General features: G+C 72.0%; 52 protein-coding genes (2 of these 52 cut by a window edge). 45 read left to right on the top strand and 7 right to left on the bottom strand.

Annotation, left to right across the window (positions count from 1 at the left end):
* The 3 genes in view from ITJ68_RS05980 to ITJ68_RS05990 are tightly spaced (at most 23 nt apart) and all read left to right on the top strand, a layout consistent with a single transcriptional unit that may run on beyond the window.
* A protein-coding gene (locus ITJ68_RS05980; protein ID WP_194660391.1) for a DUF58 domain-containing protein crosses the window boundary here: on the top strand, window positions 1-59 show its 3' end. 1,354 nt of this gene lie to the left of the window's left edge; the window shows 59 of its 1,413 coding nt (coding positions 1,355-1,413); its start codon lies off the left edge, out of view; its stop codon occupies window positions 57-59.
* Window positions 56-2,569, top strand: coding sequence for a transglutaminaseTgpA domain-containing protein (locus ITJ68_RS05985; RefSeq protein WP_194660392.1), 2,514 nt, complete (start codon window positions 56-58; stop codon window positions 2,567-2,569). Before ITJ68_RS05980 ends, ITJ68_RS05985 begins: the two co-directional genes overlap by 4 nt.
* Before the next feature lie 23 nt (window positions 2,570-2,592).
* On the top strand, window positions 2,593-4,491 hold the full coding sequence (locus ITJ68_RS05990; protein ID WP_194660393.1) for a hypothetical protein: 1,899 nt from the start codon (window positions 2,593-2,595) through the stop codon (window positions 4,489-4,491).
* A 48-nt stretch (window positions 4,492-4,539) separates the two neighbouring features.
* Here the strand turns inward: ITJ68_RS05990 and ITJ68_RS05995 are convergent, their stop codons facing one another.
* A complete protein-coding gene (locus tag ITJ68_RS05995) occupies window positions 4,540-5,031 on the bottom strand; it encodes a hypothetical protein (RefSeq protein WP_194660394.1) in 492 nt (163 codons plus the stop codon).
* A gap of 292 nt (window positions 5,032-5,323) precedes the next feature.
* Complete coding sequence (locus tag ITJ68_RS06000; protein WP_194660395.1) at window positions 5,324-6,316, bottom strand: asparaginase; 993 nt, start codon at window positions 6,314-6,316, stop codon at window positions 5,324-5,326.
* Between the two features lie 118 nt (window positions 6,317-6,434).
* Between ITJ68_RS06000 and ITJ68_RS06005 the strand changes: the two genes are divergently transcribed.
* The 12 genes from ITJ68_RS06005 to rbfA all read left to right on the top strand — a co-directional run bounded on the left by ITJ68_RS06005 (window position 6,435) and on the right by rbfA (window position 20,768).
* Window positions 6,435-6,947 (top strand): OsmC family protein, encoded by a 513-nt coding sequence (locus tag ITJ68_RS06005; protein WP_194660396.1) that lies wholly within the window; start codon window positions 6,435-6,437, stop codon window positions 6,945-6,947.
* A gap of 16 nt (window positions 6,948-6,963) precedes the next feature.
* On the top strand, window positions 6,964-7,932 hold the full coding sequence (locus ITJ68_RS19505) for an FKBP-type peptidyl-prolyl cis-trans isomerase (protein ID WP_194660397.1): 969 nt from the start codon (window positions 6,964-6,966) through the stop codon (window positions 7,930-7,932).
* Between the two features lie 41 nt (window positions 7,933-7,973).
* Window positions 7,974-9,068, top strand: coding sequence for a 1-deoxy-D-xylulose-5-phosphate reductoisomerase (gene dxr / locus ITJ68_RS06015; protein WP_194660398.1), 1,095 nt, complete (start codon window positions 7,974-7,976; stop codon window positions 9,066-9,068).
* A gap of 85 nt (window positions 9,069-9,153) precedes the next feature.
* Window positions 9,154-10,482, top strand: a complete 1,329-nt coding sequence (locus ITJ68_RS06020) for a M50 family metallopeptidase (protein ID WP_194660399.1) — start codon at window positions 9,154-9,156, stop codon at window positions 10,480-10,482.
* A 39-nt stretch (window positions 10,483-10,521) separates the two neighbouring features.
* Window positions 10,522-12,015, top strand: a complete 1,494-nt coding sequence (locus ITJ68_RS06025) for a purine-cytosine permease family protein (RefSeq protein WP_194660400.1) — start codon at window positions 10,522-10,524, stop codon at window positions 12,013-12,015.
* Window positions 12,012-12,554, top strand: coding sequence for a cysteine hydrolase family protein (locus ITJ68_RS06030; protein ID WP_194660401.1), 543 nt, complete (start codon window positions 12,012-12,014; stop codon window positions 12,552-12,554). Before ITJ68_RS06025 ends, ITJ68_RS06030 begins: the two co-directional genes overlap by 4 nt.
* Window positions 12,555-12,637: 83 nt before the next feature.
* A complete protein-coding gene (gene ispG / locus ITJ68_RS06035; protein ID WP_194660807.1) occupies window positions 12,638-13,768 on the top strand; it encodes a flavodoxin-dependent (E)-4-hydroxy-3-methylbut-2-enyl-diphosphate synthase in 1,131 nt (376 codons plus the stop codon).
* A gap of 59 nt (window positions 13,769-13,827) precedes the next feature.
* Window positions 13,828-15,579: a proline--tRNA ligase gene (locus ITJ68_RS06040; RefSeq protein ID WP_194660402.1), complete on the top strand. Its 1,752-nt coding sequence runs from the start codon at window positions 13,828-13,830 to the stop codon at window positions 15,577-15,579.
* A gap of 237 nt (window positions 15,580-15,816) precedes the next feature.
* Window positions 15,817-16,809: a transcription termination factor NusA gene (gene nusA, locus ITJ68_RS06045; protein WP_194625511.1), complete on the top strand. Its 993-nt coding sequence runs from the start codon at window positions 15,817-15,819 to the stop codon at window positions 16,807-16,809.
* A 140-nt stretch (window positions 16,810-16,949) separates the two neighbouring features.
* The gene (locus ITJ68_RS06050) at window positions 16,950-17,288 is read left to right on the top strand and encodes a YlxR family protein (RefSeq protein ID WP_194660403.1); all 339 of its coding nucleotides are present in this window, start codon (window positions 16,950-16,952) and stop codon (window positions 17,286-17,288) included.
* Between the two features lie 74 nt (window positions 17,289-17,362).
* Entirely contained in the window at window positions 17,363-20,194 is a 2,832-nt protein-coding gene (gene infB, locus ITJ68_RS06055) for a translation initiation factor IF-2 (protein WP_194660404.1), read from the top strand.
* 112 nt (window positions 20,195-20,306) lie between these two features.
* Window positions 20,307-20,768 carry a 30S ribosome-binding factor RbfA gene (rbfA, locus tag ITJ68_RS06060; protein WP_194660405.1) on the top strand — a complete coding sequence of 154 codons (462 nt, stop codon included), beginning with the start codon at window positions 20,307-20,309 and terminating at the stop codon, window positions 20,766-20,768.
* A 61-nt stretch (window positions 20,769-20,829) separates the two neighbouring features.
* On the opposite strand, the gene ITJ68_RS06065 is transcribed toward rbfA, so the two are convergent.
* A complete protein-coding gene (locus ITJ68_RS06065) occupies window positions 20,830-21,696 on the bottom strand; it encodes an A/G-specific adenine glycosylase (protein ID WP_194660808.1) in 867 nt (288 codons plus the stop codon).
* A gap of 94 nt (window positions 21,697-21,790) precedes the next feature.
* Here ITJ68_RS06065 and ITJ68_RS06070 point away from each other — a divergent pair, with 94 nt between their 5' ends.
* The 5 genes from ITJ68_RS06070 to ITJ68_RS06090 all read left to right on the top strand — a co-directional run bounded on the left by ITJ68_RS06070 (window position 21,791) and on the right by ITJ68_RS06090 (window position 25,058).
* Window positions 21,791-22,237, top strand: a complete 447-nt coding sequence (locus tag ITJ68_RS06070) for a hypothetical protein (protein ID WP_194660406.1) — start codon at window positions 21,791-21,793, stop codon at window positions 22,235-22,237.
* Window positions 22,238-22,259: 22 nt separating this feature from the next.
* Entirely contained in the window at window positions 22,260-23,201 is a 942-nt protein-coding gene (truB, locus tag ITJ68_RS06075; RefSeq protein ID WP_194660407.1) for a tRNA pseudouridine(55) synthase TruB, read from the top strand.
* Entirely contained in the window at window positions 23,198-23,563 is a 366-nt protein-coding gene (locus ITJ68_RS06080; protein WP_194660408.1) for a hypothetical protein, read from the top strand. The genes truB and ITJ68_RS06080 overlap by 4 nt, the downstream gene beginning before the upstream one ends.
* Window positions 23,564-23,634: 71 nt before the next feature.
* Entirely contained in the window at window positions 23,635-24,084 is a 450-nt protein-coding gene (locus ITJ68_RS06085) for a hypothetical protein (protein ID WP_194660409.1), read from the top strand.
* 11 nt (window positions 24,085-24,095) lie between these two features.
* Complete coding sequence (locus ITJ68_RS06090; protein ID WP_194660410.1) at window positions 24,096-25,058, top strand: bifunctional riboflavin kinase/FAD synthetase; 963 nt, start codon at window positions 24,096-24,098, stop codon at window positions 25,056-25,058.
* A 73-nt stretch (window positions 25,059-25,131) separates the two neighbouring features.
* Here the strand turns inward: ITJ68_RS06090 and ITJ68_RS06095 are convergent, their stop codons facing one another.
* Together ITJ68_RS06095 and ITJ68_RS19510 are read right to left on the bottom strand one after the other, a co-directional pair.
* On the bottom strand, window positions 25,132-26,364 hold the full coding sequence (locus ITJ68_RS06095) for a DUF349 domain-containing protein (protein WP_194660411.1): 1,233 nt from the start codon (window positions 26,362-26,364) through the stop codon (window positions 25,132-25,134).
* A 112-nt stretch (window positions 26,365-26,476) separates the two neighbouring features.
* A complete protein-coding gene (locus ITJ68_RS19510) occupies window positions 26,477-27,295 on the bottom strand; it encodes a peptidylprolyl isomerase (RefSeq protein WP_194660412.1) in 819 nt (272 codons plus the stop codon).
* A 94-nt stretch (window positions 27,296-27,389) separates the two neighbouring features.
* Here ITJ68_RS19510 and ITJ68_RS06105 point away from each other — a divergent pair, with 94 nt between their 5' ends.
* The 23 genes from ITJ68_RS06105 (at window position 27,390) to ITJ68_RS06215 (ending at window position 54,146) form a co-directional block, all read left to right on the top strand.
* A complete protein-coding gene (locus ITJ68_RS06105) occupies window positions 27,390-28,763 on the top strand; it encodes a replication-associated recombination protein A (RefSeq protein ID WP_416354636.1) in 1,374 nt (457 codons plus the stop codon).
* Window positions 28,764-28,998: 235 nt separating this feature from the next.
* Window positions 28,999-29,628 (top strand): 30S ribosomal protein S4, encoded by a 630-nt coding sequence (gene rpsD / locus ITJ68_RS06110; RefSeq protein ID WP_194625521.1) that lies wholly within the window; start codon window positions 28,999-29,001, stop codon window positions 29,626-29,628.
* A gap of 121 nt (window positions 29,629-29,749) precedes the next feature.
* Window positions 29,750-29,947, top strand: a complete 198-nt coding sequence (locus ITJ68_RS06115; protein WP_194660413.1) for a hypothetical protein — start codon at window positions 29,750-29,752, stop codon at window positions 29,945-29,947.
* Window positions 29,948-30,039: 92 nt separating this feature from the next.
* The gene (gene alaS, locus ITJ68_RS06120; protein ID WP_194660414.1) at window positions 30,040-32,697 is read left to right on the top strand and encodes an alanine--tRNA ligase; all 2,658 of its coding nucleotides are present in this window, start codon (window positions 30,040-30,042) and stop codon (window positions 32,695-32,697) included.
* A gap of 8 nt (window positions 32,698-32,705) precedes the next feature.
* On the top strand, window positions 32,706-33,152 hold the full coding sequence (gene ruvX / locus ITJ68_RS06125; protein WP_194660810.1) for a Holliday junction resolvase RuvX: 447 nt from the start codon (window positions 32,706-32,708) through the stop codon (window positions 33,150-33,152).
* A gap of 65 nt (window positions 33,153-33,217) precedes the next feature.
* Entirely contained in the window at window positions 33,218-34,813 is a 1,596-nt protein-coding gene (gene mltG, locus ITJ68_RS06130) for an endolytic transglycosylase MltG (protein WP_194660415.1), read from the top strand.
* Window positions 34,814-34,870: 57 nt separating this feature from the next.
* Window positions 34,871-36,091: a chorismate synthase gene (gene aroC / locus ITJ68_RS06135; protein WP_194660416.1), complete on the top strand. Its 1,221-nt coding sequence runs from the start codon at window positions 34,871-34,873 to the stop codon at window positions 36,089-36,091.
* The gene (locus tag ITJ68_RS06140; RefSeq protein ID WP_416354642.1) at window positions 36,085-36,642 is read left to right on the top strand and encodes a shikimate kinase; all 558 of its coding nucleotides are present in this window, start codon (window positions 36,085-36,087) and stop codon (window positions 36,640-36,642) included. Before aroC ends, ITJ68_RS06140 begins: the two co-directional genes overlap by 7 nt.
* Window positions 36,639-37,736 (top strand): 3-dehydroquinate synthase, encoded by a 1,098-nt coding sequence (gene aroB / locus ITJ68_RS06145; RefSeq protein WP_416354637.1) that lies wholly within the window; start codon window positions 36,639-36,641, stop codon window positions 37,734-37,736. Before ITJ68_RS06140 ends, aroB begins: the two co-directional genes overlap by 4 nt.
* Window positions 37,737-37,852: 116 nt before the next feature.
* Entirely contained in the window at window positions 37,853-39,544 is a 1,692-nt protein-coding gene (locus ITJ68_RS06150) for an ABC1 kinase family protein (protein ID WP_194660417.1), read from the top strand.
* Window positions 39,545-39,648: 104 nt separating this feature from the next.
* The gene (gene efp / locus ITJ68_RS06155; RefSeq protein ID WP_071275071.1) at window positions 39,649-40,209 is read left to right on the top strand and encodes an elongation factor P; all 561 of its coding nucleotides are present in this window, start codon (window positions 39,649-39,651) and stop codon (window positions 40,207-40,209) included.
* Between the two features lie 9 nt (window positions 40,210-40,218).
* Window positions 40,219-40,671, top strand: coding sequence for a transcription antitermination factor NusB (gene nusB, locus ITJ68_RS06160; protein WP_194660418.1), 453 nt, complete (start codon window positions 40,219-40,221; stop codon window positions 40,669-40,671).
* Between the two features lie 58 nt (window positions 40,672-40,729).
* On the top strand, window positions 40,730-41,293 hold the full coding sequence (pyrR, locus tag ITJ68_RS06165; protein ID WP_194660419.1) for a bifunctional pyr operon transcriptional regulator/uracil phosphoribosyltransferase PyrR: 564 nt from the start codon (window positions 40,730-40,732) through the stop codon (window positions 41,291-41,293).
* Entirely contained in the window at window positions 41,290-42,267 is a 978-nt protein-coding gene (locus ITJ68_RS06170; protein WP_194660420.1) for an aspartate carbamoyltransferase catalytic subunit, read from the top strand. The genes pyrR and ITJ68_RS06170 overlap by 4 nt, the downstream gene beginning before the upstream one ends.
* A complete protein-coding gene (locus tag ITJ68_RS06175; protein ID WP_194660421.1) occupies window positions 42,264-43,631 on the top strand; it encodes a dihydroorotase in 1,368 nt (455 codons plus the stop codon). The genes ITJ68_RS06170 and ITJ68_RS06175 overlap by 4 nt, the downstream gene beginning before the upstream one ends.
* A complete protein-coding gene (locus ITJ68_RS06180) occupies window positions 43,628-44,173 on the top strand; it encodes a hypothetical protein (RefSeq protein ID WP_194660422.1) in 546 nt (181 codons plus the stop codon). Before ITJ68_RS06175 ends, ITJ68_RS06180 begins: the two co-directional genes overlap by 4 nt.
* The gene (carA, locus tag ITJ68_RS06185; protein ID WP_194660423.1) at window positions 44,170-45,369 is read left to right on the top strand and encodes a glutamine-hydrolyzing carbamoyl-phosphate synthase small subunit; all 1,200 of its coding nucleotides are present in this window, start codon (window positions 44,170-44,172) and stop codon (window positions 45,367-45,369) included. Before ITJ68_RS06180 ends, carA begins: the two co-directional genes overlap by 4 nt.
* Complete coding sequence (gene carB, locus ITJ68_RS06190) at window positions 45,369-48,662, top strand: carbamoyl-phosphate synthase large subunit (RefSeq protein ID WP_194660424.1); 3,294 nt, start codon at window positions 45,369-45,371, stop codon at window positions 48,660-48,662. The genes carA and carB overlap by 1 nt, the downstream gene beginning before the upstream one ends.
* Complete coding sequence (gene pyrF, locus ITJ68_RS06195) at window positions 48,659-49,549, top strand: orotidine-5'-phosphate decarboxylase (protein WP_194660425.1); 891 nt, start codon at window positions 48,659-48,661, stop codon at window positions 49,547-49,549. Before carB ends, pyrF begins: the two co-directional genes overlap by 4 nt.
* Entirely contained in the window at window positions 49,546-50,475 is a 930-nt protein-coding gene (gene gmk / locus ITJ68_RS06200) for a guanylate kinase (RefSeq protein WP_194660426.1), read from the top strand. Before pyrF ends, gmk begins: the two co-directional genes overlap by 4 nt.
* Window positions 50,476-50,509: 34 nt before the next feature.
* Complete coding sequence (gene rpoZ, locus ITJ68_RS06205; RefSeq protein WP_056124209.1) at window positions 50,510-50,776, top strand: DNA-directed RNA polymerase subunit omega; 267 nt, start codon at window positions 50,510-50,512, stop codon at window positions 50,774-50,776.
* A gap of 5 nt (window positions 50,777-50,781) precedes the next feature.
* Window positions 50,782-51,996 (top strand): methionine adenosyltransferase, encoded by a 1,215-nt coding sequence (metK, locus tag ITJ68_RS06210; protein WP_194660427.1) that lies wholly within the window; start codon window positions 50,782-50,784, stop codon window positions 51,994-51,996.
* Between the two features lie 8 nt (window positions 51,997-52,004).
* The gene (locus tag ITJ68_RS06215) at window positions 52,005-54,146 is read left to right on the top strand and encodes a primosomal protein N' (protein WP_194660428.1); all 2,142 of its coding nucleotides are present in this window, start codon (window positions 52,005-52,007) and stop codon (window positions 54,144-54,146) included.
* A 7-nt stretch (window positions 54,147-54,153) separates the two neighbouring features.
* Here ITJ68_RS06215 and ITJ68_RS06220 read toward each other — a convergent pair whose 3' ends face one another.
* Window positions 54,154-54,624: a DUF4383 domain-containing protein gene (locus tag ITJ68_RS06220; protein WP_194660429.1), complete on the bottom strand. Its 471-nt coding sequence runs from the start codon at window positions 54,622-54,624 to the stop codon at window positions 54,154-54,156.
* 112 nt (window positions 54,625-54,736) lie between these two features.
* Between ITJ68_RS06220 and ITJ68_RS06225 the strand changes: the two genes are divergently transcribed.
* Entirely contained in the window at window positions 54,737-55,678 is a 942-nt protein-coding gene (locus tag ITJ68_RS06225; RefSeq protein WP_194660430.1) for a methionyl-tRNA formyltransferase, read from the top strand.
* Window positions 55,675-57,177 carry an RsmB/NOP family class I SAM-dependent RNA methyltransferase gene (locus tag ITJ68_RS06230; protein WP_194660431.1) on the top strand — a complete coding sequence of 501 codons (1,503 nt, stop codon included), beginning with the start codon at window positions 55,675-55,677 and terminating at the stop codon, window positions 57,175-57,177. The genes ITJ68_RS06225 and ITJ68_RS06230 overlap by 4 nt, the downstream gene beginning before the upstream one ends.
* Before the next feature lie 9 nt (window positions 57,178-57,186).
* On the opposite strand, the gene ITJ68_RS06235 is transcribed toward ITJ68_RS06230, so the two are convergent.
* A protein-coding gene (locus tag ITJ68_RS06235) for a hypothetical protein (RefSeq protein WP_194660432.1) crosses the window boundary here: on the bottom strand, window positions 57,187-57,671 show its 3' portion. It continues 109 nt past the right edge of the window; 485 of the gene's 594 nt are visible here — the last part of the coding sequence; the start codon falls outside the window, past its right edge; the stop codon is at window positions 57,187-57,189.

The following is a 57,671-nucleotide window of genomic DNA, read 5'->3' on the forward strand; positions in this document are numbered from 1 at the left end:
TGACGATCGGCTACCTCGACGACCTCCGCCACGCCCTGCACCGATCGGCCGCGGCGTGAGCGCCCCCGTGAACGCCCGCGGGGGTGCACCGGCGAGTGCGCCGACGCGGTCCCGTCGGGCCGACCGTCGGGCCGACCGCCGGAACGCCCGCCGACTCTCGGTGTCCCGGCTCGTCGGCGGCACCCTCGTCGTCTGGCTGCTCCTCGCCGTGGCGAGCGTCGCCTGGTGGCCGATCCACCGGTCGGACGCGATGATCGTCGCCGCGGTCACCGCCGTGGTCGGCGGCACCGTCGTCGCGCTGCTCGGTGCCGTGTACCGCCTGCCCGCGGCGGCCGTCGCGATCGCGACGATCGCGCTCTTCGCCCTCACCGGCGTGCCTGCGGCGGTCCCCGGCCAGGCCAGGGGACTGCTGCCGACCGGTCAGGGCCTGCTCGACCTGTTCTCCGGCGTGGCCCTCGGCTGGAAGCGCCTGGTGACCATCAGCCTGCCCGTCGGCAGCTACGAGGCCCTGCTGGTGCCGTTCTTCGTGACGATCCTGCTCGCCACGGTGACGGCCGTGACGGTGGCGACCCGAGCCTCCCGGCAGGAACTGGCGAGCATCCCGCCCCTGGTGCTGCTCGCGGCCGGGATCGTCCTGGGCCCGAGCCGACTCGACACGTCGATCGCCCTCGCCGTCGTGCTCACCGGCATCGCGCTGGTCTGGGCGCTCACGGTGCGCCATGCACGCCGTGCCGTCGCCGTGGCGCGGACCATCGGTGCCCGCGTCGCGGTCCGGCGGTCGGTGCTCCGGCCGGCCCTCGTGGGCACCGGCACCATCGTGGCCGCCGCGGTCGTCGCGACCGGACTCGGGCTCGTCGCGCCGCCCGCCACGTCGCGCACCGTCGCGCGGACCGACGTCGTCAAGCCGTTCGACCCGCGCGACTACGTCAGTCCGCTCAGCGGGTTCCGGGCCTACGAGGAACCGGCGCAGGCGGACGCGACCCAGCTCCGCGTGACCGGGCTGCCCCAGGGCGGCTTCGTCCGCGTCGCCACGCTCGACACCTGGGACGGCGTCGCCTACCGGGTGGGCGGTCCCGACGGGTCGTCGGCCTCCGGCACCTTCGAGCGGGTGCCGACCTCCGTCGACGTCCGAGGCGTCCGCGGGACCGCGGTGGACGTCGGTGTGACGGTCGACGGCTACCGCGGCGTCTGGCTGCCGACCGTCGGCGACCTCGAGTCGGTGCGCTTCGCCGGGACGACGGGGGACCGCCAGCGCGCAGCGTTCTTCTACGACCGGGCGACCAGCACCGGAGCCGTCGTCGGCGGCGTCGGGGACGGCACCCGGTACGACCTGTCCGCGGTCGTCCCCGACCAGCCGACGGACGAGCAGCTGGCGGGCGCCCGACCCGGGACGGCGACGGTCCCGGCACCCCGCAACGTCCCCGATGCCGTGCGGGACACCGTCGACGCGACCACCGCCGACGCGGAGACCGACGGCGCGAAGCTCCTGGCGATGATCCGTGCGCTGCAGCGGAACGGGTACGTCAGCCACGGGGTCGGCGACGACCGCGCCAGCCGGTCCGGGCACGGAGCCGACCGCATCCAGGAGCTCCTGACGGCCCCGCTGATGATCGGCGACCAGGAGCAGTACGCCGTGGCGGCGTCGCTGATGGCGCAGCAGATCGGGTTCCCGACGCGGGTGGTGCTCGGATTCGCCTCCGGCGGCGACTCGGGCGCAGCGCGCCCCGGTGCCACCGTGTCCGGCGTGACGACCCTGCGCGGCTCCGACGTCACCGCCCGCATCGAGGTCGACACCGCGCAGTGGGGGTGGGTGACGATCAACCCCAACCCCGCGGTCCGGGAGATCCCCCGGGACGAGGACCAGACCCCGAAGCCGGTCACCCGCCCGGAGACCGTCGTGCCGCCGCCCCCCGCCGAGCAGCAGGACCAGGACCAACAGACGCCCCCGCAGACCGACCGGGACACCCCCGACCAGCCCCCGCTGTGGCTGCAGATCCTGCTGGCCGCACTGCCGTGGGTGCTCGGCACGCTCGGGTTCGTCGCCCTCGTGCTGCTGCCCTTCGTCGTCATCGTGGCGATCAAGCGCGCCCGCCGTCGCCGCCGCCGCCGTGGTCCCGACGCCCGGGCGCGGATCACCGGGGCGTGGGACGAGTACCGTGACGCCCTCCTCGACCACGGCCACGCGGTCCCCGCCGCCGCCACGCGCCGCGAGGTCGGCGCGGGTGCCCCCGGCGACGGCGGCTCCGGGCTCGCAGCGCTGGCCGACCGTGCCGTGTTCGGACCCGCCGATGCGGACGACCGCGCCGCCGACCGGATGTGGCAGGCGACGGAGACCGCGATCGGCACGCTGCAGGAGGGCCAGAACCGTCGTGCCCGGCTCCGCACGGCGGTCTCGACGCGGTCGCTCCGCACGGACACCGTCGCGTCGCGTGTCCGCGATGCCGCCCGTCGGCGGGGCAGGAGCACGCCGGTCGGGGGTCGCCGAGGACGCGGAGCCGACGGTGACTACGATGTCCGGAGGCCCGCCGAGCGTCGCAGCGGGCCGGACGAGGACAGAGGCAACCTGTGATCAGATGCGAACACTGCGGATCGGTGCTCCCCGAGGGAGCGATCTTCTGCGGTGAGTGCGGGCGTGCGGTGAGCGCGGCTGCCAGCCGCCGGACCGTCGCTCCCGAACCCGCCGATCGGGGTACCCCGCCGCCGCTCCAGCAGCCGGACGCGCACGGGCGCCGCCAGGACCCGGCCGCCGAGGCCTGGCTGCCGGAGTCGACCCTCGACCCCGCCACCCGTGCGTGGCTCACCGGTGCTGACCGCCACGACGAGCACCCGCCGGCGGTGCCCGTCAGCACCCCGGACTCCTTCGCGCCGAGGACCGCGCCGACGCACGTGCACGGTTCCGGCAGTGGTCTGGGCGAGTGGAGCGGACGGCAGGACGCACCGGCCGCGCCGGGGGAGCGGGCCGCTGCCCCCCACCAGCCCGACCAGCACGGCCAGCCAGATCAGCCCGGCCAGCACGGCCAGGCCGGCCAGCACGATCAGCACGACCGTCCGGCAGCGCCGAACGACCGTCCGGCAGCGCCGAACGACCGTCCGGCACCCCGGTACGGCGTCAACGAGGACGACCCCGAGGTCACCCGGGTGGCGTCACGGACCCGGGCATCGGCGCCGGCAGCGGCACCGGCGGCTGGCCCGGCTCCTGCGCCCGTCCCGGATCCCGTCGTGGACGCGTCGGGCGACCGGGCTGCCGAGCCCGGCACCGGGTCGGCCACACCGGTCTGGGCACCGCAGGAGCAGCAGCCCCCCGCTGCGCCGAGTGCGCCGTCGTGGTGGATCGGCCGCGCCACGGACGACCGCGCGACCGCCGAACCGGACGAGGCGCCGACGCATGCCGACGCCGGCACGGCATCCGGAGCCGCCGACGGTGCTCGACCGGAGGACCACGACGACGAGTCGTCGTCAGGAGCCTCGACGGCGGCAGCCTCGGCGGATGAGGCCACCGAGACGGTGACGAATGCAGGCGACCACGCGGACGAGCCGTCGGACGACATCGCCCCGTCGGACGGCGCCGCCCCGTCGGGCGACGCCGCTCGACCCGGCGACGAAGCTCCGTCGGACGACGCCGCTCGCTCCGGGGACACCGCCGTCGTCGAGCCGCTCGTCGACCGGCAGCCGCCGCGGCCCACCTCCCTGGTCCAGCCCGGCGCCCACCATCCCACCACGTGCCACGTGTGCGGGCACCAGCTCGAACCCGACGACATCTTCTGCAACGAGTGCGGCGCAGTCCGACCAGCGGTCACCGCCGCCTTCACCGGCCCGGTCGTGCCACTGCCGATGCTGCGACCCGACTGGGCAGCGCGCGACCTCGACCCGGCGGTCGGCGACGACTCGACTCCGGCGACCGACGACGAGGTCGCCGAGCCTGCGACCGACATGGGGGAACCCGAGGGCGCGCCGCTGGCGGCACCGCTCCCGCCGTTGCCCGATGCCGCCGAGGACGCGGCCGGTCCAGTCGCCCAGGAGGCCCCGGTCGAGTCAGTCGAACCGGCTCCGCTCCCAGACGCGGTGCCGACGAGCGCCACGCCGGTCGACGAGGTCGAGGACGCTCCTGCATCCGCTGACGACGAGGACGTGGACGAGACGCGCATCGTGGCGAAGACGCCGAGCCGAGCGCCCTTCGTCCTGCACTTCAGCACCGGCGAACGGCTCGGCCTGCACGGCACGGCGCTGTTCGGGAGGCTTCCCCGCCCGGAGCCGGGCGAGCGCTTCGACGACCTGCTCACCATCCACGACCCGGGCAAGTCGGTGTCGAAGACCCACCTGGAACTCGGGCGGGACGGTGACGACCTCTGGGTCTCCGACCGTTTCTCGGGCAACGGGTCGGTCATCCGGCACATCGACGGCTCGATCCGGCGCTGCGAGCCGGGCCGGCGCTACCGCGTCGAGCGGGGCGCGCGCGTCGACGTGGGTGAGCAGTTCTTCCTCGTGCAGTAGTCCCGCCGCAGGAGCATCACTCCTCCACAGCGCGGTCCACGGGCCGGTTCATCCACGGATGGACCGGCCCGTTCCGGTCGCGGTCCGCGCGTGCGGTGGACTCAGGGCATGCGCGCTTCGGTCGTCCGGCTCCTCGTCCTCGCTTCGGCAGTCCTCCTCGGTGTGGTCGCGATCGTCCACGGCGCGGTGACCGGTGCCGCCTGCGCACTGTGTCTGCTGGCCGTCGCTGCGCTGGTGCGTGACCGCGTCGGTGTCGAGCAGGAACCGGAGCTCCCGCCGGCGCACCTGCCGGTCGAGACCGATGTCGGCGTCGACCCCGACGTAGTCGTCGCGACCCTCGACCGGCTCGCAGTGGGGACGGACCCGGACGGGCGGGTCGTCCACCTCGACGCCACCGCCGGGATCGTCGTGATCGGGCACGGAGCCCTCGCGGTCGGTGTCGTCACGGCACTCGCGTCGTCGTTGAGCGCGGCGGCGGATGACACCCACGTGGTCCGCTCCGCCGCCGGGGCCTGCGTCGACCTGCCGGCGTCTCGTCACGGCGTGGCGGACGGGACGGCCGTCGCGGTCGTGCTCGACGAAGCCGGTGCCAGGGTCGCGTCGGTCGTGCTCGTGCCGGACCTCCGGACGCTGCCGCGACGACCGGCGTCCACCGTGGAGGTCAGCCGGTACGGGTGCACGGTCCGCGCCGATCCGGACGCTCCCCGCGGTGTGGTCGTCGTCCCGGCGCTGCCCGAGCTGCAGCCCGCGCAGACCGCGACGCCATCACCGGCCTCGGCCTCGGCCGACACCACGGTCGCCGCCGCGTGGAGGAGTCCGTCGTCGCCGGCCGTCAGCGCAGACCGTCGCCGACCCGGACGGACCCGACGGGCACGCCACCACCGAGGACCTTCTCACCCGTGGCCTGGAGCACGTCGGCAACACCATCGGCCGGTACCAGGCCGTTGCGCTGCAGCAGGGTCAGCGCAGCGAGCGTCCCCGCACGGAGCGCCCCGTCGAGGACCTTCACGACGACCGCTGCACCACAGGGGACTGCCATCACCATGACGCCCTCGGCGCCGAGCTTCGCGACGAGTCCCAGACGTTCGATCGTCACCGTGTTCGCCCGCCCGACCCCGTCGATGGCCCAGGCGTTCGCGAGCACCGCGTCGGTGAGGGCCGCCGTGTCCGCGTCCGACCGCTGGACGAAGCCGGCGAGCCCGCGGGCCAGGCCGGTCAGCGTGAGGGGGAACACCGGTGCGCCACAGCCGTCCGTGCCGACCACGTCGACGACCTCACCCGTGGCGTCCTCGACCGTGGACCGGACGAGCTGCTGCAGCGGGTGCGCGATGTCGAGGTAGGTGGCCTCGTCCCAGCCGTTCACCCGGCAGGCGGCGAGCATGCCGGCATGCTTGCCGGAGCAGTTCATCGCGAGCCGTCGGGGCTCGGTCATCGTCTGCGCCGTCGCTCGGTCGAACGGCATGTCCGGCGGGCAGCCCAGGTCGTCCTCGACGTGGTCGAAGGAGGCGAGCATGTGCTCGGCGAGCGACTGGTGCGACGGCGTCCCCGCGTGGCTCGCCGTCGTCATCACGAGCTCCGGGCCGGAGAACAGCGCGCCGGCTCGGCGGATCGCCAGCGCCTGGAAGGGCTTCATGGTGGACCTGGGGTAGATGCTCGCCGTCGGGTCGCCGACGGCATCGAGCACGGCACCGCTCGCGTCCACGACGACGCCCGCGCCGACGTGCCGGCTCTCGTCGAACCCGGAGCGCTCGAGCACCGCCAGCTCGACGGACCCCGCCGCGGTGAGAGGATGGCGGTCGGTGCGGACTTCGGTGCTCTCCGTCATACGGCGATGGTACCGAGCGGCGGAGCGCCCGAGCAGCAGCACAGCACCGAGCAGCAGCACCGCACCGAGCAGCAGCACCGCGAACCGAGCAGCACCGCGACCGAGACGAGGAGCCACCGTGCAGGACCACAGCTACGAGGTCGCCGTCCGCTGGACCGGCGACCGGGGGACCGGCACGAGCGGGTACCGGGAGTACGGCCGCGACCACGTCTTCAGTGCAGCGGGCAAGCCGGACGTCGAGGGCTCAGCCGACCCGACGTTCCGCGGCGACCGCGACCGGTGGAACCCCGAGGAGCTCCTCACGGCCGCGCTCGCCCAGTGCCACATGCTCAGCTACCTGCACGTAGCCGTCGCCCAGGGCTTCACCGTCCTGGCGTACGAGGACCGCGCGACCGCCACGCTCAACCTCAACCGCGACGGCTCGGGGGAGCTCACCGGTGCGACGCTGCACCCGGTGGTCACCATCGCCGAACCCGACCGCGTGGCCGACGCCGAGGCCGCCCACGCCCAGGCGAACGCGCTCTGCTTCATCGCGCGGTCCGTGGCCTTCCCGGTGCACCACGAGGCGACCACGCTCGTGCTCCAGCAGGTCGACGAGAGCGCACTCGGATCGGACTCATCGACTGCGTGAGGCAGACTGGGTCCTCGTGAAGCGTCCCCGCCTGCTCCCGATCGCCCTCGTGCCCGTCGTCCTCCTCGGGCTCGCCGCCTGCTCCGGTTCCGGATCCGGGGGTGCGTCCTCGTCGCCCTCCGCCTCTGCGAGCGGTACGCCTGCCGCGATCACCAGTTGCCCCAAGCCCGGCAAGTCGTCTGACGCGATCGACGTCTCCGGTGACTTCGGCGGCAAGAAGGCGCCGTCGGTGAAGTTCGACAAGGGCCTCACGGCGTCCTCCCCGCAGGCCACCACGGTCGTCAAGGGCTCCGGCGACGACCTGAAGTCCGGCCAGTACGCGCAGGTGGCCTACAGCGTCTACCAGGCGTCGAACGCGAAGAAGCTCGGCACGGTCGGCTTCGACCAGGGCAACCCCCAGGTGCTGACGGTCGGTGGCAGCGGCTTCGGTGCGCTCCTGGCGTGCTCGACCGTGGGCGACCGCCTCGCAGCGATCGGTTCCTCCTCGGCCCTCGGGTTCACCACCGGTGGCGACATCGTCGTGGTCGCCGACGTCATCGCGAAGACCCCGACCAAGGCCACGGGCACGCCGCAGGACCAGAAGTCCGACCTGCCGACGGTGAAGGACAAGGCCGACGGCGAACCGGAGATCACCATCCCCGACGTCGCGGCCCCGACGACCACCACCCCCGAGGTCGTCAAGCAGGGCGACGGCGACGCGGTGGCCGAAGGTGACACCGTGCTCGTGCAGTACAAGGGCGTCGTCTACGACGGCGGCAAGGAGTTCGACTCCTCGTGGTCGAAGGGCGCCCCCACCACGTTCACGATCGCCGAGGGCCAGCTCATCAAGGGCTTCGTCACCGGGCTCGTCGGCCAGAAGATCGGCTCGCAGGTGATGATCGTCGTGACGCCCGAGGACGGCTACGGTGCCACCCCGCCCGAGGGCTCGGGCATCCCGAAGAACGCCACGCTGGTCTTCGTGGTCGACCTCCTCGCGAAGGGCTGAGCGACCGGCCCGCAGCCAGCGCCGTCGGTAGGTTGGGACCCATGGACACCACCCCGGCCCGTCGCCGCGTCGTCATCCTCGGCAGCACCGGCTCCATCGGCACCCAGGCCCTCGACGTCATCGCGCGGAACCCCGACCGCTTCGAGGTCGTCGGGCTCACCGCCGGCAGCAACGCCGGACTCCTCGGAGAACAGGCCAGCGCGTTCGACGTCCACGAGACCGCGCTCGGAGCTCCTGACGCCGAACGCCTGGTCCGCAGCGTCGAGGCCGACGTCGTCCTGAACGGCATCACCGGTTCGGTCGGCCTCGGCCCGACGCTCGCGACGTTGGAGACCGGCGCGACGCTGGCCCTGGCGAACAAGGAGAGCCTCATCGTGGGCGGTCCGCTCGTGCAGGCCGCCGCCGCACCGGCGCAGATCGTCCCGGTGGACAGCGAGCACTCCGCCATCGCCCAGGCACTCCGTTCGGGCACGGACACCGAGGTCCGCCGACTGGTCCTGACCGCCAGCGGCGGTCCGTTCCGGGGACGGAGCCGGGACGAGCTCCGCGACGTCACCCCGGCGCAGGCGCTCGCGCACCCGACGTGGGACATGGGCCTCGTCGTCACGACGAACTCGGCGACGCTGGTGAACAAGGGCCTCGAGGTCATCGAGGCCCACCTGCTCTTCGGCGTGCCGTACGACCGCATCGACGTCACGGTGCACGCGCAGTCGATCGTGCACTCGATGGTCGAGTTCGTCGACGGCTCCACCATCGCCCAGGCCTCGCCCCCGGACATGCGCCTGCCGATCGCGCTCGGCATGGCCTGGCCCGACCGGGTGCCGGAGGTCGGGGTGCCGCTCGACTGGACGACGGCCAGCACGTGGACCTTCGAGCCGCTCGACACCGAGGCCTTCGGCGCGGTTGCCCTCGCGAAGCGCGTCGGTCAGCTCGGCGGCACGTACCCGGCCGTCTTCAACGCCGCGAACGAGCAGGCGGTCGCCGCGTTCCACGCCGGCGCGATCGGCTTCCTCGACATCGTCGACACGGTCGAGCGCGTCGTCGAGACACACACGCCGGGGGAGTCCTCGCTCGAGGGCGTGCTCGCCGCGGAACGCTGGGCACGCCAGGCTGCGGACCACGCGTTGACGCGCTGAACCCGCCTGACCCGGCCGGGAGGCTCGACCCACCACCCAGCGCGCGCTCGGCTGGTTCTTCGAATCAGTCCCGTACGCTGCTCCGGTGACCGTCGGAACCGTGCTCCTGTTCGTCCTCGGCGTCGTCGTCTTCATCGTCGGCCTGCTGATCTCGATCGGGCTCCACGAGCTCGGTCACCTCGCGTTCGCGAAGCTCTTCGGGGTGAAGGTGACGCAGTACTCGCTCGGCTTCGGCAAGGCGGTCTGGTCGTTCCGCCGCGGGGAGACCGAGTACGGCATCCGACCGATCCTGCTCGGCGGCTACATCTCGATGGTCGGCATGCTCAAGCCGCGCGCGTCCGGCAGAGCGATCACGAACACCGGCATGTACAGCGCGTTCATCCAGGACGCCCGCCAGGCCAGCGCCGAGCAGATCGCCGAGTCCGGCGGGGACGACTCCCGGGCGTTCTACCGCCTGACCCCGTGGAAGCGGATCATCGTGATGGTGGCCGGCCCGGCGATGAACCTGGTGATCGGCGTCCTGCTCTTCGGCGTGCTGCTCGTCGGGTTCGGCGCACCGACCACCACCTTCACCTCGCGGGTCGACTGCGTCCTGCCCACCACCGCGAGCACCAGCTGCTCCCCGGGCGACGACGTCTCCCCGGCCAAGCAGGCGGGGCTGCGGTCCGGCGACGTCGTCGTGGCCGTCGACGGCCAGCAGGACCCCACGATCACGCAGGTCTCCGATGCCTTCCAGAAGTCGGCCGGCACGCCCGTCTCGGTCGTGGTGCAGCGGGACGGTGACCGGAAGACCGTCGAGGTCACCCCGACCCTCGCGACGCGCGACGTCTACGACGCGCAGGGCAAGATCGTCGAGAACGCCGACGGCACCGCGAAGACGCAGCAGGTCGGCGTCGTCGGGGTCAGCATCGGGCAGACGCTCGTCCGGCAGTCTCCCGCTGCGGTGCTCCCGGCGACGGGCGCGCAGATCGGTGCATCGGTGCACCTCATCGTCGACCTGCCGCAGCGCCTCGTCGCGGTGTGGAACGCGGCCTTCGGATCACAGGCCCGCTCGGCCGACAGCCCCGTGTCCGTGGTCGGCGTCGGCCGGGCCATCGGCACCGTGTCGTCGATGAGCGGCGTCCCCGTGGTCGACAAGATCTACACGATCCTCGGCCTGCTGGCGTCGCTGAACATCGGCCTCTTCGTGCTCAACATGGTGCCGCTGCTCCCGCTGGACGGCGGGCACATCGCCGGGGCGCTGTGGGAGGCGATCAAGCGTCGCGCCTTCACGCTCGTCGGCAAGGCGGACCCGGGGCCGATCGACCTCGCGAAGACGATGCCGCTCACGATGGTCGTCGTCGTCCTGCTGGCCGGCATGAGTGCGCTTCTGATCTACGCCGACATCGTCCGGCCGGTCAACCTCTTCGGCTAGCGGCTGTCCGGGTCCCTCGGGCAGCACTACGCTCTCCGCATGAGCACAGCGCCCGAGGTCCGCACGGTCGAGCGGCAGGGCATCGACGTCATCGCCGAGTCCGAGCGGAAGGGGCGCCCCCGCGGGCTCTTCTGGCCGTGGTTCGCGGCGAACATCTCCGTGCTCGGGCTGAGCTACGGCTCGTTCGTGCTCGGGTTCGGCATCTCCGCCGCCCAGGCCACGATCGTGTCGGTCATCGGGGTGGCGTTCTCGTTCCTGCTCTGCGGCGTCGTCGCGATCGCCGGCAAGCGCGGGTCCGCGCCGACGATGGTGCTCAGCCGTGCGGCGTTCGGCGTCCGCGGCAACCGGCTGCCCTCGTTCCTCAGCTGGATCCTCACGGTCGGGTGGGAGACGGCCCTGGCGTCCCTCGCCGTGCTGGCGACCTCGACCGTGTTCCGGGAGCTCGGGTGGGACGACGGCGTGCTGACGAAGCTCGTCGCGCTCGTCGTCGTCGCGGCGCTCGTCATCGGTGCCGGCATCGCGGGCTTCGACGTGATCATGCGGCTGCAGACCTGGATCACGGTCATCACCGCCGTGCTGACGGTCGTGTACATCGTCCTCGCCGTCCCGTCGATCGACCTCGGCGCCCTCGCTGACCTGCCGTCCGGCAGCACCCAGAACGTCATCGGGGCGCTGGTGCTCGTCATGACCGGCTTCGGGCTCGGCTGGGTGAACGCGGCCGCCGACTACTCCCGGTACCTCCCGCGGTCGGCGTCGACCGGCGGCGTGGTGTGGTGGACGACGTTCGGCGGGGCCCTCGCTCCGGCGGTGCTCGTCGTCATCGGCGTGCTGCTCGCCGGTTCGTCGAAGGACCTCAGCGCTGCGATCGGCGCTGACCCGATCGGTGCCCTGACCACCCTGCTGCCGGTCTGGTTCCTGATCCCGTTCGCCCTGGTCGCCGTGCTCGGGCTGGTGGGCGGTGCCGTGCTCGACATCTACTCGTCGGGCCTCGCGCTCCTCAGCGCAGGCGTTCGCATCCCGCGCCCCGCCGCAGCCGGTGTCGACGGCGTGCTCATGGTCGCCGGCGCGATCTACGTCGTCTTCTTCGCGAAGGACTTCATCTCGCCGTTCCAGGCCTTCCTCGTCACGCTCGGTGTCCCCGTCGCCGCCTGGTGCGGCGTCTTCGTGGCCGACGTGCTGCTCCGGCGCCGGGCCTACGCCGAGGGTGAGCTCGACAGCGTCGGCGGCCGCTACGGCGACGTGCGGTGGGGTGCGATCGCCCTGGTGCTCGTCGGCACCGCGCTCGGATGGGGTCTCGTCACGAACACGTACGGAGTGCCGTCCTGGCTGAACTGGCAGGGGTACCTGCTCGAGCCGTTCGGCCTCGGCGGTCGCACGGGGGCGTGGGCGTACGCGAACCTCGGCGTGCTGGTCGCCCTCGTCGTCGGCTTCGTCGGCACGCTCACCACCGCACGGGGTGCCGTCCGTCGACAGGAGGCGCAGCCGGTCACCGAGCCGATCAGCAGCGTCCCGGACGCCGAGCTGCAGCGATGACCGTGACCGACGTGGATGCCTGGCTGGTGGTCATCGACATGCAGCGCGTCTTCACCGGGGACAGCGCCTGGGCCGCACCCGGCTACGAGCGGGCGGCGGCAGGCATCGAGCGGCTCCTGCCGCGGTTCGTCGGCCGGACGGTGCGCACCCGGTTCGTCGCGCCGGAGCACCCGCAGGGTGCCTGGGTCGACTACTACCGCGACTGGCCCTTCGCCCTCGTGCCCGACGCCGACCCGCTGTACGAACTGACCGAGCCGTTCGGGGCGGTGGACGGCCCCGTCGTCACCGAGCCGACGTTCGGCAAGTGGGGGACCAGCCTCCAGGCGGTCGTCGGTGACCACCCGCACCTCGTGCTGACCGGGGTGTCGACCGACTGCTGCGTGCTCGCGACGGCGCTGGCAGCGGCGGATGCCGGAGCCCGCGTGACGGTCGTGGCCGATGCGTGTGCCGGTGCGAGCGACGCCGACCACGAGCGCGCCCTCGACGTCATGCGGCTGTACGCGCCGCTGGTCACCGTGGTGGAGACCCTCGAGGACTGACGCGCCGGACCCGCCCCGGGCTGGGGGCAGCCGTGTCGGTGTGAGCGCGTAGAGTCCATGTCGTGCCCGCTGTGAATCTCGGTATGCCCAAGGTCCCCGAAACCCTCGCCCCTCGCCGCAAGTCCCGCCAGATCCGGGTCGGCAAGGTGCTCGTGGGTGGCGACGCGCCCGTGTCCGTGCAGTCGATGACCACGACGCCGACCACGAACATCAACGCGACGCTCCAGCAGATCGCGGAGCTGACCGCGTCCGGCTGCGACATCGTCCGCGTGGCCGTCCCCACCCAGGACGACGCCGACGTGCTGCCGATCATCGCGAAGAAGTCGCAGATCCCCGTCATCGCGGACATCCACTTCCAGCCCAAGTACGTCTTCCAGGCGATCGACGCCGGCTGCGCCGCGGTCCGGGTGAACCCGGGCAACATCCGCAAGTTCGACGACCAGGTCGGTGCGATCGCCGCGGCGGCCAAGGCAGCGAACGTCAGCCTGCGCATCGGCGTCAACGCCGGGTCCCTCGAGCCGAGCATCATGCAGAAGTACGGCAAGGCCACGCCAGAAGCCCTGGTCGAGTCCGCCGTGTGGGAAGCCTCCCTGTTCGAGGAGCACGACTTCCACGACTTCAAGATCTCGGTCAAGCACAACGACCCGGTCATCATGGTCAAGGCCTACCGGCTGCTCGCGGAGCGTGGCGACTGGCCGCTGCACCTCGGTGTGACCGAGGCCGGCCCGGAGTTCCAGGGCACGATCAAGAGCGCCACGGCGTTCGGCATCCTGCTCGGCGAGGGCATCGGCGACACCATCCGTGTCTCCCTGTCGGCGCCCCCGGCGCTCGAGGTCAAGGTCGGTCTGCAGATCCTGCAGTCGCTCAACCTCCGCGAGCGCAAGCTCGAGATCGTCTCCTGCCCGAGCTGCGGCCGCGCACAGGTCGACGTCTACCAGCTCGCGAACGACGTCACCTCGGGGCTCGAGGGCATGACCGTCCCGCTCCGCGTCGCCGTGATGGGCTGCGTCGTGAACGGCCCCGGTGAGGCACGGGAGGCCGACCTCGGCGTCGCGTCGGGCAACGGCAAGGGCCAGATCTTCGTGAAGGGGCAGGTCATCAAGACCGTCCCCGAGAACGAGATCGTCCAGACCCTCATCGACGAGGCCAACCGCCTGGCCGACGAGATGGGCCCAGCGGCGGGCACGGGCAAGCCGCTCGTCGTCACGTCCTAGTCGTCCACAGCCAGCGGGCCCGAGCGTTCGGGTCCGCTGCGCGCCGCTAGGCTTGCGTCGTGGTCACACGGCTCTCGCATCTCTTCCTCCGTACGCTCCGCGACGACCCCTCCGACGCCGAGGTGACGAGCGCGAAGCTCCTCGTCCGCGCCGGGTACATCCGTCGCCAGGCCCCCGGCATCTTCGCCTGGCTGCCGCTCGGCCTCCGGGTCCGCGCGCGCATCGAGGGCATCATCCGTCAGGAGATGGAGCGCGCAGGTGCACAAGAGGTGCTGTTGCCGGCCCTCGTCCCGCGTGAGCCGTACGAGGCCACCAACCGCTGGACCGAGTACGGCGACGGCATCTTCCGACTCAAGGACCGCAAGGACGCCGACTACCTCCTCGCGCCCACGCACGAAGAGCTGTTCGCCCTGCTCGTGAAGGACCTGTACTCCTCGTACAAGGACCTCCCCGTCACGCTCTTCCAGATCCAGGACAAGTACCGCGACGAGGCCCGCCCGCGCGCCGGCCTGCTGCGTGGCCGTGAGTTCACGATGAAGGACGCCTACTCGTTCGACGTCACCGACGAGGGGCTCGACCGCAGCTACCAGACGATGCGCGACGCCTACGAGCGCATCTTCACCCGCCTCGGCCTCGAGTACGCGATCGTCAAGGCCGACGCCGGCGCGATGGGCGGCTCGAAGTCCGAGGAGTTCCTGCACCCGATCGCCGTCGGCGAGGACACCTACGTGCGGAGCGCCGGCGGCTACGCGGCGAACGTCGAGGCCTACGTCACCGCCGTGCCCGACGCCCTGCCGATCGACGGCCAGGCGGAGCCCGTGCTGCTCCCGTCCGCCGACACCCCCACGATCCAGACGCTCGTCGACCACGCGAACCAGGTCGCCCCGCGCGACGGTGCTCCCTGGACCGCCGCGGACACCCTGAAGAACGTCGTGCTCGCGCTCACGCAGCTCGACGGCACGCGTGAGCTCGTCGTCGTCGGGCTGCCCGGCGACCGCGACGTGGACCTCAAGCGCGCCGAGGTGGCCTTCGCCCCGGCCGAGGTCGAAGCCGCCGGCGACGACGACTTCCGGAAGCACCGCGGCCTCGTGAAGGGCTACATCGGCCCGCAGGTGCTCGGCGCCGACAGCGCGTCCGGCATCCGCTACGTGGTCGATCCCCGCGTGGTCGACGGCACCGCGTGGCTCACCGGCGCCAACGAGCGCGGCATCCACGTCGCCGGGCTCGTCGCCGGTCGTGACTTCGTGGCCGACGGCGTCGTCGAGATCTCGGACGTCCGTGCCGGCGACCCCGCACCCGACGGCTCCGGCCCGCTCGAGATCGCCCGCGGCATGGAGATCGGGCACGTCTTCCAGCTCGGTCGGAAGTACGCCGAGGCACTCGGCCTCAAGGTGCAGGACGAGAACGGCAAGCTCGCCACCGTCACGATGGGCTCGTACGGCATCGGCGTGACGCGCATCCTCGCGATCCTCGCCGAGGCCCACAACGACGAGAAGGGCCTCGCATGGCCCAAGCACGTCGCCCCGTTCGACGTGCACGTGGTCGCGACCGGCAGGGACACCACCGCCTACGACCTGGCGGAGTCGATCGTCGCCGAGCTCGAGGGCGACCGCTACGACGTCCTGTACGACGACCGTCCGAAGGTCTCCCCGGGCGTCAAGCTCCGCGACGCCGAGCTCCTCGGCATGCCGATCGTGGTCGTCGCGGGCCGCGGCGCAGCCGACGGCATCGTCGAGCTCTGGAACCGCGTGACCGGCGACCGCACCGAGGTGCCGGTCGCGCAGCTGCGTGAGGCCGTCAGCGCGATCTAGCGGCGCACGCCAGCCCTGGTCGCGACCAGGACACGGACGGGAGGCCCGGTGCCAGCTGGCACCGGGCCTCCCGTCCGGTGCGGCCGGGGTGCCGTCGGCGCGTCGTCCCGGAACCGGCGGCGTGCGCCCACCGTCCGTACCGGCGCAGGTGGGCGACCCGCAGTGCGGTAGTCTGGACGCCGACTTCTGCGCGGTTCCAGTGTGCAGGAGCGACTCATCTGAATACGGAGGCCCTCGGTGAAGATCGATCTCGCAGTCCTGCGACTCATGGAGCGTGAACGGGAGATCCCGTTCGAAGAACTCGTCCAGATCATCGAGTCGGCCATCCTCACGGCCTACCACAAGCACACCGACGAGAACGGCGAGCCGGCCGACGCACAGTCCCGCGTCGAGCTCGACCGCAAGTCCGGTGAGGTCAGCGTCTTCGTGCCGGAGCGCGACGACGAGGGCACCGTCATCGGCGAAGCCGTCGACCAGCCGAGCGACTTCGGTCGCATCGCGGCGTTCGCGGCGAAGCAGGTCATCAACCAGCGCCTGCGTGACATCGGGGACGACAAGATCCTCGGCCAGTTCCGCGGGAAGGAAGGCGACATCGTCGCCGGTGTGGTCCAGCAGGGCCCGAACCCGAAGATGGTGCACGTCGACCTCGGCACCGTCGAGGCGATCCTGCCGCCCGAGGAGCAGGTGCCGGGGGAGTCCTACACGCACGGCTCGCGCATCCGCGTGTACGTGACGAGCGTCGGCCGCGGCCACAAGGGCCCGCAGATCATCGTCTCCCGTACCCACCCGGGTCTGGTGCGCAAGCTGTTCGCCCTCGAGGTCCCCGAGATCGCGTCCGGCGTGGTGGAGATCACCTCGCTCGCCCGCGAGGCCGGTCACCGCACGAAGCTCGCCGTCAAGGCGAACGAGCCCGGCGTGAACGCCAAGGGTGCCTGCATCGGTGAGCTCGGCGCCCGCGTGCGTGCCGTGACGACCGAGCTCGGTGCCGAGAAGATCGACATCGTCGACTGGTCCTCGGACCTGGCGACCTTCGTGGCCAGCGCGCTGTCGCCGGCGAAGGTGACGAGCGCGTTCGTGCTCGACGCCTCGACGAAGGCCGTCCGCGCCCTCGTGCCGGACTACCAGCTGTCGCTCGCGATCGGCAAGGAAGGGCAGAACGCCCGCCTCGCCGCCAAGCTGACCGGTGCGCGCATCGACATCCAGCCGGATTCGATCCTCGACGAGGACTGAGGATCGACATCCAGGCAGGTCGTCGAGGCTCGATCCTCGACGAGGACTGAGACCGGAACTGAGCAGCGGAACCGGCGTTTCGCTCGTGGCGAGGCCCCTCCGGGCGCGCCGGATCGCGGTCGTCGGAGGCAGGGAGTAGAGTGGTCGCCGTCAGAACGTGCATCGGCAGTCGCCGTCGCGCACCCCGATCCTCCCTCCTCCGAGTCGTCGCCCTGGGCGAAGGCCTCGTGGTGGCGGATCCGAAGGCAGTCATGCCGGGCCGGGGGGCGTGGCTCACACCGACCGTCGAAGCGTACGAACTGGCCGTCAAGCGCCGGGCTTTCCGCCGGGCGCTGCGGCTGGGACGTGAACCGGACACGTCTGCGGTGCTCGAGTACCTGCGGCGTCTGCCCGAAGTGGAACCCATCCACGAGCGGCAGATCGACGCGGACGAGCGCACGGACACGACAGAACAGGCTGAACGGCTTATGGACAACTGATGAGCGGCTCGAAATGAGACCCATCATCCAGTGAGTCCTGCCCCTTGACGGGGTGGGACCCGTGAAGGAGAACAGTGGCGAAACCACGCGTACACGAGATCGCAAGCGAACTCGGCGTCGACAGCAAGACCGCACTCGAGAAGCTCAAGGAGCTTGGCGAATTCGTCAAGGGACCGAGCTCGAGCGTGGAACCCCCCGTGGCACGGAAGCTCCGTGCTGCCCTGCAGGCCGAGAGCGCAGCAGCGTCCTCGAAGCCCGCCGCAGCCCCCGCCCCCGCGGCGGCATCGGCTGCGCCCAAGCCCGGTGGCCCGAAGCCCGGACCGAAGCGTCCCGCGCCGGCCCCGGAGCCCGAAGCCCCCGTGCGGCAGCCCGAGGAGTCCGACGTGCCCGTCACGCCGGCACCGAAGTCCGTCGCGCAGCGTCAGGCTGAAGCTGAGGCTGCCCGCAAGGCCAAGGAAGCCGAGAAGGCCGCCGAGTCGACGGGTGAGTCGTCGTCGACCGATGACGCCCCCAAGAACGACGCCGTCAAGCCGGGCAGCGCCAAGCCGTCCGCAGCCGGTCCCAAGCCGGGTGGCCCGAAGCCGGGTGCCCGTCCCGGCAACAACCCCTACGCGTCGAACCAGGGCATGGGCTCGCGCCCGCCGCGCCCCGGCAACAACCCCTTCGCGTCGAACCAGGGCATGGGACAGCGTCCCGCCGGTGCTCCCGGTGCCGCTGGTGGGTCGGGCATCCCCCGCCCGCAGCCCCCGCGTCCGGGCGCACCCCGCCCGGGTGCTCCGCGTCCGGGTGGTCCCGGTCAGGCCAACCGTCCCAACGGCTTCGGGCAGCGCCCGGGCCAGGGCGGCGGCGGTCGTGGCGGCCCCGGTGGCGCACGTCCGGGTGCCGGTGGCGCCGGTGGCGGATTCCCGCGTCCGGCGTTCAGCGGCCCGCGTCCCGCCGGTGGCGGCGGCCGTGGTCGTGGCCCCGGTGGCGGTACCGCAGGTGCCTTCGGTCGCGGTGGCGGCAAGAGCCGTGCCCGCAAGTCGAAGCGGACGAAGCGCGCCGAGTACGAGATGCGGCAGGCGCCGTCGCTCGGCGGCGTGCAGGTCCCTCGTGGCGACGGCAACACGGTCATCCGTCTCCGTCGTGGTGCGAGCATCTCGGACTTCGCGGACAAGATCGACGCGAGCCCCGGCAACCTGGTGACGGTGCTGTTCCACCTCGGTGAGATGGCGACCGCGACCGAGTCCCTGGACGAGGCCACCTTCGAGGTCCTCGGCGAGGAGCTCGGCTACCGCATCCAGGTCGTCTCGCCCGAGGACGAGGACCGCGAGCTCCTCGAGGGCTTCGACATCGACATCGACGCCGAGTACGCCGACGAGGACGACTCCGTCCTGCAGCAGCGTCCCCCGGTCGTCACCGTCATGGGTCACGTCGACCACGGCAAGACCCGCCTGCTCGACGCCATCCGCAACTCCAAGGTGGTCGAGGGCGAAGCCGGCGGCATCACGCAGCACATCGGTGCGTACCAGATCGTCGCGCAGCACGAGGGCATCGACCGTCCGATCACGTTCATCGACACCCCCGGTCACGAGGCCTTCACCGCCATGCGTGCCCGTGGTGCGCAGGTGACGGACATCGCGATCCTGGTGGTCGCGGCGGACGACGGCATCATGCCGCAGACGATCGAGGCCCTGAACCACGCGCAGTCGGCGAACGTGCCGATCGTCGTCGCGGTCAACAAGATCGACAAGGACGGCGCCAACCCGGCGAAGGTCCGCCAGCAGCTCACCGAGTACAACCTGGTGGCCGAGGAGTACGGCGGCGACGTCATGTTCGTCGACGTCTCCGCGCGGCAGAACATCGGCATCCAGGACCTCCTGGACGCCGTGCTGCTCACCGCTGACGCCGGGCTCGACCTGCGTGCGAACCCCGACAAGGACGCCCGCGGTGTCGCGATCGAAGCGCGCCTGGACAAGGGCCGCGGCGCCGTCGCGACCGTGCTCATCCAGTCCGGCACGCTCCACGTCGGTGACGCCATCGTGGCGGGCACGGCCTACGGCCGCGTCCGTGCGATGACCGACGAGGACGGCAACCCGGTCTCGGCCGCCACGCCGAGCCGCCCGGTGCAGGTCCAGGGTCTGTCCTCGGTGCCCCGCGCCGGTGACACCTTCCTGGTCACGGAGGAAGACCGTACGGCCCGTCAGATCGCTGAGAAGCGTGAAGCGGCCGAGCGCAACGCCCAGCTGGCCAAGGCCCGCAAGCGCATCTCGCTCGAGGACTTCACCCGTGCACTCGAAGAGGGCAAGGTCGACTCGCTCAACCTCATCATCAAGGGTGACGTCTCCGGTGCCGTCGAGGCACTCGAGCAGTCGCTCCTCGACATCGAGGTGGACGACAGCGTCCAGCTGCGCATCCTGCACCGCGGTGTGGGTGCGATCACCGAGTCGGACATCGACCTCGCCACGATCGACAACGCCATCGTCATCGGCTTCAACGTCCGCCCGGACGTCAAGGCCCGTGAGCGTGCGGCGCGTGAAGGCATCGACGTCCGGTTCTACTCGGTCATCTACAACGCACTCGAGGACATCGAGCAGTCCCTCAAGGGCATGCTCAAGCCCGAGTACGAAGAGGTGCAGTCCGGTGTCGCCGAGATCCGCGAGGTCTTCCGGTCCTCGAAGTTCGGCAACATCGCGGGTGTCATCGTCCGCTCCGGCACGATCACGCGCAACGCCAAGGCGCGCGTCATCCGTGACGGTGTGGTCCTGGCCGACGGACTGGCGATCGAGTCGCTCCGTCGCTTCAAGGACGACGTCACCGAGGTCCGCACGGACTACGAGGCCGGCATCGGTCTCGGCAAGTTCAACGACATCCAGCCCGGCGACGAGATCGAGACCACCGAGCTCGTCGAGAAGCCGCGCGACTGATCGTGTGACCACCCGAGCCCCGGCCTCCCTCACGGGAGGCCGGGGCTCACCCCGTTCGACCAGGAACCACCCGCGGGACGCTCCGTCCCGCCCCTGCCTCAGGAGGCACCCCATGGCTGACCCGCAGCGCGCACGCAAGATGGCCGACCGCATCAAGGAGGTGGTCGCACGCCGCATCGACAAGGGCCTGCGGGACCCGCGCCTCGGCTTCGTGACGATCACCGACGTCCGGGTGACCGGTGACCTGCAGCACGCCTCGATCTTCTACACGGTGTACGGCACCGACGAGGAGCGCGCCGACTCCGCTGCGGCACTGAAGGCCGCCACCGGGCTGCTCCGTTCCGAGGTCGGCAAGAACATCACCGCGCGGCTCACCCCGTCGCTCGAGTTCATCGCCGACGCCCTGCCCGACACCTCCGCGCACCTCGAGGACCTGCTCGTGCAGGCCCAGATGCGCGACGAGCAGGTCCGCGCAGCAGCCGAGGGCGCCGTGTACGCCGGCGATGCCGACCCGTACAAGCACGACGACGAGGACGACGACACCGAGTCCGACGAGGACCCGACGCGCGCCTGAGTCGTCGACGCGGCACGCTCCACGTCGAGACCGACGTCCGCGTCGGGACCGTCGTCGCGCGTCAGGACTGCGGGAGCCGGTAGCCGCTCGCGTCGTCGCCCTCCGCGAGGCCGTCGCGCAGGAGCGACGCGAGCGCCCGGTCCCGCTGGTCGGCGTCCGGCCAGACCATCGCGATCTCGTCCGGCGTGACCGGCACGTCACTCGCGCGGAGTTCGGCCATGACCAGCCCGCGCACCTGGCGGTCGCTCCCGGCGAACGCCGCCTGCCGTGGTGCCCGCGGACCCTCGTGCTCCGGGTAGCCCGCCGCACGCCAGGCGCACCGGTCCGCGATCGGGCAGGCGTCGCACGCGGGGGAGCGGGACACGCACACGAGCGCCCCGAGCTCCATCACCGCCGCGTTGGTCGCGGCAGCGTCGTCGCGGTCGTCCGGCAGCACCGCCGCCATCAGCGGCAGGTCCTTCTTCGCGTTCGCCGGGCCGGGCTGCCCCTCGCCGAGCAGTGCCCGGGCGAGCACCCGCCGGACGTTGACGTCCACGACGGGGTGCCGGTCCCCGTAGGCGAAGACCGCCACGGCCCTGGCGGTGTAGTCGCCGATGCCGGGCAGTGCCAGCAGGGCGTCGACGTCCCGCGGGACCACGTTGTCGTGCTGCTCGGCGATCACCGTCGCCGCCGCGTGCAGCGCGAGTGCGCGCCGCGGGTAGCCGAGCCGGTCCCAGGCACGCACCGCTTCCGCCGGAGGGGAGTCCGCGAGATCGCGAGGCGTCGGCCACCGGGTGAGCCACGCCTCCAGTCGGGGGACCACGCGCGCGACCTGTGTCTGCTGCAGCATGATCTCGCTGACGAGGGTGCCCCACGCCGGGAAACCGGGCCGACGCCATGGCAGGTCGCGCGCCTCGGCGCGGAACCACGCGATCAGCGGGGTCGCGATGTCGGGTCGGGGGGCGTCCTGTGGACGGTCACCGCTGTCCACAACCGGGTGGGAGGCTCCGCTCGCGTTCACCACGACAGCCTACGGTGGGTGCATGGCACGCTGGGCACCCGAAGAGACCGACACGATGGCCGCGATCGCTGCGGAGGTGATCGCACAGGTCGGCACGAACCGCACCGTCGTCGGCATCGACGGCCAGGACGGCACCGACCTCGAGCACGTGGCCGCCGCACTCGTCGCGGGGTTCGAGCAGCACGGCATCTCCGCGATGGCCGCAGCGGCTCCCTCCTCCGACGTCGACGTGCTGCGCAGCGACCTCGTCGCGCCGTTCCGCACGACCGGTGCCGGTGACGGCGTCCTCGTCGTGCACGGCCACGGGGTGCTCGGGCATGGTGCTCGCGCACTCTGGCGCTGGTCGATGTGGGTCGAGCAGGAGTCCGGTCGGCTCGAGCGTCGCGCCGACGTGAAGATCGCCGCCTCGGCGGTGCTCGACGTCACCGACCCGGAGCACCCCCGGCGCGAGTGGAACGACGCCTGCTGACGGGCGCTGCTACTCTCCTCGGGTGCTCGAAACCGCTGCAGACGGCATCCTCCTCGTCGACAAGCCACAGGGGATCTCGAGTCACCGTGTGGTGTCCATCGCCCGGCGACGCCTCGACCTGAAGAAGATCGGGCACGCCGGCACGCTCGACCCCATGGCGACGGGGCTGCTGTTGCTCGGCGCCGGCCCGTCGACACGGCTGCTCACGCACCTGGTCGGCCTCGACAAGACCTACACGGCGACGATCCGCCTCGGTGTGTCGACCGACTCCGACGACGCTGACGGCACCCCGACCGCCGCGGCCGGGGTGGCTGACGCGGACGTGTCCGACGCCGCCGTCGAGGCCGCCGTCGCCCTGCAGCGGGGTCCGATCTCGCAGGTGCCGTCCACCGTCAGCGCGATCAAGGTGGACGGTCGTCGTGCCTACGACCTGGCGCGGAAGGGCGAGAGCGTCGAGCTGAAGGCCCGGTCGGTCACCGTCTCCCGCTTCGAGGTCACCGCGCGGGGCGACGACGTCGTCACGTGCCTCGGTGCCGAGACGCACGTCGTGGACCTCGATGTCGTCGTCTCCTGCTCCTCCGGCACGTACGTCCGGGCCCTCGCGCGGGACATCGGCGCGACCCTCGGGACCGGAGCGCACCTCACGGCGCTGCGGCGCACGCTCGTCGGGCCCTTCTCCGTCGAGGACGCCATCGACCTCGAGGACGACGCCGTCGACGTCCGCGCAGCCCTCGCCCGCCCGGCCGCCATCGCCCGCGAGCTCTTCCCGGTCGTCGCCCTCGACGCGATCGCCGCGAAGGACCTCTCCGACGGCAAGCGGGTCGGCGCCGACCACCCCGACACCGACGGCCCCGTCGCCGCGGTGTCCGCCCGGGACGACCGACTGATCGGGCTCGTCTCGGTCCGCCGTGGACTGCTCCGCGTCATCACGAACTTCCCGACCCCGACCGGAGCGAACGCATGATCGAGTGGTTCACGTGGGTGCAGGTCGTGCTCGCCGTGGTCGTGGGGCTGTTCGCCGTCGTGGTCGGCTTCATCGGGTGGAAGCCGAACGACGCCACGGTCGGGTCGCTCGCCCTCGTGGAGCTGCTGCTCGTGGCGCAGCTCGTCGTGGCCCTGGTGGCACCCGCCGTGGGCAACCCGCCGCAGGGGAACGTGCTCGAGTTCTGGGTGTACGCGGTGTCGGTGCTGCTCGTCCCACCCGCGGCCATCGTCTGGGCGCTCGTCGACCGCACCCGGTGGAGCACCGTCGTCCTCGGTGCCGGTGCCTTCACGGTCGCGGTGATGGTCTACCGGATGTACCAGATCTGGTTCGCGCTGAACTGACGAGCGGTCCGGACGCGCCCCGTGGCCGATGCCGTACTGGGGACGGCCCGCACGTCGGTAGAATCGGTCCAATGGCGACCAAGTCCTCCCTCGCGACCGGTGTCGGGCGCGTCCTCATCGCCGTCTACGGCATCCTCGCCCTCGCCGCGACGGGCCGCAGCGTCGTCCAGATCGCCGAGAAGTTCTCGTTCGCGCCCTTCGCCTACACGCTCAGCGCCATCGCCGCCGTCGTGTACATCGTGGCGATGATCGCGCTGATCGTGCCCGGCCGTGCCTGGTACCGCGTCGCCTGCGTCACCATCGTCTTCGAGATGACCGGCGTGCTGGTCATCGGCACCCTGTCGTTGCTCGACCGCCAGCTGTTCCCCGATGACACCATCTGGTCGTACTACGGCCTCGGCTACGCCTTCGCACCGCTGGTCCTCCCGATCGCGGGACTCTGGTGGCTCCGGAAGCACCACCGCACGGCGGGCGCGGCGGCAGGCCCTGCCGAGCAGCCGGTCGTGGCGGCCGGCGAGTGAACGGGGGAGCGATGCAGTTCTACGAGGACGCCGCAGACGTGCCGCAGGGCTTCGGCCCGAGCGCCGTCACGATCGGCAAGTTCGACGGGGTCCACGTCGGGCACCGTGCAGTGATCGCGCATCTTGAGCGGGCGGCGGCCGAGCACGGGCTGGTGTCGACGGTGGTCACCTTCGACCGGCACCCGCTCAGCGTCATCGACCCCGTCAGTGTGCCGCCGGCGCTGACCAGCATCGCGCAGCGCCGTGAGCTCCTCGAAGCCGTCGGGGTCGACGCCACCCTCCTGCTCCGGTTCGACGACGAGCTGCAGTCCTGGTCGCCGGAGGCCTTCGTGTCGAAGATCCTCGTCGACACCCTGCACGCGAAGCTCCTCTTCGTCGGCAGCGACTTCCGCTTCGGCGCGAAGGGCGCCGGCGACGTCGCCCTGCTCCGGACCCTCGGGGCCGAGCACGGCTTCGCCGTCGAGCTCATCGACGACGTCGACCTGGTGGACGACGTCCGCCCGGACGGTGAACGCCGGGTCTCGTCGACGTGGATCCGGGAGCTCCTCAGCCAGGGGCGGGTCGCCGAGGCCGCACGACTGCTCGGTCGCGACCACGCCGTCCGCAGCACGGTGGTGCGGGGCAACCAACGCGGACGCGCCATGGGCTACCCGACGGCGAACCTCGACCCGGCGTGCGAGGGCTTCGTGCCCGACGACGGTGTCTACGCCGCACGCGTGCTGTACGACGGCACGACCTACCCGGCTGCGGTGTCGGTCGGCAACAACCCGACGTTCGAGGGCGTGCCGGCGAAGCAGATCGAGGCCCATCTGCTCGACGTCGACATCGACCTGTACGACGAGACCATCTCGGTGCTCTTCGTCTCGTTCGTGCGGGGCATGGTGAAGTTCGGCTCGATGGACGACCTCGCCGCCCAGATGCGCCAGGACGACCTCGACATCCGCCTGCTCCTCGGGATGTCCGCGCCCGTCTGAGCCACGCTCCCGGGACGACGAGACCCCCACGAGCCGCGCGCTCGTGGGGGTCTCGTGGTGTGTCGGTCGGTGCTCAGCTGCCCAGGGCGTCGAGCCAGATCTTGCGGGCGTCGAGGGCTTCCTGGGCGTCCTTGATCTTGCGGGCGTCCCCGGAGGCCTTCGCCGACTCGAGTTCGCCCTCGAGCTTGCCGATGGCGTCCTCGAGCTGGCTCGCGAGGCCGGTCGTCCGTGCCTTGCGCTCCGGGTTCGACTCACGCCAGTGCGCTTCCTCGAGCCCCTTGACGTGCTCCTCGATCGCGCGGATGCGGTCCTCGACGCGGCGGACGTCGGCGCGGGGGACCCGGCCGACCTCGTCCCAGCGGCGCTGGATGTCCGTCAGGGTCTTGCGGGCGGCGACGCGGTCGCGCTGCTGGAGCAGCGGCTCGGCCTCGGTGAGGATGGCGAGCTTGGCCTCGAGGTTGGCCGAGTACTCCTCGTTCTCCGCGCTGCTCTCGGCGTGGCGCTGCTCGAAGAGGACGTCGCCGGCGGCCTTGAAGCGTGCCCAGAGTGCGTCGTCGTGGCGCTTGCCGGCGCGGCCGGCCTGCTTCCAGTCGTCGAGCAGCTGGCGGTACGCCGGGATGGCGTCGGAGCCGCGCGACGCGAGTGCCTCGGCCTGCTGGACGAGCTCCTGCTTGCGGGTGCGGGCGTCGCGGTGCTGGGCGTCGAGTTCCGAGTAGAAGGCGCGGCGGTGCTGGTCGACCGTCGAGCGGGCGGCACGGAAGCGCTTCCACAGCTCGTTGGCCTCGTTCTTCGGGATCCGGGGGCCGTCGTGCTGGTGCTGCTGCCAGCGCGCGAACACGTCGTCGAGCTGCGCGGTGATCTGCTTCCACTGCGCGCGCGCCGGGTCCACCGCCGCGAGCGCCTCGGCTTCCTCGACCAGGCCGGCGCGGAACGCCAGTGCCTCGGCCAGGGCTGCCTGGTTCTGCTCGGCCTGCTCCTTGGTGAGCGAGCCCAGCTGCTCAGCGAGCACGGCGACCCGGTCCTCGAGCGACTTGAGGTCGCCGACGACGCGGGCTTCGGTGACCAGGGCGGTCAGGTGCTCGACGGTACGTGCGACGTCGTTCGCCGACGCCCCGCGCTGCACGCGCTGCTCGGCGATCTTCACCTGGCCTTCGAGGTCGGCGTACTTCCGCGCGAAGTAGGCGAGTGCTTCCTCGGCGGTCGCGTCGGGGTACTCACCCACGACACGCTCGGTGTCCTGGTACCGGACGTACACGGTGCCGGCCTCGTCGACCCGCCCCCAGGTCGTTGCTTCGTCAGATCCCACAGGTCTCGCCTCGATCGTGGTCGTGCATCACCGACGTCGCCGTCGGCACGGTCAGGAAGCCACCCTATTGCACCGGCGGCCCCCGCGGCCCGCGGATGCGTCGGGCTGTGGACTACCGCTGCTCGGCGATGGTGGCACCGGTGATGGTGGTGGCCACCTCCGGCGTGCCGGTGCCGTCGCTGCCGGCGTCCTCCACGCCCTTCGACGTGATCTCCGCCTCCAGGTCCGACAGGCCACTGGTCACCTTGCCGACGACCGTGTAGCCGCCGGTCGAGCCGTCGAGCGTCGTGTCGCCGTAGACGATGAAGAACTGCGTGGACTGCGAGTACGTGGAGGCGCTCCGCGCGATCGCGATGGTGCCCTTCTCGTACCGGTCGTCCTTCGGCGTGTTCTCGATCGGTCCGTACTGGAAGCCGGCGTCACCGGTGCCGTCGCCGTTCGCCGAGCCGCACTGCAGGAAGCGGAAGTCGGCGCTGGCGGCGAGGCGGTGGCACGTGGTGCCCTCGTAGAACTGCTTGCGGATCAGGTCGATCTCGACGCTCGCGGCCTGGGGCGCTCGCCTGCCGTCGAGTTCGATCCCGAGCCGGACGTCCTTGTTCAGGGTCAGCGAACCGGTCCAGGTGCGGCCCTTCGCGATCGACCTGCTCGGGACGTCGCCGGTGTTCGCCGCGGTGGCACTCGCCGACGGCGTCGGGGTGGCGGTCGCGCTGGCGGACGCCGACGGGGTCGGGTCCTGGCTGGCGTGTGACCCCGCGTACAGGAGCTGCGAACCGGTGGCGAGGGCGGCGACCGCCACCAGGGCCACGACCCCGACGACGTCGTCCCGGCGCCGACGACGTCGCTGTCGGTCGTGCAGGCCCTGCCGTGCTTCGTAGAGTCGGAGCCGCTCGCGTGCCTCGCGGGTCTCGCGCGCCTGGTTCTTCGGTGCCACGGTGCTGGTCTGCCCTCTCGTCGCAGTGTGCGACGAGCGTATCGGACCGGTCCCGGTGGGATCCGGTGTCGGCGGACGCGCCTACGATTGCGGCATGGCATCGGATCGCTCGGGCATGAACGCGCCCACGACCGGGGGCCGCGTCGGGCTCGCGCAGGGGTCCGTCCCGCTCGCGGTCCGGATGCGTCCCACCAGCCTGCAGGAAGTCGCCGGGCAGCAGCACCTGCTCGGACGGGGCTCACCACTCGTGCAGCTCGCCACCGGCACGCGGGACAACCCCGGCGGCGTCTCCGTCATCCTCTGGGGCCCACCCGGCACCGGCAAGACCACCCTCGCGCAGGCCATCGCCCGGCAGTCGGGACGGGAGTTCGTCGAGCTGTCCGCCGTCACCGCCGGCGTCAAGGACGTGCGAGAGGTCATGGAGAAGGCCCTCACGCACCGTGACCTCTACGGGTCCACGACCGTGCTGTTCCTCGACGAGATCCACCGCTTCAGCAAGGCGCAGCAGGACGCCCTGCTGCCCGGGGTCGAGAACGGCTGGGTGATCCTCATCGCCGCGACGACCGAGAACCCCTCGTTCTCGGTGATCTCCCCGCTGTTGTCCCGGTCCCTGCTGCTCACGCTCAAGCCGCTGACCGACGCCGACCTCGGCATGCTCGTCGACCGCGCGGTGGAGGACGCCCGCGGGCTCGGCGGCGGGGTGGTCCTCGGGGACGAAGCCCGCGCGGCGATCGTCCGGCTGGCGTCCGGTGACGCCCGGCGTGCACTCACGGCGCTCGAAGCAGCGGCCGCGTCCGCCACCGCTGCGCAGGAGGACGACGACGACACCGTCCCCGTGGTGGACGCCGACACCGTCGCAGCCGCGGTGGACCGGGCACTGCTCCGCTACGACCGGCAGGGCGACGAGCACTACGACGTCATCAGCGCCTTCATCAAGTCGGTCAGGGGGAGCGACGTCGACGCCGCGCTGCACTACCTGGCGCGCATGATCGAGTCCGGCGAGGACTCGCGCTTCATCGCCCGCCGCATCATCATCTCCGCGGCCGAGGACATCGGGATGGCCGACCCGCAGGCGCTCCCCATCGCCGTCGCCGCCGCGCAGGCCGTCCAGCTGATCGGCATGCCCGAGGGCCGCATCCCCCTCGCCGAGGCCGTCGTGTACCTGGCCACTGCCCCGAAGTCGAACGCGGCCTACAACGGCGTCAACGCCGCGATGGCGGACGTCAAGGCGGGTCGGATGGGCGTGGTGCCGAACCACCTGCGGGACGCCCACTACGCCGGGGCGAAGCGCCTCGGGCACGGCAAGGGGTACGTGTACTCACACGACGCCGAGCACGGGGTCGCCGAGCAGCAGTACCTGCCCGACGCGCTCGAGGGCACCGAGTACTACACCCCGACCACGAACGGCTACGAACGAGAAGTCGGCCCGCGTCTCGACCGCCTCCGGAAGATCACCCGCGGCGAGTGAGCGCGGCGCTTCTGCGCCCGCCCGAACCCTGCTATCGTTGGCGGGCCTACGTCCTGGTCCCCACGTGCGGCTGCGTCGGGGACAGAGTGCTGCAGATGCAGCACGGGGGCAGAGGTTCGGACTGTAGCCGTCCGATCCCACAGGCTCATCCCTCTGGATCCCTTCACGGGGTCGTCGACACGTGCGCGTGCCGAGACCCGTGTTCAGTTCAGTTCAGTACAGAGAAAAGGACCCTGTGTCTACCAAGTCACGCACCCGCAGCAAGACCCGCCTGTCGCGCGCGCTCGGCATCCCGCTGACGCCGAAGGCGGCCCGTTACCTCGAGAAGCGCCCCTACGGGCCCGGTGAGCACGGCCGTACGCGCCGTCGTGCGGACAGCGACTACGCCGTCCGCCTCCGTGAGAAGCAGCGTCTGCGCGCCCAGTACGGCATCCGCGAGAAGCAGCTCCGCATCGTCTTCGAAGAGGCCCGCAAGACCACCGGCCTGACCGGTGAGAACCTCGTCGAGCTGCTCGAGACCCGCCTCGACGCCCTGATCGTGCGTGCCGGCTTCGCCCGCACCACGTCGCAGGCCCGTCAGCTGATCGTGCACCGTCACATCCTCGTCGACGGCAAGCTCGTCGACCGCCCCTCCTTCCGCGTCAAGGAGGGCCAGCTGATGCACGTCAAGCCGCGCTCCGAGTCGCTCGAGCCCTTCCAGGTCGCCGCTGCCGGTGGCCACCTGGAAGTCCTCCCGAAGGTGCCGGGCTACCTCGAGGTCGAGATCGACAAGCTCCAGGCCCGCCTCGTGCGTCGCCCGAAGCGTGCCGAGGTCCCCGTGACCTGTGAAGTCCAGCTCGTCGTCGAGTACTACGCAGCTCGCTGATCCACAGCACCACACCGTCAACGGCGGGTCGTCCACAGCGGACGGCTCGCCGTTCGGCGTTCCCGGGGCGGCGACTAAGCTGGTCTGACGCGCGCCACGGCGCCAGCGAGAGGGAGCCACCGTGAAGCAGTTGTTCTTCGTCGTCATCGGCGTGCTCATCGGGTTCGTCGTCGCCAACCGCGTCGGAGTGACCTCCGGCGGTGCCCGGTCCGGCGGTGGCACGTTCCTCGCGCAGGTCGATGCCCGCACGAAGGCCTTCACGGGTGCCGTCGTCGACGGCTACCGCTCGCGCGAAGCCGAGCTCCGCACCGACGACTGACACGCCCCCAGCGCCGTCACCCCCAGCGCCGTCACCCCCAGCGCCGTCACCTCCAACGGCCCCCGCCTCGTCCCACGTCATCAGGAAGCACCATGCAGACCGCAGAGATCCGCCGCCGTTGGCTCCAGTACTTCGGTGACCGCGGCCACACCGTCGTCCCGTCCGCCTCGCTCGTCTCGGACGACCCCTCGCTGCTCTTCACGGTCGCCGGCATGGTCCCGTTCATCCCGTACCTGACCGGGCTCGTCCCGTCGCCGTACCCCCGCGCCACGAGCGTCCAGAAGTGCATCCGCACCAACGACATCGAAGAGGTCGGCAAGACCCCGCGGCACGGCACGTTCTTCCAGATGAACGGCAACTTCTCCTTCGGCGACTACTTCAAGGAGCAGGCGATCCAGTACGCCTGGGAGTTCCTGACGTCACCGGAGCCCGACGGCGGGCTCGGGTTCTCCGCCGACGACCTCTGGGTCACGGTGTACGAGGACGACGACGAGGCCATCGCCTTCTGGAAGCAGCACTCCACGCTGCCCGACGAGCGGATCCAGCGCCTCGGCAAGGACACCAACTACTGGTCGACCGGGCAGCCCGGGCCGGCCGGCCCCTGCTCGGAGATCTTCTTCGACCGTGGGCCCGCGTACGGCATCGACGGCGGGCCGGCCACCGACGACGACCGCTACGTCGAGATCTGGAACCTCGTGTTCATGCAGTACCAGATCGCGGACGTGCGCTCGAAGTACGACTTCGAGATCACCGGCGAACTGCCGAACAAGAACATCGACACCGGCATGGGGCTCGAGCGCGTCGCCTTCATCAAGCAGGGCGTCGACAACATGTACGAGATCGACCAGGTCCGCCCGGTCCTCGACAAGGCCGCCGAGGTGTCCGGTCGTCGCTACGGCGCCGTGCACGAGGACGACGTCCGCATGCGCGTCATCGCCGACCACGTCCGGTCCGCGCTCATGCTCATCGCCGACGGTGTCTCCCCGTCGAACGAGGGCCGCGGCTACATCCTCCGACGCCTGCTGCGCCGCACCGTGCGTGCCATGCGCCTGCTCGGGGTGGAGGGCGCGACGTTCCCGTCGCTCTTCCCCGCGTCGCGCGACGCCATGAAGGACGCCTACCCCGAGGTCGCGTCCGACTACGACCGCATCGCACGCATCGCCTACGCAGAAGAGGAGACCTTCCTCCGCACGCTCGCGCAGGGCACCACGATCCTCGACGTCGCGGTCGACCGTGCCAAGCAGGACGGCCGTCCCTCGATCGGCGGCGACACCGCGTTCCTGCTGCACGACACGTTCGGGTTCCCGATCGACCTGACGCTCGAGATGGCAGGGGAAGCGGGCGTCCACGTCGACCGCACCGCCTTCGACACCCTCATGGCCGAGCAGCGGTCCCGGGCCAAGGCCGACGCCAAGAGCAAGAAGACCGCGCTCGCGGACCTCAGCGTCTACAGCGCCTTCCGTGCCGCCGGTGAGACCACCTTCCTCGGCTACGACGCACTCCAGGCCGAGTCCCGCGTGCTCGGCATCATCGTCGGGGGCGTCAGCGTCGACCGTGCCGTCGTCGGGGACATCGCCGAGGTCATCCTCAGCGAGACCAGCCTGTACGCCGAGTCCGGCGGCCAGGACGCCGACCAGGGCTCGATCATCGGCAACGGCTTCGACCTCGAGGTCCTCGACGTCCAGAAGCCCGTCACCGGTCTGTGGTCGCACACCGTCCAGGTCCGCTCCGGTGAGGTCGCGGTCGGCGCCCCCGCCACCACGGTCGTCGACGCCGAGTACCGCCGTGGTGCCACGCAGGCGCACTCGGCGACGCACCTCGTCAACGCCGCGCTCCGCGACGTCCTCGGCCCCGAGGCACTGCAGGCCGGTTCCTACAACAAGTCCGGCTACATGCGCCTGGACTTCTCGTGGAGCCAGCCCGTCTCCCTCGAGACCCGCTCCGAGATCGAAGAGGTGGTCAACAGCGCGATCCGCTCCGACCTCGCGGTCTCCACGCGCATCCTGCCGATCGACGAGGCCAGGGCACTCGGCGCGCAGGCGCTGTTCGGCGAGAAGTACGGTGCCGAGGTCCGCATGGTCGACATCGGCGGCCCCTGGTCCCGCGAACTCTGCGGTGGCATCCACGTTGCCTCCAGCGCCCAGGTCGGCCTCGTCAACCTGGTCGGGGAGTCCAGCGTCGGGTCGACCAACCGTCGCGTCGAGGCCCTCGTCGGGCTCGAGGGCTTCCGGGAGCTCGCGGTCGAGCGCACCATCGTGTCCCAGCTCTCCAGTGCGCTGAAGGCCCCCCGGAACGACCTGCCCGCCCGCGTGCAGTCCCTGATGGAGGACCTCCGCGTCGCGCAGAAGCGCATCGCGGAGTTCGAGTCCGCCGGCCTGCAGCAGCGCGTGCCGGCGATCACCCGCCTCGCGACGACCATCGGCACAGCCACCGTGGTGGCCGAGACGGTCGACGGGCTGAAGTCCGCCGACGAGCTCCGGTCGCTCGCCACCAGCGTGCGCGCACAGCTCGGCACCGAGGCGGCCGTGGTCGTCCTCGGCGCCGTGGTGAACGGCAAGCCGGCGGTCATCGTCGCCACGAACGACGCCGCACGCAGCGCGGGCGTCCAGGCTGGCCCCCTCGCGAAGGAAGCCGCCGCGGTCCTCGGCGGTGGCGGCGGTGGCAAGCCCGACCTCGCCCAGGGCGGCGGCACCGACGTGGCGGCACTGCCGGCGGCGCTCCGCGCGGTCACCGACCGGCTCGCGGCCTGAGCGTGACGATCCGGTCCGGACGCCGGCTCGGCATCGACGTCGGCCGCGCCCGGATCGGGGTCGCCGTGTGCGACCGCGACGGCTTCATCGCCACCCCGGTCGAGACCGTCCGGCGTGACGACAAGCACGACCTGCGGCGCATCCTCACGATCGCCGACGAGTACGACGTGCTGGAGGTCGTGGTCGGCCTGCCGCTGTCGATGTCGGGCGGCGACACCCCGTCCACGACGGACGCCAGGGCGTTCGCGGCCCGGATCGCCGAGCACCGACCGGTGCGCCTGGTCGACGAACGTCTGTCGACCGTCACGGCCCAGCGGGGCATGCGAGCGGCCGGCCGGACCACGAAGAACTCGCGGGCCGTGATCGACCAAGCGGCCGCTGTTATCATTCTGCAACACGCGCTCGACCACGAGCGTTCGTCCGGCGCCCCGCCTGGGGCCACGCTCCCCGAGTAGGGCTGCCCTCGTCGTCACCGAAGCGACGGAGCCCCGCGGAGTTCCCACCGAGAGATCGAGGACCGTTGGCAGACGACCTGGACTGGAACGCGATCATCGCGACCGGCAACGACGCCGATCGACGGGGCCACCGCTCCCGCCGGGACGGCGCACCAGATGACCGCACCGACAGCCCCGATGGCGGGGAACCGCCCGCCGGTCGGCCGCTCTCCCGCCGGGAGGCCCGTGCCAGGGAAGCGGCAGCGGCGCGCGACGCGCAGACGGCCGGCTCGACCGCACCCCAGCAGCAGCAGCAGCAGACACAGCAGCAGCCGACACGGCAGCAGCCGACACCGCAGCAGACGGTGTCCCAGTCGCCGACGCCCGCGTCCCGGAACCGCTTCGACGTGGACGCGTCGGGACGCGACGACGACGCTGGCGTGACGCACCGCGACGACCTCGCCGCCGCGGTCGCACCGGCAGCGGTGGCGGACGACGGTGAGGCCGACCGCGGCACCGGCAACGGTGGCGGCGCTGCGGGAGGCGGCGGAGGTGACGGCCGTGACGGCGGCGGGGGAGCCTCCCGTCCGCCGCGTGGTCCCCACGAGCCGCACCGCCGCTCACGTGGCGCGCTCATCGCGGGGATCGTCATCGTGGCGATCGTCGTCGCTGCCGGCGTCGGCGCGTACGCGTTCGCGGCGCCGAAGGTGCAGCAGGTCGTCGCGGCGTTCAGCGGGGACAAGGAGCCGGAGGACTACTCCGGCGACGGCACCTCGAAGGTGACCATCACGATCAAGCAGGGCGACATCGGCGAGGACGTCGCGAAGACGCTGCAGCGCAGCGGTGTCGTGAAGACGTCCGGAGTGTTCTACAAGCTCCTGCTCGCGAGCCCGAGCGTGCAGTTCCAGCCGGGTTCGTACGCGCTGAAGAAGAAGATGAGCTCGAAGGCGGCGCTGTCGGCGTTGCAGGACAAGGCGAACCGGGTGGAGGACGCCTCGATCGTCATCCCCGAGGGCACGGTCCTGGCGGACATCGAAGCCGGCATGGTGTCGAAGGCCGGCCTGACCGAGGACGAGGTCTCCGCCGCCGCGAAGGACGTCGGCGCGTACGGGCTGCCGTCCGGCGTGACGTCGCTCGAGGGCTGGTTGTTCCCGGCGACCTACCCGATCAACCCGGGCTGGTCGGCGAAGCAGTACTTCCAGTCGATGGTCGACACGATGAAGCAGCACCTGCAGTCCGCCGGTGTGGCCGAGGCCGACCAGGAGCACGTGCTCGTGTTCGCCTCGCTCGTGCAGAAGGAGGCCGGGCTCGCCGCCGACTACCCGAAGGTCGCGCGGGTGTTCCAGAACCGCCTCGACCAGGGCATGCGGATGCAGTCCGACGCCACCGTGGCGTACGGCACCGGCAACACGCACCGGGTCACGACGACCGACGCGGAGCGGGACGACGCCTCGAACCCGTACAACACGTACCAGCACGACGGACTGCCGCCCGGACCGATCTCGAACCCGGGTGACATCGCGCTGCAGGCCGTCACGCACCCGGCCACGGGCAACTGGCTGTACTTCGTGACGGTCGACCTCGAGTCCGGGGAGACGACCTTCTCGGACACGTACGACCAGCACCTGCAGGCCGTCAAGCAGTTCCAGGCCTGGCTCCGCGCACACCCCTCGTACCAGTAGCCGCGCGGGACCGGGACGATCGTGTCCCGGTCCCGACGGCTGTGGGAGGATGGCACCATGCTTCGTTGGTTGACCGCAGGTGAGTCCCACGGACCCGAACTGATCGCGATGCTCGAGGGCCTGCCCGCCGGTGTCCCCGTGTCGTTCGAGTCCATCCGCACCGACCTCGCGCGGCGCAAGCTCGGCTACGGCCGTGGCTCCCGCATGAAGTTCGAGCAGGACGAGCTCCACGTCTCCGGCGGTGTCCGGCACGGGTACTCGATGGGCAGCCCCATCGCGATCCGCATCGGCAACACCGAGTGGCCCAAGTGGGTCGAGGTCATGAACCCCGAGCCCGTCGAGCAGACCGAGGCCTCCCGTGGGCGCAGCGCTCCGCTGACCAGGCCGCGTCCCGGCCACGCCGACCTCGTCGGGATGCAGAAGTACGGCTTCGACGAGGCCCGGCCGATCCTCGAGCGTGCCTCCGCCCGCGAGACCGCGGCCCGCGTCGCGCTCGGTGCCGTGGCCAAGTCGTTCCTCGCCGAACTCGGGATCCGCTCCGTCGCCCACACCCTGCAGGTGGGCAGCGTCCGCGTGCCCGACGGGTCGGCGCTGCCGATGCCCGACGACGTCGACCGGCTCGACGACGACCAGCTCCGGTGCTTCGACGCCGACACCTCGGCGCGCATGGTGACCGAGGTCGAAGCCGCCAAGAAGGACGGCGACACCCTCGGCGGCGTCGTCGAGGTGCTGTTCTACGGCGTTCCGCCCGGGCTGGGGTCGCACGTGCAGTGGGACCGTCGCCTCGACGCACGACTCGCCGCCGCGATCATGGGCATCCAGGCCATCAAGGGCGTCGAGGTCGGTGACGGCTTCCAGACCGCCGGCCGCCGCGGGTCCGAGGCCCACGACGAGCTGTACCGGGAGGACGGCGAGATCATCCGCACGAGCGACCGTGCCGGCGGCACCGAGGGCGGCATGTCCACGGGCACCGTGCTCCGCGTCCGCGCGGGCATGAAGCCGATCGCGACGATCCCGCACGCGCTCCACACCATCGACGTCACCACGGGTGAGGACGCCTCGGCGCATCACCAGCGTTCGGACGTCTGCGCGGTGCCGGCCGCCGGCGTCGTGGCCGAGGCCATGGTCGCGCTCGTGCTGGCCGACGCCGTGCTGGAGAAGTTCGGCGGCGACAACGTCGTCGAGACCAAGCGCAACCTGGAGTCGTACCTCGCGTCGATCCCCGAGACCCTGCGTTCCCGCCGCACCGAGCCGGCTGAGCCCTCCAGCACCTGGTGAGCGCCGGACCGGTGGGGGACGACCACGGCCGACGCGGCACCGCGCCCGTCGTCGTGATCGGCCCGATGGGTGCCGGCAAGTCCACCGTGGGCAAGCGCGTGGCGAAGCGGCTCGGCGTGCCCTTCACCGACACCGACCGGGTGATCGCGCGCGAGCACGGTCCCATCCCCGCGATCTTCACCGACCGGGGTGAGCCTGCGTTCCGGGCGCTCGAGGCCGACGCGGTCGCCGTCGCCATGCGCACCGGCGGCGTCATCGCCGTGGGTGGCGGTGCCGTCACGCACGCGGACACCCGCCGGGCGATGGACGGCGCACGCGTGGTGCTGTTGACCGTCTCGCCCGAGGCCGTCGCCGACCGCATCGCCGGGTCCGACCGCCCGCTGTTGGCGTCCGGCGGCATCGACGCCTGGCAGACCATCCTCGACGACCGCGCGGCGACCTACGCCGAGCTCGCGCACGTGGTCGTCGACACCTCTCGTCGCCCCATGGCCCACGTCGTCGAGGACGTCGTCGCCTGGCTGCGGAGCGACCACACCGAAGGAGCACCGTGACCGAGACGACCCTGCCAGAAGGCACCACCGAGATCCGTGTCGGCGGTGCGGACGGCTACGTCGTCGCGGTCGGCACCGGCCTGCTCGGGTCCCTGCCCGCGCTGCTCGGACCGCGGGTCGCCAAGGTGCTGATCGTGCACGCGCCGACGCTCGGTGCCCGCGCGGAGGAGCTCCGCGCCGGACTCGTCGAGGCCGGCTTCGAGGCCCTGATCGCCGAGGTGCCCGACGCCGAGGCCGCCAAGCGCGTCGAGGTCGCCGCGTTCTGCTGGCAGATCCTCGGGCAGTCGGACTTCACCAGGACCGATGCCGTCATCGGCCTGGGCGGGGGAGCCGTCACCGACCTCGCCGGGTTCGTCGCCGCGACGTGGCTGCGCGGCGTGCCGTACTTCTCCGTACCGACGAGCGTGCTCGGCATGGTCGACGCCAGCGTCGGTGGCAAGACGGGCATCAACACGAACGAGGGCAAGAACCTGGTCGGGGTGTTCTCCGCACCCCGTGCCGTCGTCGTGGACCTCGACCTGGTGCACACGCTGCCGCGCAACGACGTGCTGACCGGGTTCGCCGAGATCGTCAAGGCCGGGTTCATCGCCGTACCCGAGATCCTCGACATAGTCGAGGCCGACGTCGACCGCGCCACCGACCCCTCGACGCCCGAGTTCCGCCGGGTGGTCGAGCTCGCGATCCAGCTCAAGGCGCAGGTGGTGTCGGAGGACTTCACCGAGCAGGGGCGTCGGGAGATCCTGAACTACGGGCACACGCTCGGGCACGCGATCGAGCACGCCGAGCGCTACCAGTGGCGGCACGGGGCAGCGGTGTCGGTCGGCATGGTCTTCGCCGCCGAGCTCGCACGCCTCACCGGGCACCTCGACGACGCGACCGTCGACCGGCACCGGTCGATCCTCGAGTCGCTGTCGCTGCCGACGAGCTACCCGCTCGGCCGGTGGCAGTCGCTCCTGGCGACCATGCGTCGGGACAAGAAGGCCCGCGCCGGCATGCTCCGGTTCATCGTGCTCGACGGCATCGGCAAGCCCGTCACGCTCGAGGGCCCAGAGGACCACCTGCTCTTCACCGCCTACCAGGAGGTCGGCGCCTAGCCCCGTCGCCAGCGCAGCACGCGGCGCGGGCGGGCCGACCTGTGGACGGCCCCCGAGCCTCCCGGCTGTGGAGGAGTCAGCCGGGGGCGCCCAGCCCGGGGGAGCATGCTGAACAGGTGCCCACACCACCCCGTCTGAGCGACCTCGGCGCCCGGCCGGACGCCGACGCGGGAACCCTCCGCTCCCGCGCGCGCCGCTTCGCCGAACTGCTGTCCATCGCCCGCCGACACGGCCTCGTGCCGTTCCGTCGCCTCGACTTCTCCCGCGACCCGGAGACCTCGGACAAGCGGCGAGACCAGGCCGAACACCTCCGTCGCGCGCTCGAGGAGGCCGGCGGCGGCTTCGTGAAGATGGGACAGCTGCTCTCGACCCGCGACGACCTGCTGCCGGACGAGTGGACCGAGGGACTCGCGCACCTGCAGCGGGACGTCACGCCCGCGGACCCGCAGGAGGTGTCGGACCTGCTGACGGCGGACCTCGGGGCCCCCGTGGCGGAGGTCTTCCAGTCGTTCGACCCGAAGCCCGTCGCCGCGGCGTCGATCGCGCAGGTGCACCGTGCCCGGCTGCACGACGGCACCGCGGTCGCCGTGAAGGTCCAACGACCCGGCATCGACGCGGCCGTGCGGCAGGACGTCGACATCGCGCTCCGCGTGGTGCGGTTCCTCGCCCGGACGTCGGCCGAGGCCCGTCAGGTCGGGGTGATCGACGTGGCGACCCAGTACGGCGACGACCTCATCCGGCAGGTCGACTTCTCCTCTGAGCTCCGCAACCTCGAGGCGCTCCGCGCGGCCCAGGCCAGGAGCGCCCGGCCGGACGAGGTCCGCTTCCCGACGCCGTACCCCGAGCTCTCGGGCCGGCGGGTGCTCGTGATGGAGTTCCTCGAGGGCGACACGCTCAGCGCGATCCGCGCCTCCCGCGTCGACCGGGACCTCGACGAGCCGATGCGGGCGATCCTCCGGTCGTTCCTGCGGCAGGTCGTCTTCGACGGGATCTACCACGGTGACCTGCACCCGGGGAACGTCCTGCTGCTGCCCGACGGTCGCCCCGCCCTCATCGACTTCGGCTCCGTCGGCCGCCTCGACCCGACGCTGCGCGACACGGTCCAGGAGCTCGTCGCCGCGTACATCCAGGACGACACCTCGCGGATCGCGGACGCCGTGCTGCGGATGGCGCCGGTGCGTCGAGCGCAGGACGAGGCCGACTTCCGCCGGGACATCGCCCGCTTCGTGGCCGACGAGCTCGGCCCGGGCGCGCGCATCGGCGTCGAGACCGTGGACGACGCGGTCGAGGTCTTCGGCCGCTACCGGCTCAAGCCGCCGCCGGACTTCGTCGCAGCCGCCCGGGCACTGGCGATCTTCGAGGGGACGCTGCGCTCGCTGCTGCCCTCGTTCGACCTCCTCGACGAGTCCCGCAACCTGGCCCGCGAGCAGATCCGTGACCAGCTCCGCCCGAGCGTGCTGCGGGACGTCGCCGCGCGCGAGCTCTTCGGCCTGTTCTCCACCGTCCGACGCTTGCCCAGGCGGATCGACCGGATCAGCGAGGCGATCGAGGGCAACAAGCTGTCGGTGAACATCCGGCTGCTCGCCGACCAGCGCGACCGGCGGACCGTCTCCGGCATGATCCGCCGGATCCTGCTCGTGCTGCTGGGGGCAGGGGCCGGCGTGCTGGCGATCGTCTACCTGGCGGCTCCGGCACGGCCGACCGCGGTGCTGAGCACCGGCGTGGCGGGCGGGCTCCTCGGCGGGACGGCCGTGGTGCTGCTCGTGTGGGCGGCGATCGACGCCTGGCGCGCACGGCGGCACGACTAGCGCAGGCGACGGCGCGGGCGCGGGTGAGGCGGTCGGCTACACTCGTCCGGGGCCCCAGCGCCCGCAGGACTCCACTCCTCGACACGAACGGGACATCGACACTCATGGCCAGTACCACTGACATCAAGAACGGCGCCGTTCTCATCATCGACGGGCAGCTGTGGTCGGTCGTCGAGTTCCAGCACGTCAAGCCCGGCAAGGGTGGTGCGTTCGTCCGCACCAAGCTGAAGAACGTCGTCTCCGGCAAGGTCGTCGACCGCACCTTCAACGCGGGCGCGAAGATCGAGACCGCGACGGTGGACCGCCGCGACTACCAGTTCCTCTACGAGGACGGCGACTCCTACGTGTTCATGGACACCGACACCTACGACCAGGTCCCGGTCCCCGCGACGGTCGTCGGCGACGCGAAGAACTTCCTCCTCGAGTCCGCGATGGTCACCCTCGCGATGAACGAGGGCAACCCGCTCTACATCGAGCTCCCGACGTCGATCGTCACCGAGATCGAGACCGAGCCCGGCCTGCAGGGCGACCGTTCGTCCGGTGGCACCAAGCCCGCGACGATCAAGGCCACCGGCTACCAGATCCAGGTGCCGCTGTACCTCGAGACCGACACCAAGGTGAAGATCGACACGCGCGACGGCAACTTCCTCGGCCGCGTCAACTAGGGCCGCCGGATGAGTGCTCGTTCGAAGGCCCGCAAGCGCGCGCTCGACATGCTCTACGTGGCCGAGGTCCGGGAGCTCCCGATCGCCGACGTCCTCGCGACGGAGACGGTCCGTCACCTCGACAACCCCGAGCGGGCGTCGAGCTGGGACTACGCCCGCCAGGTGGTCACCGGGGTCGACGAGGCCCGTCGTGAGATCGACGACGTCATCATCGACCACGCCCAGGGCTGGTCCATCGCCCGGATGCCGGTCCTCGACCGCTGCATCCTCCGCATGGGCGTCTGGGAGATCCGCTTCAACCCCGAGGTGCCCGACGCCGTCGCCATCTCGGAGGCCGTCGAGCTCGCCCAGTCGCTGTCGACGGACGACTCCGCCGGTTTCGTGAACGGTGTCCTCGGCGCCGTCGCCGGTGGTCGTGCACCGTCCGGTCGGACGGTGTCCGGAGACCAGGAGTCCCGCTAGGGTTGACCACGTCCGCATCCTTTAAATGCCGTCCTGAGAGGCGGGGAAGGAGGTCGGCGTGGGTACCCGCACGGTCCTGCAGCAGTCCGACATCACGCGTGCTCTGACACGCATCGCGCACGAGATCCTCGAGGCCAACCACGGCGCCTCGGACCTGGTGCTCCTCGGCATCCCGACCAGGGGAGCCGTCCTGGCCGACCGGCTCGGCGAGGTCCTCGCCGGCATCGAGCCCGACTGGTCCGGCGGCCAGCAGCGCGTCGGCACCCTCGACGTCACGCTCCACCGCGACGACCTCGGCCACGGCATCGGTCGGGCCCCGCACCGCACGGTGATCCCGGCGAGCGGCATCGACGGCAAGGTCGTCGTGCTCGTCGACGACGTGCTGTACTCCGGCCGCACGGTCCGGGCGGCGCTCGACGCCCTGCAGAACATCGGCCGGCCGCGCGCGGTCCGACTCGCGGTCCTGGTGGACCGGGGCCACCGCGAGCTCCCCATCCGCGCGGACCACGTCGGGAAGAACCTGCCGACGGCGTCCGACGAGCGCGTCACGCTCCGCCTGACCGAGACCGACGGCGTCGACGAGGTCGTCATCGAGCAGCCGGAGCGGGGGGCCGACGCATGAGGCACCTGCTCTCGACCGCCGACCTCTCCCGCACCGACGCCCTCGAGATCCTCGACGTCGCCGAGGAGATGGCCGAGGTGAACACGCGCGAGGTCAAGCGCCTGCCGGCCCTCCGCGGCAAGACCGTCGTGAACCTCTTCTTCGAGGACTCGACGCGCACCCGCATCTCCTTCGAGGCAGCCGCCAAGCGCCTCTCCGCCGACGTCATCAACTTCGCCGCGAAGGGCTCCAGCGTCTCGAAGGGCGAGTCCCTCAAGGACACCGTCCAGACCCTGGGTGCGATGGGCATCGACGGCATCGTGATGCGCCACGGGGCGTCCGGCGCCCCGCGGGTCCTGGCCGACGCCGACTGGATCGACGTCCCCGTGGTGAACGCAGGCGACGGCACCCACGAGCACCCGACCCAGGCGCTCCTCGACGCCTTCACGATGCGCCGACGGCTCCACGGCAGTGCGTCCCGCGGCCAGGGCCTCGACGGCGTCCGCGTCCTCATCGTCGGCGACGTCCTGCACAGCCGCGTCGCCAGGAGCAACGCCTGGCTGCTCCGCACCCTGGGTGCGAGCGTCACCTTCGCCGCGCCGCCGACCCTGCTGCCGGCGACCGAGCGCCCCTTCGGCGCTGTGGTGCACCACGACCTCGACACGGCCCTCGCCGAGGACCCCGACGTCGTGATGACGCTCCGCATCCAGCAGGAGCGCATGAACGACGCCTTCTTCCCGAACCCCCGCGAGTACACCCGCCACTGGGGTCTCACCGCAGCCCGCTTCGCGCGCCTGTCGGAGCGCACCCTCGTGATGCACCCCGGGCCGATGAACCGCGGGCTGGAGATCGCCGGCGTGGCGGCCGACTCGCCCGCCTCGACGATCGTCGAACAGGTCGAGCACGGCGTCTCCGTCCGCATGGCCGTCCTGTACCTGGCCCTGACCGGCGCAGGCACCCCGTCCGGCACCGACCAGAAGGAGTCCGTCGCATGACCGCTCACCTCATCCGCGGCGCCCAGCTGGTCGACGGCTCGCGTGCCGACATCAGGCTGCAGGGGGGACGCATCACCGCGGTCGGGTCCGGTCTCGAGACGGCCGGCGCCACCACCATCGACGCCGACGGCCTGATCGCCCTGCCCGGTCTCGTGGACCTGCACACGCACCTCCGCGAGCCCGGTCACGAGGAGTCCGAGACCGTCCTGTCCGGCTCGCGGGCCGCGGCCGCCGGCGGCTTCACCGCCGTCAACGCGATGGCGAACTCGAGCCCCGTCGCGGACACCGCCGGTGTGGTCGAACAGGTCCAGGCCCTCGGCGACGACGCCGGCTACGTCACGGTCCGCCCGATCGGCGCCGTGTCCCAGGGCCTGCAGGGCACGCACCTGTCCGAGATCGGCGCGATGGCGACCTCCCGCGCGAAGGTGCGGGTGTTCTCCGACGACGGCTCGTGCGTGGCCGACCCGCTGCTGATGCGCCGGGCGCTGGAGTACATCAAGGGCTTCGGCGGTGTGCTGGCGCAGCACGCGCAGGAGCCCCGCCTGACCATCGGCGCGCAGATGAACGAGGGCCGCCTGTCCTCGGAGCTCGGGCTCGCCGGGTGGCCGGCCGTGGCAGAAGAAGCCATCATCGCCCGCGACGTCCTGCTCGCCGACCACGTCGGAGCGCGGCTGCACGTGTGCCACGTCTCGACCGCCGGCAGCGTCGAGGTCATCCGCTGGGCCAAGTCCCGTGGGATCGACGTCACGGCCGAGGTCACGCCGCACCACCTGGTGCTGACCGAGGACCTCATCGCCGGGGTCGACGGCGCCCCCGGCTACGACGCCCGCTACAAGGTGAACCCGCCGCTGCGCTCCCGCGAGGACGTCGACGCCCTGCGCGCCGCCCTGGTCGACGGCACGATCGACATCGTCGCCACCGACCACGCACCGCACACCGCCGAGGCGAAGTGCTGCGAGTGGCCGGCCGCCGCGAACGGCATGGTCGGGCTCGAGTCCGCGCTGAGCGTGGTGCACGCCGCCGTGGTCGAGGACGGCCGACTCGACTGGTCCGACGTCGCCCGCGTGCTCTCGAGCGCCCCGGCCCGCATCGGCCAGGTCGAGGGCCACGGACACGCGATCGCCGAGGGGGCCCCGGCCGAGGTCACCCTGTACGACCCGAGCGCGGTCCGCGAGTTCGCCGTCACCGACCTGGCGGGGCAGTCGCAGAACTCGCCGTACCTCGGCATGCGCCTGCCGGGCCGGGTCGTCGCGACCTTCCACCAGGGGTACCCGACGCTCCTCGACGGCGCGCTCGTCGACCACGACACCGTCGCGGCCGCAGCGCGCACGGCCGCCCGCGCCACCGAGGGGACCCGGGCATGAGCGGCGACGCCGCCCGGTGGCTCCTCGGCGGGCTGATCCTGCTCGCGGTGGCCGCGCTGTTCGTGGCCATGGTGCGCACCTGGCGGACGCGGGTCAGGAAGCAGGCCGACACCGTGCCTCCCGTCGGTGTGCCGACCGACCTGTCCCCGGCGGCCGGGTCCTGGGACGGCTTCACCGTCGCGACGACCCGCGCCGACCAGCCGCTGGAGCGCATCACGGCGGGAGGACTCGGCTTCCGGGGCCGCGGCGGCGTGACCGTCCACGCGACCGGCGTCGTCCTGCACCTGGCGGGGGAGACCGACCGCTGGATCGCCGCCGACCTGGTCCGCGGCGCCGACCGGGCGACCGCGGCCATCGACCGCGTCGTCGAACCAGGGGGGCTGGTGCGTCTGCGATGGACGGCGACCGGCGCCGCTGGTGCGACGGACCTCGACACCTACTTCCGGTTCCCGGAGGGCGACGCAGCCCCGCTGCACGCACTCCAGGAGCTGGCGACGAAGCACAACCACCCGCAGACCGCGGGCGAAGGGACGAACTCATGACACGCGAACGGGCCGTGCTGGTCCTCGAGGACGGCACCCGACACGACGGATGGGCGTACGGCGCCCGCGGACGCAGCCTCGGCGAGGTGGTGTTCGCGACCGGCATGACCGGCTACCAGGAGACGCTGACCGACCCGTCCTACGCCGGGCAGATCGTGGTGCAGACCGCGCCGCACATCGGCAACACCGGCGTCAACGACGAGGACCCCGAGTCCCGTCGCATCTGGGTCGCCGGCTACGTCGTCCGCGACCCCAGCCGCGTGGTGTCGAACCACCGCGCCACCGCGTCGCTCGACGACCACCTGGAGCGCGACGGCATCGTCGGGATCTCCGGGATCGACACCCGCGCCGTGACCCGTCGCATCCGGGACGCCGGCGCGATGAAGGGCGGCGTCTTCAGCGGCCCCGACGCCGCGCTCTCGCCGGACGAGCAGCTCGCGCTGGTCCGCGAGCAGGCCGACATGGCCGGGCAGAGCCTCTCCGCCGCCGTGTCGACCGACGCCGAGTACGTCGTCGACGCGGTCGGCGAGCAGATCGGCACGCTGGCCGTGCTCGACCTCGGCGTGAAGACGTCGACCACCCGCTACCTCGCCCAGCGCGGCTTCGAGGTGCACGTGCTGCCGCAGGACGTCACCGTCGAGCGTCTCCGTGAGCTCGACCCCGACGCCCTGTTCTACTCGAACGGGCCCGGTGACCCGGCAGCTTCCGACGCGCAGGTCTCCCTGCTGCAGGAGAGCCTGCGGGACGGTCGGCCGTTCTTCGGCATCTGCTTCGGCAACCAGCTGCTCGGCCGTGCCCTCGGCTTCGGCACCTACAAGCTGCCGTTCGGCCACCGCGGCATCAACCAGCCGGTGCTCGACACCACGACGGGCAAGGTCGAGATCACGAGCCAGAACCACGGCTTCGCGGTCGACGCCCCCGTCGGACAGGTCCTCGAGTCCCCGGTCGGCTTCGGCCGCGTCGAGGTCTCGCACTACTCGCTCAACGACAACGTGGTCGAGGGCCTCCGCGCGCTCGACATCCCCGCGTTCAGCGTGCAGTACCACCCCGAGGCCGCCGCCGGACCGCACGACAGCATGTACCTGTTCGACCGGTTCCGCGACATGGTCGTGGCCCGTCGTGCCGGCGAGCCGCTCGACGCGGCGACCGCCGACGCCACGACGCCCGCCGCCGACATCACGAAGGAGGGCAACTGATGCCCAAGCGCCCCGACATCACCTCCGTCCTCGTCATCGGCTCCGGCCCGATCGTCATCGGGCAGGCCGCCGAGTTCGACTACTCCGGCACCCAGGCCTGCCGCGTGCTCCGGGCCGAGGGCATCCGCGTGATCCTCGTCAACCCGAACCCGGCGACGATCATGACCGACCCCGACTTCGCCGACGCGACCTACATCGAGCCGATCACGAACGCGTCGCTCGAGGAGATCATCCGCATCGAGCAGCCGGACGCCGTCCTGCCGACGCTCGGCGGGCAGACCGCCCTGAACGCGGCGATCGCCCTCGACGAGGCCGGGATCCTGGACAAGCACGGCGTCGAGCTCATCGGCGCCAAGGTCGACGCCATCCAGCGCGGTGAGGACCGCCAGCTCTTCAAGGAGCTCGTCCTCGAGTCCGGCGCGGACGTGGCCCGCAGCCACATCGCCCACACGCTCGAGGAAGCGAAGGAGTTCGCGAAGGACCTCGGCTACCCGCTCGTCGTCCGTCCGTCCTTCACCATGGGCGGCCTCGGCTCCGGGTTCGCGTACAACGAGACCGAGCTCATCCGCTTCGTCGGTGACGGCCTGCAGTCGAGCCCCACGACCGAGGTCCTGCTCGAGGAGTCCATCCTCGGGTGGAAGGAGTACGAGCTCGAGCTCATGCGGGACAACGCCGACAACACGGTCGTCGTCTGCTCGATCGAGAACGTCGACCCGGTGGGCGTGCACACCGGCGACTCGATCACCGTCGCCCCCGCGCTGACGCTGACCGACCGCGAGTACCAGAACCTCCGCGACATCGGCATCGACATCATCCGCCGCGTCGGGGTCGACACCGGTGGGTGCAACATCCAGTTCGCGATCGACCCGGCGAACGGCCGCGTGATCGTCATCGAGATGAACCCCCGCGTGTCCCGGTCCAGCGCCCTGGCCTCGAAGGCCACGGGCTTCCCGATCGCGAAGATCGCCGCGAAGCTCGCCATCGGGTACCGCCTCGACGAGATCCAGAACGACATCACGCGGGTCACCCCGGCGAGCTTCGAGCCGACGCTCGACTACGTCGTCGTGAAGACCCCGCGCTTCGCGTTCGAGAAGTTCCCGGCTGCCGACGCCACGCTGACCACGACGATGAAGAGCGTCGGCGAGGCCATGGCGATCGGCCGGAACTTCGCCACCGCCATGCAGAAGTCGCTGCGCTCCCTCGAGAAGCGGGGGTCGAGCTTCCACTGGGACACCCCGGCCGCCGAGCTCGACAAGGACGCGCTGCTGGCGAAGTCCGCGATCCCGACCGACGGCCGCATCGTCACGGTGCAGCAGGCCCTCGTCGCCGGTGCCACCGCGGCCGAGGTCTTCGACGCCACGAAGATCGACCCGTGGTTCGTCGACCAGATCGTGCTCATCAACGAGGTCGCCGAGGAGATCCGCGCCGCCGGCGCCCTCGACGCGGACACGATCCGCTGGGCCAAGGAGCACGGCTTCAGCGACGTCCAGATCGCCTCGCTGCGGAGCACGACCGACCAGCAGGTCACCGAGCAGCAGGTCCGCGACACGCGGCACGAGCTGGGCATCCGGCCCGTCTTCAAGACGGTCGACACCTGCGCCGGCGAGTTCCCGGCCCTGACGCCGTACCACTACTCGTCGTACGACGTCGAGACCGAGGTGGCGCCGAGCGACCGCAAGAAGGTCGTCATCCTCGGTTCCGGTCCGAACCGCATCGGCCAGGGCGTCGAGTTCGACTACTCCTGCGTGCACGCGTCCTTCGCGCTGAGCGACGCCGGGTTCGAGACCATCATGGTCAACTGCAACCCGGAGACGGTGTCGACGGACTACGACACCTCGGACCGCCTGTACTTCGAGCCCCTCACCGTCGAGGACGTCCTCGAGGTCATCGAGGCCGAAGCCGCCTCCGGTGAACTCGTCGGCGTCGTCGTGCAGCTCGGCGGCCAGACGGCCCTCGGGCTCGCGAAGCCCCTCGAGGCGGCGGGCATCCCGATCCTCGGCACCACGCCGACCGCGATCGACTCCGCCGAGGAGCGCGGCCAGTTCTCCGCGATCCTCGACCAGGCCGGCCTGCTCGCGCCCCGCAACGGCACCGCGCACGACCTGGCCAGCGCCACCGGGATCGCCGAGGAGATCGGCTACCCGGTGCTCGTCCGCCCGTCCTACGTGCTCGGCGGCCGCGGCATGGAGATCGTCTACGACTCCACCGCGATGGCCGACTACTTCGGCCGGATGGCCGACCAGGCGATCATCGGCCCGGACCTGCCGCTCCTGGTGGACCGGTTCCTCGACGACGCGGTGGAGATCGACGTCGACGCCCTGTTCGACGGCGAGCGGCTCTACATCGGCGGCATCATGGAGCACATCGAAGAGGCGGGCATCCACTCCGGTGACTCGTCCTGCACGCTCCCGCCGGTCGGGCTCGGCCGCGGCGAGATCCAGGCCGTGGTCGACGCCACCGAGAAGATCGCGCGCGGTGTCGGCGTGCGCGGCATGCTCAACGTGCAGTTCGCCATCGCCGCGGGCGTGCTCTACGTCCTCGAGGCCAACCCGCGCGCCAGCCGCACCGTCCCGTTCGTCTCGAAGGCACTCGGCATCGCTCTGGCGAAGGCCGCCGCGCGGATCATGACGGGCACCTCGATCGCGGGCCTGGTCGACGAGGGCATGCTGCCCGCCCGCGACGGCGCGTTCGTGCCGGCGCAGGCACCGGTCGCCGTCAAGGAAGCGGTTCTGCCCTTCCGTCGCTTCCGCACCGCCGAGGGCCAGGTCGTCGACTCGGTGCTCAGCCCCGAGATGCGCTCCACCGGTGAGGTCATGGGCATCGACCGCGACTTCCCGCGGGCGTTCCTGAAGAGCCAGGAGGCCGCCTACGGTGGGCTCCCGACGAGCGGCACCGTCTTCGTGAGCGTCGCGGACACCGACAAGCGCGCGATCGTCCTGCCGGTGCACCGCCTGCAGCAACTCGGCTTCACGATCACCGCGACGGAGGGCACCGCCGAGGTGCTCCGCCGCAACGGGATCATGGTCGACGTGGTCGGCAAGTACAGCCAGGGCGGGGAGAGCGTCGTCGACCTGCTCGCCCGCAACGAGGTCGACATCGTGATCAACACGCCGTCCGGCGCCGCCGGTCGCGCCGACGGCTACGAGATCCGCGCGGCCACGGTCGCCGCGGACAAGCCGCTGTTCACGACGATCGCCCAGCTCGGTGCCGCGGTCGCGGCCATCGAGACGATCGGCACCCCGCACAGCGTGCGCAGCCTGCAGGACTACGCGCTCGAGCGGGCGGGCTGGTGACGGACCGCCTCGTCACCGCACAACGGGCAGGAGGCCCGGAGCCGTTCGGCGTCCGGCTCGCGTCCGCCATCGGGTCGCGGTCCGCACTGTGCGTCGGGATCGACCCCCACGCCGCCACCCTGGCGGCGTGGGGGCTCGGCCGTGACGAAGCAGGGCTGACCGCGTTCGGCCGCGTCCTGGTGGACGCGGCTGCCGGTCGCGCCGCCGTCGTGAAGCCGCAGGTCGCGTTCTTCGAGGCTGCGGGGGTGGCCGGCTTCCGCGCGCTCGACGCGACGATCCGTCGGGCACGTGATGCGGGCCTCCTGGTCGTCGCCGACGTCAAGCGCGGCGACATCGGGACGACGGGGGACGACTACGCCACGGCGTGGATCGACGCCGACGGGCCGTTCGCGGCCGACGCGATGACGGTGTCGCCGTACCTCGGGTACGGCTCGCTGCGCGGGACGATCGCCGTCGCGCGGCAGCACGGCGCCGGCGTGTTCGTGCTGGCCGCGACGAGCAACCCCGAGGCGCGCGTGCTGCAGACCGCGGTGCTCGCCGAGGGGCCGCGTGCCGGGCGGAGCGTCGCTGCCGGTATCGTTCTCGACGTGGCAGACGACAACCCGGCCGAGGACGACCAGGCCATCGGCGACGTCGGGCTGGTGCTCGGCGCCACCCTCGACCTGACGGACTTCGGCATCGGCGCGGACGAGATCGGGAACGCGCCCGTGCTCGCGCCCGGCTTCGGCGCGCAGGGTGCCCGGATCGAGGACCTCCGCGCGCTGTACGGCTCACGCGCCGAGCAGGTGCTCGTGAGCGAGTCCCGCGGGCTGCTGACCGACGGCCCGGACGGCGTCGCGGCGCTCGTGACCGACCGTGCCGAGCGCATCCGGGCGGCCCTGGCATGACCGACGACGGCACGACCCACGACTCCGGCTCCCTGCCCGCGCACCGCACGCCGCCCGAGGTGGACCGCGCCGCGGCCGCCCGCGCCGCCGTCGCCGCCCGCCGGGCCCGCGCCGCGGTGAAGGCCGCCGTCGCCACGGGGGAGCGGTCGGCGCTGGACGTCGCCCGCACCGCCTGGAACGACGCCGAGGCCCCCGCGGAGAAGTCGCTCCGGGTCCGTGACCTCCTGACCAGCCTGAACGGCATCGGACCGGCCCGTGCCGAGACGATCATGGGCTCGCTGCGGATCGCGCCGTCGAAGCGCCTCGGCGGCCTCGGCACCCGACAGCGCACGGCGCTCTCCGACTGGCTCGCCGCGCGCGGGCGGAAGCGTGGCGTGTCGAAGCTCGTCGTGCTCGCCGGCCCCACCGCCGTCGGCAAGGGGACCGTCAGCGCGTACATCCGCGAGCAGTACCCCGAGGTGAACCTCAGCGTCTCCGCGACCACCAGGAAGCCGCGGCCCGGCGAGGTCGACGGCGTGCACTACTACTTCGTCGACGACGCCGAGTTCGACCGGATGATCCGCGAGCGTGAACTGCTCGAGTGGGCCACCGTGCACAACTCGTACCGGTACGGCACCCCGCGTCCGCCGATCGACCGCGCGCTGGACGCCGGCGACAAGGTGATGCTCGAGATCGACCTGCAGGGCGCCCGACAGGTCCGCGACGCCATGCCCGAGGCGGTCCTGGTGTTCCTGCTGCCCCCGACGTGGGACGAACTCGTCCGCCGGCTCATCGGCCGCGGGACCGAGTCGTCCGAGGAACAGGCTCGCCGACTCGAGACCGCGAAGGTCGAACTGGCCGCGCAGGACGAGTTCGACGTGCGGATCGTGAACTCGGATGTCGGCACGGCGGCACGCGAGGTCGTAGACTTGTTCACTGCGCCCTAGCCGGGAGCGCATCCGCTCGTTGTCTGGAGACACCATGGCCAACCCCCAGGGCATCATCGACCCGCCCATCGACGACCTGCTGTCCAAGGTGGAGTCGAAGTACGCGCTCGTCATCTTCGCCTCGAAGCGCGCGCGACAGATCAACGACTACTACGCCGACCTGCACGAGGGCTCGCTCTTCGACAACGTCGGTCCGCTCGTCGACTCCACGATCGACGACAAGCCGCTGTCGGTGGCCCTCCACGAGATCAACGAGGACAAGCTCACCGTCACCAAGCAGCAGCCCCAGCCCACCGTCTGAGCCCGGTGACGTCCAGCACGCTGCGCCTGTTCACGTCCGAGTCGGTGACGGAGGGGCACCCCGACAAGATCTGTGACCAGATCTCGGACACGATCCTCGACGCCCTGCTCGCCGTCGACCCGCACGCGCGGGTCGCGGTCGAGACGATGGTGACGACGGGGCTCGTGCACGTGGCCGGTGAGGTCACCACGTCGGGCTACGTCGAGATCCCCAAGCTGGTCCGTGACGTGATCACGGGCATCGGCTACAACTCGTCCGAGGTCTCCTTCGACGGCGCCACGTGCGGCGTCGAGGTCTCGATCGGTGCGCAGTCGCCGGACATCGCGCAGGGCGTCGACGAGTCGCTGGACTCCCGCTCCGGTGCCGGTGTCGACCCGCTGGACCGTCAGGGTGCGGGTGACCAGGGCATCATGTTCGGCTTCGCGACGAACGAGACGCCCGAGTACATGCCCGTCGCCATCTGGCTCGCGCACCGGCTCGCCGAGCGCCTGGCCGCCGTCCGCAAGTCCGGGGAGCTGACGTTCCTGCGGCCCGACGGCAAGACCCAGGTCACCGTCGGGTACGACGGCGTCGTGCCGAAGAGCGTCGAGACCGTCGTCGTGTCGACGCAGCACTCGCCGAGCGTGACGCTCGACGAGCTGACGGCCGCGATCACGGAGCACGTCATCCGCCCGGTCCTGGACCAGGTCGAGCTCGACTCCGCGGACGTCGAGGTCATCGTGAACCCGACCGGCCGGTTCGAGATCGGCGGGCCCCAGGGCGACGCCGGGCTCACCGGACGCAAGATCATCGTCGACACCTACGGTGGGGCGTCCCGGCATGGTGGTGGGGCGTTCAGCGGCAAGGACCCGTCCAAGGTCGACCGGTCGGCGGCGTACGCGCTGCGCTGGGTCGCGAAGAACGCGGTCGCCGCGGGGCTCGCCGACCGTCTCGAGGTCCAGGTCGCGTACGCGATCGGCCGCGCGAAGCCCGTCGGGCTCTACGTGGAGACGTTCGGCACGGGGCACGTCGACGACGCGGTCATCGAGGCCGCGATCCGTCAGGTGTTCGACCTGCGTCCGGCCGCGATCATCCGTGACCTCGACCTGCTCAAGCCGCGGTACGCGCAGACGGCGACGTACGGCCACTTCGGTCGTGAGCTCCCCGGGTTCACCTGGGAGCAGCTCGACCGTGTCGACGCCCTCCGCCAGGCCGCAGGACTCGTCGCCGCCACCGTCTGAGCGGCCGCGTGACCACCGTCGCGCGCGTCGTGCTCGACTCGCCGCTCCCGCAGCTCGACCGACTGTTCGACTACCGGGTGCCGGCCGAGCACGAGGACGCGTGCGTGCCCGGGGTCCGCGTGAAGGTCCCGCTCCGCACCGGCGCCCGGATGTCGGACGCCTACGTCATCGAGGTCGTCGAGGACGGTCCCGGGGCCCCCGGTGGAGCGTTCCCCGGCGAGCTGAGTGCGATCGAGACGCTCGTCAGTCCGGTGCCGGTGCTCGCGCCGGAGATCTGGGCGCTCGCTCGTGCCGTGGCCGACCGGGCCGCCGGCGTGGCGAGCGACGTGCTCCGGCTCGCGGTGCCGACGCGGCAGGTCCGGGTCGAGAAGGCCTGGCTCGCGCGGGATGCCGACCACGTGCCTCCGGCGGTCGAGGCCCCTGCGGTCACCGGGTACGCCGACGGCGTCGTCGAGGGCATCCTGGCGACGAACCAGCGTGCGGCCGTCGCGGCGATGCCGCACCCCGTGCAGCTGCCGAGCGCGGTACCGGAGGACACCGAGGCCGAGGCCGAGGCCGAGGCCGAGGCCGAGGCTGATGCAGACGCCGACGCCGACGCCGACGCCGACGCCGACGCCGATGCCGATGCCGATGCCGATGCGCCAGCCCCTGTCTCCGTCTCCGTCCCCGACGACCCCGCCTGGGTGCCCGGCTGGGCGCTGACCCTGGCGCAGGCCGCCGCCCGCACCCTGGCCACCGAGCGGTCCGCGGTCATCGCGGTGCCGGACTTCCGCGACCTCACCGACCTGGAACGCGCCCTGCACGCCCTGGTCCCCGCGGAGCGCGTGGTCCGCTTCGACGCCAAGCAGACGAACGGCCAACGCGCGAAGGCCCTGCTGCAGGCCCGCACGCACCCCGTCGTCGCGATCGGCAACCGCACGGCGATGTACGCGCCGGCCAGTGACCTCGGCCTCATCGCGATGTGGGACGACGGCGACGCGTCCTTCATCGAGCCCCGCGCGCCCTACGTGCACACCCGGGACGTGGCCCTGGTCCGAGCGGCGCAGTCGGGTGCCGCACTGCTGTTCCTCTCCCACGCACGGAGCACCGACGTGCAGCGCCTGGTGGAGCTGCACTGGCTCGACGACGTGACGCCGCTCCGGGCCGCGGTGCCGAAGGTCATCCCGACGGCGCAACAGGTCAGTGCCGAGGGCTTCGCCGCACAGGCCCGGATCCCGAGCAGCGCCTGGCGTGCCGCCCGGGAGGCCAGCCGCACCGGCCCCGTGCTCGTGCAGGTCGCCAACCCGGGCTTCGGCACCGGGCTCGTCTGCGCCGACTGCGGGGAGCGCGCCCACTGCCGGGTGTGCGGGGGACCCCTCGGCAGCCCGACGCACGGCGCCGTTCCCCAGTGCCGGTTCTGCGGGGCCCTCGCGGCGGGGTACCGCTGCCCGACGTGTGGCGGTGGGAAGCTCAAGGCCGTCGGCCAGGGGGCGCAGCGCACCGCGGACGAGCTCGGTCGGGCGTTCCCGGGCACGCGCATCATCGTCGCGGACGGCTCACGCCCGATCGACGAGGTCCCGGCTCGCCCGGCGGTCGTGGTGGCCACGCGCGGTGCGGAGCCGTCGACGCCCGGTGGGTACGCCTGCGTGCTGCTCCTCGACGGCGAGAAGATGCTCGGGCGCGAGGGCCTGCGAGTGCAGGAGGAGGTGCTGCGCTTCTGGACGAACGCAGCAGCCAAGGGCGCTCCCGGGGCCGAGGTCTACCTGGTCGGCATCGGCGGGTCACTGGCGACGGCGATGGCGCTGTGGCGACTCGACACGCCCGCCCACGACGAGCTCGTCGACCGCCGCGAACTCATGTTCCCGCCGGCCGTCCGAGTGGCGACGCTCACCGGGACGGAAGAGGCGGTGACCGCGGCGGTCGAGGCCCTCGGAGCGGCGCCGGTCGGGCCGGTGCTCGGACCGGTCCCGGTCGACGACCCCGTGCCCGGCACGGTCCGGGCGATCGTGCGGTTCCCCTACGCCCACGGCACCGAGGTCGCCGCGACGCTCAAGGCCGAGGTCATCCGCCGGTCGTCGACACGGCGGGTGCTCCCGGGTGGCAACCGTCGTCGAGCCGCACCCACACTGCGGGCGCGGCTCGACGACGCGGAGCCGTTCGCCGAGGTCTGAGACGACCTCAGGCGGTGGTGGTGCGGTCGCGGCGCTGGCGTCCGTCCGGCCGCGGCAGGAACACGCCGAGGGCGACCATGCCGCCGGCGAGCAGCAGGTGCAGCCAGTTGTCGGCGGTGTTCAGCGGGACGAAGTTCGCGGCGGACGCGTGGTCGGCCGTGAACAGCCCGTAGACGAACAGCACCAGGTAGACGATGCCGCCGATGACCAGGTAGCTGCGGGAGCCGACGGCGCTCCGGGCGGCGGCCAGCCCGACGATCCCGAAGAGCAGGTGCACGATGTTGTGCAGGACCGAGACCTGGAACAGCCCCAGCAGCATGGCCATCGAGCCGTGCCCGGCGCCGCCGAGGTCGCCGGTGGTGATGCCGGGGACGAACCCGGCGATCCCGACGACCAGGAACACGATGCCCACGACGAGCGTGGCCTTCTGGATGGTGGAACCGGCGTACCGGTTGGTGGAGGTGGTGATGTCTGCCATGAGCGGGACCGTACGCACATCGCTCTCGGCTGGTTCCCGGACGGCTCGCTCCTGCGCCGGACGGACAGCGGCGGGCAGCCCGGGGCGGTGCCGGCATGGGAGGATCGAACCCATGCGTCTCGTCGTCGCCGGCAGCCCCGCTGCGGCCGTCCCCACCCTCCGTCGGCTCGCGGCGTCCGACCACGAGATCGCCGCGGTGCTCACGCGTCCGCCGACACCGCAGGGCCGCAAGCGCGTCCTGACCCCGACGCCGGTCGCCCAGGTCGCGGAGGAGCTCGGGCTGCCCGTGCTCGAGGCCGCCCGCGTCGACGACGAGGTCACCCGCCGGATCGCCGAGCTGGACGTCGACCTGGGCGTCATCGTCGCCTACGGCGCCCTGCTCCGCCGTGCGGCGCTCGACACCCCGCGCCACGGCTGGGTCAACCTGCACTTCTCCGACCTGCCGGCGTACCGCGGCGCCGCACCCGTGCAGCGTGCCGTGATGGCCGGCGACACGCGGACCGCCGCCACGGTGTTCCAGCTCGTGGAGGCGCTCGACGCCGGCCCCGTGTTCGCCAGCGAACCATTCGACATCGACCCCGAGGCGACGGCCGGCGAGGTCCTGGCCGCCATGGCCGAGACCGGTGCCGAGGTCGTCGCCCGGGTCGTCGACGGCATCGCGGACGGCAGCGCCACCGCCACGGACCAGGTGGGCGAGCCGACCACCGCCCCGAAGACCACCATCGAGGACGGTCGCGTCGACTTCGCCGCGCCGGCCGCCGCCGTCCACGCCCACATCCGCGGTGTGACGCCGGAGCCCGGCGCCTTCGCGCACCTCGGACAGACGCGCGTCAAGCTGCTCCGGTCCCACCGGATGCCCCGGACAGGAGGCCCGGCAGACCCCGCCCCGTCGCTCGCCCCCGGCGCGTTGACGCTCCAGGGCGGCGCCCTCCTCGTCGGGACCGCCGACGAGCCACTCGTGCTCGCTCTGGTGCAGCCGGCCGGCAAGACGGCGATGGACGCCGCGGCCTGGGCCCGTGGCCTCGGCACCCTCGACGGGAAGGTCCTCGCATGAGCCCGCACCAGCAGCACCGTCCCGAGACCCGCACGGTCCGCGGCCCGAGCGCCCGCCGGGTCGCCTTCGACGTGATCCGGGCCGTGCAGGTCGACGACGCCTACGCCAACCTCCTGCTCCCGACGCGCATCCGCCGGGCCGCGCTCTCTGCGCGTGACGCCGGCTTCGCGACCGAGCTCGCCTACGGCACCATCCGGATGATCGGTCGGTACGACGCCGTCGTCGAGGCTGCCTCCGGTCGGAAGGTCGGCAACGTCGAGGCCGACGTGCTCGACGTCCTGCGCCTCGGGGTCCACCAGCTGCTCGCGATGCGCACGCCCACGCACGCTGCCGTCTCCGCCACCGTCGAGCTCACCCGCGAGGTCGGTGCCCACCGCGCCACCGGGTTCGTCAACGCGGTGATGCGCAAGGTCGCGGCGAGGACGCCCGAGGAGTGGGACACCGAGATCACCCGCGGCCTGTCCGGGGACGAGCTCCTCGCCACGCGCTGGTCGCACCCGGCGTGGGTCATCGCCTCGCTCCGGGACGCCCTCGCGGCCGAGCGCTCCCGCGACGAACTCGTGGCGCTGCTCGCGGCCGACGACGTCGCACCCCGTGTCCAGCTCGCCGCGCTGCCCGGACTCGCGACGGAGGCCGACCTGCGCACCGCGACCACGGCTGTGGAGCCGGTCGACGCCGAGCCGCAGGGCGACGACGCGACCGGTTCCGAGCCTCCCGTCCCGGCCGAGGCGGCCGACGTCGTGGCGGACGCCGACGCGCTGCCCGTGTCGCCCGTCGGCATCCGCGGCGTGACCGGTGACCCCGCCCGGGTGCCGGGCATCGCCGCCGGACGGCTCCGCGTGCAGGACGAGGGCTCGCAGCTCGCCGCCCTGGCGCTCAGCCGGTCCTCCGAGATCCAGCCGGGGGAGCGGTGGCTCGACCTCTGTGCCGGACCCGGTGGCAAGGCCGCACTGCTCGCGGCCGAGGCCGCACAGGCCGGCGCGACCCTCGTCGCGAACGAACTCGTGCCGGCGCGTGTCGGACTGGTCCGGAAGGCCCTCGCGGCGTTCGGCGACACCGTCAGCGTCGTCGAGGGCGACGCCCGCCGGTACGGCCAGGACGGCTCCGGCGTGCGGTACGACCGCGTGCTGCTCGACGCACCGTGCACCGGCCTCGGCGCACTCCGTCGTCGCCCGGAGGCCCGCTGGCGCAAGGTGCCCGAGGACGTGCAGGAGCTCGCGGTGCTGCAGACGGAGCTCCTCGACGCCGCGGTGCGCGTGCTCGCACCGGGCGGCACGCTGGCCTACGTCACGTGCTCGCCGCACCTCGCCGAGACCCGCGGGCAGGTCGACGCGCTGATGCGACGGCACGGGGACCTGCTCGAGCAGGTGGACACGGCCTCGGTGGTCCGCTCGGTCGCCGCCCGGGACCCGCAGGTCGCGGACGGCATGACGGCGCAGCTCTGGCCGCACCGCGTGGGGACGGACGCGATGTTCATCGCGCTGTTCCGTCGTCGGTGACGCCTCCGGTCACTCCATCCGGAAGTCGAAGCCGTCGTTGCGGGAGAGTCGCCCCGCCGCGCGGACGAAGCGCAGTCCCTTGCCGAGGGTCCCGTCGGCGGCCGTGACGTTCTGCTCCTCGGCCTCGCGGATGCGCCAGGCGAGGTCCGTGCCGCGGGCGTCGTAGGCGACCCGCTCCATCGCCTCGACCACCCGGCGCTCGGCGTCGGCGTCGACCTGCCGTGCGGTGGGCACGGGGTCGTCGGTCGACGCCGGGGCCGCCGGGTCGTCCGCGGGCGAGCCGCTCCGCGCGGCGGTGAGCAGCACCGCGCCGGCAGCCGCCACGCCCGCGAGGGCGTCGCCGTGCGTCAGTCCGAGGCCGCCGGACATGACCAGCTCGATGTCCACGGTGACCGGCGTGCCGTGGTCGAGCCGTGCCAGTCGGACCTGGCCGCGGCCGCCGCCGTTGTCCCAGCGCACGACGTCGCCGTGCGACAGGAAGAGCGCGAAGTCCA

Source organism: Curtobacterium sp. VKM Ac-1395, from assembly GCF_015350975.1.
Classification (GTDB): domain Bacteria; phylum Actinomycetota; class Actinomycetes; order Actinomycetales; family Microbacteriaceae; genus Curtobacterium.

Bases quoted from the DNA above. Each gene is read 5' to 3' on its own strand.
- carB (WP_194660424.1), top strand. From the start codon at position 45,369: ATGCCCAAGCGCCCCGACATCACCTCCGTCCTCGTCATCGGCTCCGGC.
- ITJ68_RS06070 (WP_194660406.1), top strand. From the start codon at position 21,791: ATGGCACGCTGGGCACCCGAAGAGACCGACACGATGGCCGCGATCGCT.
- ITJ68_RS06220 (WP_194660429.1), bottom strand. From the start codon at position 54,624: ATGGCAGACATCACCACCTCCACCAACCGGTACGCCGGTTCCACCATC.
- ITJ68_RS06180 (WP_194660422.1), top strand. From the start codon at position 43,628: ATGAGCGGCGACGCCGCCCGGTGGCTCCTCGGCGGGCTGATCCTGCTC.
- ITJ68_RS06175 (WP_194660421.1), top strand. From the start codon at position 42,264: ATGACCGCTCACCTCATCCGCGGCGCCCAGCTGGTCGACGGCTCGCGT.
- ITJ68_RS06230 (WP_194660431.1), top strand. From the start codon at position 55,675: ATGAGCCCGCACCAGCAGCACCGTCCCGAGACCCGCACGGTCCGCGGC.
- alaS (WP_194660414.1), top strand. From the start codon at position 30,040: ATGCAGACCGCAGAGATCCGCCGCCGTTGGCTCCAGTACTTCGGTGAC.
- ITJ68_RS06080 (WP_194660408.1), top strand. From the start codon at position 23,198: ATGATCGAGTGGTTCACGTGGGTGCAGGTCGTGCTCGCCGTGGTCGTG.
- dxr (WP_194660398.1), top strand. From the start codon at position 7,974: ATGGACACCACCCCGGCCCGTCGCCGCGTCGTCATCCTCGGCAGCACC.
- ispG (WP_194660807.1), top strand. From the start codon at position 12,638: ATGCCCAAGGTCCCCGAAACCCTCGCCCCTCGCCGCAAGTCCCGCCAG.
- ITJ68_RS06090 (WP_194660410.1), top strand. From the start codon at position 24,096: ATGCAGTTCTACGAGGACGCCGCAGACGTGCCGCAGGGCTTCGGCCCG.
- rbfA (WP_194660405.1), top strand. From the start codon at position 20,307: ATGGCTGACCCGCAGCGCGCACGCAAGATGGCCGACCGCATCAAGGAG.
- ITJ68_RS06225 (WP_194660430.1), top strand. From the start codon at position 54,737: ATGCGTCTCGTCGTCGCCGGCAGCCCCGCTGCGGCCGTCCCCACCCTC.
- ITJ68_RS06025 (WP_194660400.1), top strand. From the start codon at position 10,522: ATGAGCACAGCGCCCGAGGTCCGCACGGTCGAGCGGCAGGGCATCGAC.
- gmk (WP_194660426.1), top strand. From the start codon at position 49,546: ATGACCGACGACGGCACGACCCACGACTCCGGCTCCCTGCCCGCGCAC.
- ITJ68_RS06085 (WP_194660409.1), top strand. From the start codon at position 23,635: ATGGCGACCAAGTCCTCCCTCGCGACCGGTGTCGGGCGCGTCCTCATC.
- aroC (WP_194660416.1), top strand. From the start codon at position 34,871: ATGCTTCGTTGGTTGACCGCAGGTGAGTCCCACGGACCCGAACTGATC.
- ITJ68_RS06105 (WP_416354636.1), top strand. From the start codon at position 27,390: ATGGCATCGGATCGCTCGGGCATGAACGCGCCCACGACCGGGGGCCGC.
- rpoZ (WP_056124209.1), top strand. From the start codon at position 50,510: ATGGCCAACCCCCAGGGCATCATCGACCCGCCCATCGACGACCTGCTG.
- ITJ68_RS06030 (WP_194660401.1), top strand. From the start codon at position 12,012: ATGACCGTGACCGACGTGGATGCCTGGCTGGTGGTCATCGACATGCAG.
- ITJ68_RS06000 (WP_194660395.1), bottom strand. From the start codon at position 6,316: ATGACGGAGAGCACCGAAGTCCGCACCGACCGCCATCCTCTCACCGCG.
- nusB (WP_194660418.1), top strand. From the start codon at position 40,219: ATGAGTGCTCGTTCGAAGGCCCGCAAGCGCGCGCTCGACATGCTCTAC.
- efp (WP_071275071.1), top strand. From the start codon at position 39,649: ATGGCCAGTACCACTGACATCAAGAACGGCGCCGTTCTCATCATCGAC.
- carA (WP_194660423.1), top strand. From the start codon at position 44,170: ATGACACGCGAACGGGCCGTGCTGGTCCTCGAGGACGGCACCCGACAC.
- ITJ68_RS06170 (WP_194660420.1), top strand. From the start codon at position 41,290: ATGAGGCACCTGCTCTCGACCGCCGACCTCTCCCGCACCGACGCCCTC.